The following is a 57,671-nucleotide window of genomic DNA, read 5'->3' on the forward strand; positions in this document are numbered from 1 at the left end:
GGCGCGTAACCGTACCGGCGATGGGCCTCACAATTTCTCCCTCCTACGCCAGATGGCGACTAACTTACTTCGGTACAGCCAGACAAATAAGCATAGTCTCAAAGTACGGCGCAAGCAGGCCGCTTGGTCAACCGATTATCTCGCCGAACTCTTGGAGCCACTCATCCCTCTACAACAATAAAGATTCAAGCGATTGCCCTGGATGACCAGCCCCCTGCTTTTTAAGATGATAGGCTTACGACACACTACAGCTATTAGGAGGCTAGTAAACCCGCTAAGCGCTATGATTGATACACTAAAGGCACTCGGCGCGTGACTCCAGTAAATAGCGTGTAAGCAATCGTTTGACTATGAGCAGCCACCTCATTAGCCCGCACGGTATTCCCCCATAACTCCACTCGATCCCCGACTTTAGCGGTCGGTAAAGGCGTTAAATCGACGGTCAACATATCCATCGACACCCGCCCAATAATACGGGTACGCACGCCATTAACAGCAACCGGAGTACCATTTACCGCATGGCGAGGATAGCCATCAGCATAGCCCATCGCGACTACACCCACTCGTGTGGGCTGTTCACAGGTAAAACGTGCTCCATAACCAATACTTTCTCCCACCCCCAATTCACGCACTGAAATTAAAGCAGACTCTAGTGTCATCACAGGTTGTAGTGCTTTCGATTCGGGTAAATCCTCTGCCACAGGAGTAGCGCCATACAACATAATCCCCGGACGTATCCAATCCAAACGGGTACTAGGCCACATGAGGGTAGCAGGTGAATTAGCAATACTCACAGGGGCTTGAATCCCTTGGGTTGCTGTTTTGAAGCGGGCAATCTGTTGCTCCGTCGCCGAGCAATCTACCTCATCTGCACGGGCAAAATGGGTCATCAAGGTTATAGCAGCAACATTAGCACAAGCTTTTAAACGAGCATAAAAGGCCGGAACTTGTTCAGGGGCAAAACCTAAACGATGCATACCCGTATCAATCTTGAACCAGATAGCCAAGGGTTGAGTTAATTGCGCCTGCTCCAACCACTCCACTTGCTCCACATTATGCACCGCAATCATGAATTGATAACGGGCGGCTAACGGTAATTCATCAGGAGTAAATACGCCCTCTAGCAATACAATAGGCTGGGTAATACCCGACTCTCGCAGCTCCAAAGCCTCTTCAATACAGGCTACCCCAAACGCATCCGCATCATACAATGCCCGTGCTACCACCACCGCACCATGCCCATAGGCATTCGCTTTAATAATGGCGGCGGCTTTAGAGTGAGGTGCTAACGATTTAGCATAGTGATAATTATGCCGTAGTGCTTTGAGATTAATACACGCACGCGCTGGACGCATGACAAGCTCCTTAATAATAAGAAACAATAAGATCAAAAAATTATTATGATTACAGCGGCTCACAATAGACCAATAGCCACTCTATTGCCCCATTATAGGCAATAGAGCGGCTTAATAGGAGGGCAAAAAGCTAGTCCGTATTTAGCTTCTCGTCAATAGACCTAATGGCATCAATTCAACTGCGCAAAGAACACTTGATAGGCACCTAATTGTGCGGTATTACCCTGTTGAGCACTATTAAAACCATGTCCTGTTAATGCTTGCGCATTCGCAGGCAAGGTGTACTCTTGAGCCTCAGCGGTTAAATTAAATACACACAACACTTTATTGCCTTCAGTTTCACGTACCCACGCCACTAAAGTATCAGGGGCATCCACAAAACGGAGACTACCGGTTAAGAGAGCAGGCTGACTCTTACGCCAATGCAAAAAGGCACGAATGGTCTTAAGATCGGAATGCTCTTTATGCTCTTGTTCGCTAATCGCACGGGCAAAATGATCACTCGCAATCGGTAGCCACGGTTTTACGCTAGAGAAATCGGCATAAGGCTGCTTTGCACTCCAAGGGATAGGCGTACGGCAACCATCACGCCCTTTATAATCCGGCCAGAAGCGAATGCCAAACGGGTCTTGTAAATCTTCAAAGGCGACATCGGCTTCGGGTAAGGCTAGCTCCTCACCTTGATACAAACACGCACTACCGCGAATACTGGTGAGTAAAGCGACTAGCATAGCCCCAGATTGCGGCCCCTGCCCCCAGCGTGTCACTACCCGTGCCACATCATGATTAGAAAACGCCCAACACGGCCAACCCGTTCCACCCCGCTCTTGCATCCGGCTAATCACCCCACGAATATGCTCAGCACTATATTCGGGCGTCATAAAATCAAAGCTATAGGCCATATGGATACGCTTGCCCGCTTCGGTGTATTGGGCAATGAAACCATACATATCCGTCACCGCCCCTAACTCACCTACTGTGGTCACGGCGGGATACTCATTCATTAACTGACGTAAGCGCTCTAGGAAAGCTAAGTTTTCGGGCTGAGTAATATTATATTTAGGCTCTTGTCTAGAATAGGGATTGGTGGGGTCAACACCATTCACCCGCTTATTACCAATGGGTGGGTTATTACGCAATTGCTTATCGTGAAAATACATATTCACGGTATCTAGACGAAAACCATCTACACCCTTATCCAACCAAAAGCGCACCATATCCAAGAGTGCATCTTGCACTTCAATATTGTGGAAATTCAGGTCTGGCTGACTGGTTAAAAAGTTGTGTAAGTAATATTTACGTCGCCGTGTCTCCCATTCCCACGCTGAACCGCCAAAGATAGAGAACCAATTAGTAGGTGGCGTACCATCTTCATTAGCATCCGCCCAGACAAACCAATCAGCTTTAGGATTATCAGCGGATTGCCGACTTTCTTTAAACCAAGGATGTTGATCGGAGGTGTGGGATAACACTAAATCAATTAGAATTCGTAGGCCTTTAGCATGCGCTTTTACTAATAATTCATCAAAATCGGCTAAAGAACCAAATAAAGGATCGACATCCCGATAATCCGAGACATCATAGCCAAAATCTTTCATGGGGGATTTATAGAAGGGCGATACCCAAATAGCATCTACACCAAGACTCGCAATATAATCAAGCCTTTCAATAATACCGCGTATATCACCAATCCCATCCCCATTCGTGTCTTGATACGAACGCGGGTAAATTTGATAAATTACCGCTCCCTTCCACCAATCAGACGCGCCCCCTAGTTGCTGAAACTGCTTGCTCTCAGTCATTATCACTCACCTCTTCGCTCATTTTGCTCATCATAATGCGTGTTCATCATGCCCGATTGAGCGTTGTTTTGAAAGCATCACTCATGCAGCAGCTTGACTACTTTTTCGACCTTTTAGAGTAGAATGCGCCTTTTAGTGTCTTGATCTTGTATGCAGTCTTAAACAGAGCCTGCGCTATCTCTTTCACCCGCATGGATTTAGGGCTAAAATCAAAAAGTGTGTAACCAACATGACAACCTAACCTTATGAGTCTTAAAGCCCTTTCTCTACGGCTGGGATTATCACAGACAACGATTAGCCGGGCTTTAAATGGCTATCCTGAAGTCAGTGAGAAAACCCGCCAACGTGTACAAGAAGCCGCGCGAGAATTAAATTATCGACCGAATCCCCATGCTAAATCACTAGCAACGGGACGCACGGGTCATGTAGGTCTAATTTTGCCTATGGAGCAAAATCTACTAGCAGAACCCTTATTCAGCGAATTCCTCGCCGGCCTTGCCTACTATCTCAATGAAAACCAGATGGATATTACAATCTTGCCTGTTAATCATGATGCTGAATTAGAGGTCTATGCTCAATTAGCACGTTCGGGGCGGGTGGATGGTATTATTATTAGTAGCCCGTTGATTCAAGATAAACGCGTGGAACGTTTAGCACAGTCGGGTTTTCCCTTTGTGGTGCATGGGCGTACCTTATGTGAGCTTCCCTATAGTTATCTGGATATTGATAACAAAGGTGCTTTCTTCAAAGCCACCCATTTACTCTTAGATTTAGGGCATGAGCGTATTGGTCTAGTGAACGGTGATGAGCGCTTAACCTTCGCCCGTAATCGGCATCAAGGTTATCGAGAGGCGTTGCAACAGTGGAATATTACCTATGACCCTGCCTTAACTTATTCCAATGGTGGTATGCGTGAGGAGGACGGGTTTATGGCAGTGTCTAAAATGCTCATGTTTAAACCTCGCCCTACCGCATTTATTATCACCAGTATGATTCATGCTTTGGGTGCTTTGCGGGCTATTCGTCAACATGGTTTAGAACCTGGACGCGATATTTCCTTAATTGCTCACGACGATGAACTCCCCTATCTCGCAGCAGACAAATTTGATCCACCGCTTACTACTACCTATTCTCCTATTAGACCCGCAGGCTATGAAATCGCTCGTATGCTCCAGTATGATATTCAACACCCGAATGTCCAAACCGTGAAACCTCAGCGGGTTTTAGATGTTGAATTAGTGATGCGTAGCTCAGCTCGCCCACGCCGTACTTGAAGCAAACCAAAACGCTTGCAGTCCATCCAGTCGTGCCTTTATGATGCGTATTCACTCAACATCGCTAGGCACGTATTTACCATGTACTCCTCTCAAGCTCATGCCGTTTTACAACGTATTCTAAGCACACTCAGTGACACTTTTGGTCGCAAGCAACTACAGCCATTTTATACCCGCTTAGGTATTCATTTCCCTGAAATTTATAGCCGTTACCTGTCGCTTTATGGGCAACGAGCCGATCTAGAAGATCAACTACAACAGCTCATTCACACCCTAGCGCAAAGCTATATAGAACGCTCCCCTACACTCAAGCAAACTGACCTTGAACGCGAGCAAAACCCCACCTGGTTTCTCAGTCAACAATGGGTTGGGATGGCACTCTACGCGGATCGTTTTGCTGGTGGCTTAGCCGGGGTGAATAGTAAGGTGGGGTATTTGCAAAACCTAGGCGTGAATATGATTCACATTATGCCTTTAATGCAATGCCCTGAAGGTAGCAATGATGGCGGCTATGCGATTAGTGATTTTCGCAAAGTAGACTCCCGTATTGGTACGCAAGACCAGCTTCATCAACTCACTACTAACCTACGCCGTGAGAAAATGCTCCTTACCTTAGATGTGGTCATCAATCACACCTCGGATGAGCATGAATGGGTACAACGCGCGCGTGCTGGTGAAAAGACCTATCAAGACTATTACTACTGTTATTCTGATCGCACGGTGCCGGATCAATTTGAACGCACTATGCCAGAAGTCTTCCCTGAAACCGCACCGGGCAGTTTTACGTGGGATGAGTCACTACAACAATGGGTGATGACCGTCTTTAATCATTATCAGTGGGATCTAAACTACACCAACCCCGCCGTATTCCGTGAAATGACCTCCATCATTTTACACTGGGCTAATCAAGGGGCTGATATTTTACGCTTGGATGCTCCGGCTTTTATTTGGAAGCAGATCGGTACGACTAGCCAAAATCTCGCTCAAGCCCACACACTGCTGCAATTATTTAAAGCCTGTAGCCAGATTGTTACCCCCGGTGTGTTATTTATTGCCGAGGCTATTGTCGCTCCGCATGATATTATGAAGTACTTTGGCACACCGAGCACGCAAGAGTGTGATATTGCCTATAACGCTACTTTCATGGCCTTACTATGGGAGGCCGTCGCCACACGTAATACAAAGGTGCTCACCAATACCTTAAAACACTTACCTGTTAAACCACTCGGAACCACATGGCTGAACTATATACGCTGCCATGATGATATTGGCTTAGGGTTTAGTGATGAGGATATTGTGCGAGCCGGATTTACCCCCTATTTACACCGCCGTTATTTGCTCGACTATTTAACCGGACAATACCCTGCGACTATTTCTAGAGGTGCGCCCTTTGGTAGTAATCCTAAGACGGGAGATGCACGAATTTCCGGCTCACTAGCCTCCCTCGCCGGTTTAGAAGCGGCAATGGAGGCGAATGATCCTGTTGCTATTGAGCAGGCGCAACAATTAATTATCACGCTCCACGCCTTGATTATGTCTTATGGTGGCATTGCCTTACTGTACTATGGTGATGAACTAGCCACACTCAATGATCATGACTATCTCAATGATCCGACTAAAGCGAGTGATAATCGTTGGATGCATCGCCCACAATTACAATGGGATCGTATTCAACAGCTCTTAAGCACCGCTAATCCGCAGCAAGCCGTGTTTAGTGCGCTACAACGGCTGATTGCCTTACGTAAACAGCTACCCATTTTAGCCGACCTGAATAATCGTGTATTAATAGACCAAGATAACGCTCACCTACTCGTGATGGCCTGTAAAGATCCGAGCGGCGTGCAAGCACCTTTGTTTGTGATCGCGAATTTTGATGATCGAGAACATCATTTCAATCTTAGCTATCTAAACCAACAAGGTTGGCAAGGAGAGGCTTTATATGATCTTTATAATCAAGAAGTTATAGAAATCATTGATAACCATCTGCTGGCTATTCCTGCTAAAGGATTCTATTGGCTAAGCGCCACCGCAAACTAAAAAATCTACTACATGAGGGTATTATTAAAATTAATTTTGCCCTCATATCGCCTTATTTAACCCGTCAAAAAACAATTTCGACCGCCTATCCGTATTAAGCCTACGTTTATCTTAGCTCTGAATCCGATGCGATTTGTTTGCACAATATCAAACTAGATTTCACTCCAGATACTGAAACGACTCAATAAATAAGAGCGAGCTTGCTGTATCAAACATGAAGATAATATTTAAGTGATGGAGAATAATGATGACCAATTCAGTAATCGGCAATAGTGTTATCGGTTCCGGTGTTAATCCTAATACAAAACCAACTCCCAATGCCCCTAGCAAAAATGACTCTCAACATTTTGCTAATGCATTAGGTGGCGGTGACAAAGGCAATGCTGGTGGTGTCGGCGGCGGTAATGGCGCTGGTCATGCTGGTGGAATCGGCGGTGGTAACGGCGGTGGCAATGGCGGCGGTGCTGGTGGTGTCGGCGGCGGCAATGGCGGTGGTCATGCTGGTGGAGTCGGTGGCGGTAACGGCGGTGGCAACGGCGGCGGTGCTGGTGGTGTCGGCGGTGGCAACGGCAATGGCGGTGGTCATGCTGGCGGAATCGGTGGCGGTAACGGCGGTGGCAACGGCAATGGCGGTGGTCATGCTGGCGGAGTCGGTGGCGGTAACGGCGGTGGCAACGGCGGTGGTCATGCTGGCGGAATCGGTGGTGGCGGTAACGGCGGTGGCAACGGCGGCGGTGCTGGTGGTGTCGGCGGCGGCAATGGCGGTGGTCATGCTGGCGGAATCGGCGGCGGCAATGGCGGTGGTCATGCTGGTGGAGTCGGCGGTGGCGGTAACGGCGGTGGCAACGGCGGCGGTGCTGGTGGTGTCGGCGGCGGCAATGGCGGTGGTCATGCTGGCGGCGGTGCTGGTGGTGTCGGCGGTGGCAACGGCAATGGCGGTGGTCATGCTGGCGGAATCGGTGGCGGCAACGGCGGTGGTAAAGGTGGCAATGGTCTAGGTCACAGCATTAGTAACGGTCTAGGTCACAGCATTGGTAACGGCGTTGGTCACAATGGTGACAGCGGTAAAGATGCTGGTAAAGCTCAAGACAGTGGAAAAGGTGGTAGCTTTGTTGCTAACGACCCTGCAGGCAAAGGTACTGGTGGGGTTAAAGATGCAAAATGGAGCTAATTAGCCATTAGCTAACTACCTCAGCATAAGGAGGGCTAATCAAGGGGTGATGTCCTCCTTATGCTCTTTAAAGTTTATTCACACAGCTTATGCCCAATCTTGACAATCATCAGCTATCTATTCCTGCTAAAAAATTCTATTGGCTAAGTACGGCAAAAAATTAAACTACCTCATCGATGCAGGTATTATTAAAATTAATTTATCACCCATCTCGCATTATTTAAATTTCCAAAAAATAACTTTTACCGCTTATCCAAATTAAGCCTGTGTTTATCTTAGCTTTGCAACTAATGCAATTTGTTTGCACAATCTCCAGCTAGATTCCACTTCAGATACTGAAACGACTCATAAATAAGAGCGAGCTTGCTGTATCTAAATTAAACATGAAGTTAATATTTAAAGTGATGGAGAATAATCATGACCAACTCAGTAATCGGCAATAGCGTTATCGGTTCCGGTGTTAATCCTAATACAAAACCAATTCCTAATGCTCCTAGCAAAGGTGATACTAATCAATTTGCTAGCGCATTAGATTGCCCTCCTGTTAAGGTTGGTGGTGGTAAAGGTGGTCATAGTGGTGGTTTTCCTAACATCAATATCAATATTGGTGGCGGTCACGGCGGTGGTCATGGTGTCGGCGGTGGTAAAGGCCACGGTATCGGTCACAGCATTGGTCACGGTCTTGGTCACGGTGGTAGCCACGGTGTAGGTCATGGTGGCGACAAAGGTGGTAAGGGTGGCGATGACTGTGTAGTTACCGGTAAAGACGGCGGCAAATTTATTTCTAACGACCATGCTGCCAAAGGCTCTGGATTTAAAGGTGGAAAATGGTGCTAATTAGTTATTAGCTACCTCAGCATAAGGGGGTCTGATCAAGGGGTGATGGCCTCCCTTATGCTCTTCAATCTTTATTAAATAGCACTTATATCTTACTGAAATAAAACAATATCAATTAGAACAATTCGCTAAACTTTCTTATTGGCTAATAATCCATTTATTCCATACTATACACCTTAGACAAACCGCCACATTCTATTTGTAGAATAGAAATAATATTTTTTTCTAACCCTCGCCATACGCAATTATCATTTCCATTATTCTTCCATTAAATCTCCATGTTGCCTGACAATTTGCTTGTAAACTATCTGTCATACTATCAAGTATTATTTAATACCAAACATGGATCTCAGGAGAAGAAAGCATTATGAGTGAAAACCTAAACCGCCGCAGTGTATTGAAGCTGTTGGCTACCGCCCCCACTGCTGCTGGACTGGTTTGGCTCTCACCCGCTATGGCAGAGAACAAAGCGGCGAGTGTTGGGCTGATCAGCAGTAATGTCTGCCAACTGACCCCCGAAGTCACCGAAGGCCCTTATTACCTTGATAAGGATTTAGTACGTGCGGATATTCGTGAAGACCGTACTGGCATCCCGCTGAAAATGCGTATTCAAGTGGTAGGGGCTGACTGTAAGCCTCTAGAAAAAGCGCGGGTTGATATTTGGCACTGTGATGCTCAAGGGAATTACTCTGGTTATAGCGGTCAGGGGTCTGATACTCAGGTTGATACCAGTAAACAGACTTTTCTACGCGGTACTCAAATGACGGATAGCGCGGGTATCGCTACCTTCCAGACGATTTACCCGGGCTGGTATATGGGACGCACTGTACATATCCACTTCAAAGTATTTCTAGATCAGACTCAGGTACTCACCGGACAAGCTTTCTTCCCTGATGCTCTGAGCCAGTATATTTTTGACAATGCACCCGACTACGGCGGACGGAAAACCACCCGCGATATGATCAATATTAATGATGGTATTGCTAAAGAAGCGGGCGAAGGCTCCTATGCAGCAGTGCGTGAACAGACTGATGGTTATGATGCAGCATTAGTAGTTGGTATTGATCCTGAAGCCCGCTCCGTGCAGCGTGGTGGCAACCCTCCTCCACCTCCTATGGGTGCTGATGGCAAACCTTTACCCCCACCCAATGGACGCCCCCCCTTAGATGCAAATGGCAAACCCATGATGCCTCCGGGTGGAGGTATGCCACCACGTATGAAAGAGTGGAAGCCCGTTGACCTCATTCCAACAGCTAGCAGCGAAGACACTACAAAGAGCAAGTCATAATAAATAATAGCCCCAGTACCCGACTATTCCCGTATAAGTGATAAGTCGGGTGCTGCTGATTTATCGGCTATAAGTCACATTCGCCAATGCGACCCCTGCCAAGACAAAGGCGGCTCCGAAAACCTTATTGAGATAGCTATGCGGTGAGTGCAGCACCTTAGCTTTGCTGGTATGAACAATGCTGGCATAAAACAGCAGTGAGAAAAAAGATAAGGCCATAAAGGTCAATACTAGAATCGAAAATTGCACTAATAATGGCTCATTTTGCTTGATGAACTGGGGAAACAGAGCGGTTGTGAAAGCAATCGCCTTGGGGTTGCTCAAGGCCACCGCTAAACCATTCAGGTATAACTTGAGAGGCTTAATACGCCGCTGCGTCGACTGGGTATCGGTGGTGACAGGCTTCAGCCCATTACGCCAGAATTTAATACCCAAATAGATCAGATAGGCTGCCCCGATATATTTGATAATGGAAAATACCCATTCCGAACCCAAAATAATAACGCTCAGCCCCAGCACGGATAGCGCCGACATGATAAAAAGCCCAGAAATATTACCCAGAATAGTAAACACAGCCGAGCGCCAGCCATAGCTTAGGCTATGTGTGGTGGCTAGCAACACCGCAGGCCCTGGTGTAATGGTAGCCATAAACGCAATAGATGAAAAAAGCAGCCAACTATGAATGTCCACTTTACCCTCGTAGATACCTGTATACACATCAAATGATGCCAGTCCAGTATAGCGAATGCTTTTAACAAAAGAACGGGAGTACGTGAATCTATTATTAACTCTGATAGGGATATGCCTGTGCATATCTACTCAGCCACTCTTTCTGTTGTTCGGTATCCGGTACTTGAACCCGCCGCGCAGTACTGATGATTTGCAGCGCCTCTGCTGGCTTATACCCTAGTTGTGTGAGTACACACCCTGCTATCAAACCAGTACGCCCGATACCCGCGCGACAATGAATCGCCACACTCTCACCCTTGTGCAGTCTATCAACCAGCGATGAAATCATAATATGAGTCCTAAGCATTGACTCTGGAACATTACGATCCGCAATCGGATACGAAAGTAGCTCGATACCGTGGGAGGTGCATAGAGCCTGCTCATCCTGTAAACCAAGTGCTACAACCTCATGCGGTTCCAGCAGACTGACTATCACTGATACCCCTAAATGAGCAAAACCCGCGATTTCATCCACGAGCCACTCACCAGCACGCGGGCGCGGCATAACCGCAAGCCGTAGGGGAGTAATATCTTTAATCCAGAAAATGTCAGGGGTCATAACTGCCAGCTACTTTGCAACCTATAAATCAAAGAAAAAATACTCAACATAATTCAGTTTCTCACTCACCTTCATAGCATTACATCTACTTTTTTGATCGATATATAATCAAAATCCCTACTACAAATAAATTTTCTGCCACTTCATCTTATTATAACAATCAGGACACACTCGAATTTCTAAAAATGAACCCAGTGAGTCCTGTACAAGCAATTATTATCGCTACCTGAGGAACATCATGACCTATCGCCCCCATATCAAACGTCTACTGATTCTTTTTGTAATCATTCCGCTATTGAGTCTCGCCGCTATGGCAGCATGGTATGGTTACACTATTCATCAGGCTCGGCAGCAAACGCCTGCATTGATTCAGCAGGCACTCGCTCAGCAAACGCATCCGCTACAGGCTCAAGACCTGAACCCTCAGCAGCTTGCTATGCTATTAGCTGTGGAAGACCCGCTATTTATGCAGCATAAAGGGGTGGACTTCCAAACACCGGGGGCGGGCATGACTACTATCACGCAGGGGCTAGTAAAACAGATCTATTTTCCTGCTGGCTTCCAACCCGGTATTGCCAAAATTCGCCAGACTCTCATTGCCCGTTATGTACTAAATGAACAGGTGTCCAAAGCGCAGCAATTGCAGCTCTTACTAAATCTAACCTATTTCGGGCATGAAAACGGCAAATCTGTACAAGGCTTTGCCCAAGCCGCGCAAGTTTACTTTCACAAAGATTTTGCCGCCCTCAGTGATGACGAGTTTCTAGCGCTGACGGCTATGCTAATCGGCCCGAATGCCTACAAGCCGGGAACAGCCGCCCACACCGAACGCATGCGCCGCCTCCATGCTTATCTTAAGGGTGAGCTAAAACCCGCCAGCCTATTAGATGTGGAATATAGTGGTAAGCAGCAGGGATCTAGAGCTGAGGAAATGCTAATAAAATTATTACGGCTACTCACTGACTAATAGGCTTGCTCGGATATTGCTTTCTACATCACTGCTGCTGCTAAAATTCATTACAGCCACTTATTTTGAATGGTCAGCACCCGACCATAGGACTATGCCATGCTATAGCGTGGGATGAGGCGGCGCTCAGGTCTGATATTAACTCACAGGCTTAGCGTCTACTCCCCCGCTAGTCGTGCCGAGGTATTACCTCTACAATACCCACAACCGTTTATACCTTGCTAAGACTAGCAAAATACCCCTATTTTTCTGAAAGGAACGTGCATGATTACGGGCGAGTTAAGATCTAAAGTCGATAAAATTTGGGATACCATGTGGTCGGGGGGTGTTTCTAATCCTTTGTCCGTGATTGAGCAAATGACCTATTTGTTATTCATCAAACGCTTGGATGAACTACAAACCCTGAAAGAGCGCAAAGCTTCCCGCACTGGCAAACCCATTGAAGACCCGATTTTTACACCCGAACAGGATGCTCTGCGCTGGTCACGTTTTCGGGATAATGCGCCTGAGCAGATGTTTGTCACCGTGCGCGATGGGGTGTTTCCGTTTATTAAGCAACTCGGTGATAAACCGCAGGGTGATACGGAAGCCGCGAATAGTACCTATGCCCATCATATGAAAGATGCACTCTTTAGTATGCCCTCGCCGCGTGTCTTGTCTAACGTGGTGGATCAGCTCGACAAAATCGACATGAGCGATGCCGACACCAAGGGCGATCTGTATGAATACATGCTGGGCAAGATTGCGAGCGCGGGACAAAACGGTCAATTCCGCACCCCACGCCATATTATCAAGCTGATGGTGGACATGATGGCTCCGACTCCTAAGGATGCCATTGTCGATCCGGCCTGTGGTACAGCGGGCTTTCTGGTAGCAGCGGCGGAATATATGAATGAGCATCATGCGACTGCTATTTATCAAAACGCTGAGAGCCGCAAAAAATACGCCGAGGATACGTTTTTCGGCTTTGATTTTGATACCACGATGTTACGCATTGGCAGTATGAATATGCTGCTGCATGGAGTGGAAAACCCTGATATCCGTTATCGGGATTCGCTGGCAGAACGTGGGGAAAATGAGGGCGATGATAGCGGCACCTATTCGCTTATTTTGGCTAATCCACCTTTTGCGGGGAGTCTGGACTATGAGTCGACTGCTAAAGATTTGCAGCAGGTGGTAAAGACCAAGAAAACGGAGCTGTTGTTTATTGCTCTGTTCCTGCGCTTGCTGGAAGCGGGGGGTCGGGCGGCGGTGATTGTGCCGGATGGGGTGTTGTTTGGTTCGAGTAATGCCCATAAGGAGCTGCGGCGGATACTGGTGGAGGAGCATAAGCTGGATGGGATTGTGTCTATGCCATCGGGGGTATTTAAGCCTTATGCGGGGGTGTCGACGGCGATTGTGTTTTTTACCAAGACTAACTCCGGCGGGACGGATCATGTCTGGTTTTATGATATGCAATCAGATGGGTTTTCGCTGGATGATAAGCGCACGCCGCAGCCGGATAAGTCGGATTTAGCGGATATTTTGGCACGTTGGCAACAGCGCAGTGAGGAGACGGGGCGCAAGCGCACGGAGCAGAGCTTTTTGGTGCCAAAGCAGGAGATTGTGAATAATGATTATGATTTGTCGATTAATCGCTATAAGGAAGTGGTGCATGAGGCGGTGGATTATGATGCACCTAAGGTGATTTTGGCGCGGTTGGCGGCGTTGGAGGAGGAGATTGCTAAAGGGCGGCAGGAGCTGGAGGCATTGCTGGGATGAGTAAAGATTTACTAAAGCAATCAGACTGCTACCAGACCATTCGGATCATATTGCAAGAGTCAAGGGAGAAAGCCTATTCCCAGATCAATAGTATTATGGTGGATGCTTATTGGCAGATAGGAAAGCGCATTGTTGAAGAAGAGCAAAAAGGTGAAGCCCGTGCAGACTATGGAAAATCACTCATTGCCGAACTTTCCAGACAGTTAGGTGATGAGTTTGGCAAAGGTTTTTCTGTGGCTAATCTGCAAAATTTCAGGAAGTTTTACCTGATTTATCCAGAACAGGGAAAAGCCTACACACTGTGTACTAAATTGAGCTGGAGCCATAACCGGCTGATAATGCGTGAAAAAGATGATCGCGCACGGCTTTGGTATCTCACTGAAGCACAAGAGCAGAATTGGAGTGTGCGGCAATTAGAGCGCCAGATAAAAACCCAAACCTTTGAGCGCTTGCTTAATACCTCCTCAGGGAAGAGCCAAGAAGAGGGGACTCCCACATTAAGCCCCGAACATATCCTGAAAGACCCTTATATTCTGGAGTTTTTAAATATCCCAGAAAATAAAAAATTACACGAAAGCACGCTTGAAACGGCACTTATTAATAATCTGCAAACTTTTTTGCTGGAGCTGGGCAAGGGTTTTTCCTTTGTCGGGCGGCAGTTTAGAATTAGTAGTGAAACCTCACATTTTTATATTGATCTGGTTTTTTACAATTACCTATTGAAGTGTTTTGTTCTCATTGATTTGAAAACGGATAAGTTGGTACATCAGGATATTGGGCAGATGGATATGTATGTGCGTATGTTTGATGATCTCAAACGGGGTCACGATGATAATCCGACGCTAGGTATTATTCTGTGTGCTGATAAAGATGAGACGGTTGTGCGTTATTCTGTGCTGAATGACAGTGAGCAATTATTTGCTTCTAAATATCTGCGAGTGCTGCCGAATGAGAAGGAGTTAGTTCGGGAGCTGGAGAGCAGGCATATTTTGGAGTTTAAAGATGATCAATGGGGCGAGGATTAGGCAATGATGCGGATTAAGTTTTTTGTGGTGTTTGAAAGTGGGATTGCTAAAGGGCGGCAGGAGCTGGAGGCATTGCTATGATTAGGGTAGGGAAATTACTACAAAATAATTGGCCGTGGGTTCAGGCTAACGATGTTATTGATGTTCGTGATGGAACTCATGAAAGCCCAAAATATCAAGAAAATGGCATTCCATTAGTTACATCTAAAAACCTAGTAGGTGGTATACTAGACTTTTCTTCTTGCAGCTATATATCAGAAGATGATCATCTAGCAATTTCTAAAAGGTCTTTTGTAGATGATGGTGATATTTTATTTGCAATGATTGGTACAATAGGTAATCCAGTAATTGTCAAAAAAGATTTTGAGTTTTCTATAAAAAATGTAGCCTTATTCAAATTTTCAAAATCAAAAGTACTTAATAGATTTTTTTTATATTTTCTTGAGTCTGGCTTAGCTAAGCAGCAGCTCTTAAAAAACTCTCGTGGTGGAACACAAAAGTTTGTATCCTTAAAGAACATTCGACAATTACAAATCCCCCTTCCCCCCCTCCCCGAACAAAAACGCATTGCCGCCATTCTGGATGCTGCTGATACACTCCGCAGCAAACGCCGCCAGTCGATAGCAGAACTCGATGCCTTGCTGCAAGCAACGTTTTTGGAAATGTTTGGTGATCCGGTGGAGAATCCGAAGGGGTGGGAAATTATTTCAGCTAATGATGTCTTTACCGAGCTAACGTATGGTACATCAGTCAAGTCATTTAATGATAAAAGAAATAACTCCACTCCAGTTCTTAGAATACCCAATGTCGCAGAAGGTAAAATAGACTGGAGTGATATCAAGTTTGTCTCTCTAAATGAAAAAGAGATAAAAAAACTTAGATTAAAGAAGAATGATTTATTATTTGTCAGAACAAATGGCAATCCAGACTACATTGGTAGATGTGCTCTTTTTGACTCAGATTGTGAGGCGATTTTTGCATCATATTTAATCAGGGGCAGGATAAATAAAACATCCAAACTAGATGCAAATTTTATAAAACATCTTATCGAGTATCCTACCTACCGTCATGAAGTACGCCGTGAAGCACGTACTACTGCTGGAAATTATAATCTAAGTACCAAAGGTATTAAGAATTTTAGGTTCATTACTCCCTCATGGGATCTACAAAAGCAATTTGCTAGGATTGTCGAGTCCATCGAAGCCCAAAAAGCCCTCCAACAAAAACACCTCGACGAACTCGACCACCTATTCTCCTCCTTGCAACAACGTGCCTTCAACGGTGAGTTATAATGTATGCTATCCACATAAACGTACAATCAAACAAGGAGCTACCATGCAAATAGCCATAGAACTCCCTAATGACTTCACACAACTACGCGGCATAGAAAAAATCATCAAGGAAATACACCTCTCCTATGCCCTGCGCCTCTACAAAAGCGATGAAGTCACCCTGTCAAAAGCCGCAGAACTCGCAGGGCTTGACCTCTATGACTTCATGAGCGCCTGCAAACAAGAAGGCATTCCCACCATCAGCATCAGCCAAGAGGAACTACTAGAAGACCTTAATGGGTTTAATAGCTACCGTTTTGGAGCTGGCACATGAGTAACTTCCAATTCCTCCCCAACACCTTCAACGACTTCAAACAAGCCGCCCAACGCGCCGAAAGCCACATCTATGGCGACCCCCGCGCCGCCTGCTTTCACGCCCGTTTCGCCCTAGAATCCGCCGTCCACTGGCTCTACCGCCACGACAGCAGCCTACACATGCCCTACGACCATAAGCTCGGCAGCCTATTACACGAACCCAGCTTTCAAAACCAAATCCCCCAACAGATTTACTACAAAGCCAAAGCCATTCAACAAGTCGGTAATATGGCTGTCCACGACCCCCGCCCCCTACACACCGACGACGCCAAACGCCTAGTCAAAGAACTCCATCACATCGCCTACTGGCTCGCCCGCAGCTACACCACTAGCATCCCCTTGAGTGAGTCCATCACATGGCAAGAGGACAAGATACCCCGTCCGCTCTCCCTTGATGCGGTAGTGCCACGTAAAAATCTCGAAGAACTAGAAAAAAAGCTAGCCGCAGAAAGTGAAAAGAATCTCCAACAACAGCAAGAACGCGACCAACTAAACCAAGAGCTGCAAAAACTACGCGCCGAACTGATGGAAGTGCGCAAAGCCAATGAAGCCAAAACAGACACCCACGACTACTCTGAAACCGAAACCCGCGACTATCTGATTGATATTGAGCTACATCGCGCTGGTTGGCCTCTGAATCAGTCACGCGATAAAGAATATAAAGTAAGCGGCATGCCAAACAATAAAGGCGTGGGGTATGCCGATTATGTCCTGTGGGGGGATGATGACAAACCCCTAGCCGTAGTCGAGGCTAAACGTACTAATGTGGATGCTGCAGTCGGTCAGCAACAGGCCAAACTCTATGCTGATTGTTTAGAGCAGATGCACGGTCAGCGCCCCTTGATTTTCTACACCAATGGCTATGACTATTGGCTTTGGGATGATACCCGTTACTCAGCCCGTAAGGTGCAAGGCTTCTATAATAAGGATGCCCTAGAACGTCTCATCCGGCGACGGGATAGTCGTCAGGAACTCGAAACCCGCAAGATTAATACCGAAATTGCCGGACGCTATTATCAAAAGCGTGTCATAGGCAGCATTTTTGAACAGTTCAACCGCTCACAACGTAAAGCGCTGTTAGTCATGGCAACCGGCACCGGCAAAACCCGTACCGCCATTGCCCTAGTCGATGTGCTGCAACGTGCCAATTGGGTGAAACGTGCTCTATTTCTGGCGGATCGGGTTTCACTGGTGAATCAGGCCGCCAATGCCTTTAAAAAACACCTGCCCGACTCCAGTCCGGTCAATCTAGTCACCGAAAAGGATAATGACGGGCGTGTCTATGTCTGCACCTATCCCACTATGATGGGACTGATTGATGAAAGTAATCCCAAAAATGGCGAGGCTCGCTTTGGTGTGGGTTATTTTGACCTGATTATCATTGATGAAGCCCATCGTTCGGTTTATCAGAAATATCAGGCTATTTTTAACTACTTCGATGCGCTCTTGGTGGGTTTGACCGCCACGCCTAGCGAACATGTGGATAAAAACACCTATACCCTGTTTGATCTGGAAACCAGCGTCCCCACTGATGCCTATGAACTGGAAACCGCCGTCAAAGATGGCTTTTTAGTACCACCACGGGTTAAACAGGTCGACCTTAAATTCCCCCATAATGGTATTGATTACGATTCACTCAGCGAAGAAGAAAAAGAGGAGTGGGATAGTAAAGACTGGGGACAACATGAGGACGGTCAGCAAAAAAATCCCGCCAAAGTGGATGCGGCAGCAGTTAATAAATGGCTGTTTAATAAAGACACCGTAGATAAAATGCTGCAATACCTCATGGAGCACGGTCATAAAGTCGATGGCGGGGATAGACTCGGCAAAACCGTCATTTTTGCCCGTAATCATAAACATGCCGAATTTATTGAAGAGCGCTTCAACCATCATTATCCGCACTATGCGGGACATTTTGCCCGTATTATCGACAACCAATCGAAGTACCCACAAAGCCTGATTGATGATTTTTCTATCGCGAATAAAGCGCCTCACATTGCCATTTCTGTGGATATGCTCGATACCGGCATTGATGTACCGGAAATTCTCAATCTGGTATTTTTCAAGCCCGTCTATTCACGCATTAAGTTCTGGCAAATGGTCGGACGGGGGACGAGACTGTGCTCCAATCTATTTGCACTAGGGGAGGATAAAAAAGACTTCCGAATTTTTGACTTCTGCGCTAATTACAAACGTTTCAAAGAAAACCCGCTGGGCATAGAAACTAGCAATACGGTTCCGCTCGGAACACGCTTATTCCGTAGTCGTGCCCAATTACTCGGTGCCTTACATACTCAAAAAGCCGACCCCGCCAAGCAAGCAGAACTTGCCGCTGTGCAAGAAGCCGTGACCAATGAATTATACGCGACGGTCAAAGCGATGAATCCTGATAACTTTATTGTCCGCACTCAGATGGAGGTGGTGGAACGCTTTCAGGAGCGCAAGGCTTGGAATAGCCTCACTGAGGAGGACAGCAACACGCTGCAACAAAAGCTAGCCACTTTACCCAGTGAAATCAGTACCGACCCGATTGAATCCCGTGCTTTTGACTTAAATATCGTACAAATGCAATTGGCTTTGCTCTATGGTGATCAAAAAACCTATGAGCGTAACCGCCAGAAAATCCTCATTATTGCCGATAAGCTGGAAGATAAAGCCACTATCCCCTCCGTAGCCGCCCAAATAGACTACCTAACCACTATACAAGAGCAAACCTTCTGGGAGGGTATGAACATTGAACTGCTGGAAACACTGCGGCGGCGTATTCGTTCACTCGTTACCTTTATTCAGAAAGAAGAGCAGCCGATTGTTTACACCGATTTTAAGGATGAGATTATAGGGGAGTCGGAAGAAACCGCCATAGAAATGCCCCGCATGACCGGCACCCAATATGCTAAAAAGGTCAAGGAGTATCTAAATAGCCACCTAAACAATATCGTGATTCATCGCCTACGGACTAATCAGCCTTTAACCGAGACAGACCTACAAAATCTAGAAAGCACGCTGCAAAAAATCGGGGACGAGGAGGGTGAAACCTTATTGAGTAATCTACTACAGCAAAGCGAAGCCCCAACACTCGCCTACTTTGTTCGTAGTATGGTCGGTATGGATAGACAAGCCGCCCAAGCCGCCTTTACGGTGTTTCTTGAGGACAGAAGCCTAACACCGCCGCAAATACGTTTTATTGAAATGCTGATTGACCAGCTAACCGCGCGTGGAGTGATGAAATCGGATGCTCTTTATGAAGCACCCTTCAATAGTCTGCATGGTGATGGCCCTGAAGCACTGTTTGCAGGGAAAGATAATGTGATTGAGGGTATTTTTTCAGCCCTAGAGGCAACCCTGCCACCGATACAAAAAATAGCGAGCGCCTAATATTTTTCTAGCTTGAAAAGTGAATGGTCAGCACCAGACCATAGGGCTATGCCATCATCAATGGGAAGCGGATTACAATATCCAACCTTAAACTAGAATGGTAATAGTGATTGCCGTGATGGTTGAAATCACTGCGAATATTTGAATCACCTGATGACCTATGCAAGGAGACGATACTCATGAAACCCAATCCTGTTGTTTGGTTTGAAATCTATGTACAAGATATGGAACGCGCTCAGGCTTTTTATGAGGCCATGCTCCAGATTAAGCTAGAACCATTATCTCTTCCCGACTCAGACGACTCCACTATGGAAATGCGTGCTTTCCCCATGGGGGAGAAAACTGTAGGTGCTGGTGGTGCCTTAGTGAAAATGGAAGGCGTACCATCTGGTGGCATGGGAACACTGGTCTATTTCAGTTGCGAGGATTGCTCAGTAGAAGCTCAACGTGCAGCAGCCAACGGTGGCAGTATTTCTAAGCATAAAATGGCTATTGGACCGTTCGGCTTCATTACACTGGTGCAGGATACTGAAGGAAACATGATCGGGCTGCATTCGATGCAGTAACCCCACCCTCCTTTTTTGTCATGGTGGTCAGCACCAGACCATAGGGCTATGCCATGATGGGGTGACATTGACATCCTCCCCGACCTAAAGGACGGGGATTCCTGCTGCCAGACGCTCATATCCGAGCGCGAGAATGTTCTTAGCCGCATTAATATCTCTATCATGCAGCACCCCACACTCAGAGCAAGACCATTCTCTTATTCCAAGACCCGCTCTACCTTTCGGACTATTAGGGCTTATACAGCCGCAACACGAACACGTCTGGGTAGTGTACTGTTCATTGACCTCTAGAAACACCCCTGACCGCGCACTCGCTTTGTATTTCAGTTGTGTCTTGAGCATAAACCAGCCCGCATCTAAAACGCTCTTTGCCATCTTCGTTTTAGCGAGACCGGAACTGCTCACGTTGCCAATGACGATTAAGCCGTTTGCTTTAACGACTTTATTGGAAAATTGATGGATAGCCTCTAAGCGCCTGTTTTTAATCTGGGCGTGGATAGCCTTTACCCGTTTCTTTTGCTTAGCGCGTTGAGCTTTGCCTAGTTTAGGTTCTAGCTCTCGATAGAAATCACCACGCTCTAATTTATCCCCATTGCTACAGGTTGCGGTGTCTTTTAGACCTAGGTCAATACCCACTTCACCCGTAGCAGGTGTTAGGTTATTAACGACTTCTACTACTACATTGAAGTACCAACGGCCTCGCGCCTCTTGGGAAAAAGAGCCAGAGCGAAACTCATATTGAGAAAGCCCATAGCTATCCCATACACCAAAAAAATGACCCGCATAGCGTACTTGCCCATGCTTCCAAACCGCAGCACCTTTTTTAAAGGGTATCCAACCTAAGGAGCGTTTAGAACCACTCGATACTCTCCAACGCAGTTTGCTTTTCTTGAATTGCTTACGCGCTTTTTCGTGAACCGCAATGGTTTCTTGAATCGTCGAGGAGTGAATCATAAAGCCACGTTCGGCTTTAATGCCTTTGAGTTGGCTTTGTAGGTCATAAGCACTGAGATAAAGTGAGTGAAAACCAAACTCTGGAATGAAAAAGTGAGAATAATAGGCGGTTTCTTCATTCGCGGCATTCCACACCTGATTCACCTCAAACGCCATACGTTCAAGAATAGGCTTGTATTTATCCTTGATGCGAACTTTGAGAGTTTTCAGGTGAGTGGATGATTTCATGATGTTGATTATACTACAAAAGGTGCTAACTGCTATAACCGTGGTACTACCTTTCATCGGCTGTCGCCGATCGCCTTATATCCCCTAGCTGAAGCAAGGGGCTTTACGACTGGTTCGGTAAAGTTCCGGCACTCAAGCATGGTGCTGCCATAGTGACGGAAACAGCCGCTATCTGTGCTTATCTTGCGGATTATTTTCCAGACAAAAATATGATTCCACCGGCTGGCTCACCCGCACGAGCGGCCTTTTACCGCTGGCTATTCTTTGCTGCAGGGCCATTAGAACAAGCTATAACGGTCAAATCACAACGCTGGGCTGTTGCAGCAGATCAGGAAAATGTAGTCGGTTTTGGTAATTACGACAAAACCATGGCTACCCTACGCACTGCCCTGCAATCGGGTCCCTATATCTGTGGAGAACAATTCACCGCTGCGGATGTCTATATCGGCTCTCATATTGGCTTTGGCCTACTATTCAATACCATCGAAACCAATCCTGACTTTGAAGCCTATGTAAAACGCCTATATGCACGCCCAGCCTTTCAGCGGGCAGAACAAATCAATGATGAACAATTCAAGTCAGCCTAACTTGATCTCATGCGGACTCCTGACACCACATTGTCAGGAGACTCTGCCACATTGATTATGCCGAGTGTTGGCGCAACTGATAGATAAAAGCGTCTACTGCAGCACCATCCTTAGCTTGGGCTTTTATAATAACCCGCTCATACCCCGCCCCTTCAAACTGATCTATCTCGTCCCAATAGGCAGATAAATTATCCGAGCTAAATAGATAACCACAGACTACCTCACCGTCTGGTGTGGGAATAATACCCGGAAAACCCATGTCAGCGCCCCAGCCCTCACTCACTAAGCGCCCCCGAACAGTAGCCTCTACCCATTCACCCCCCACCTTTTTAAGTAAATGCTCATTAGGACGACCGGGTGCTAGCGAGCCATACACGAATAACTTATTAACCGTTAGATTTAAGGTCTGAGTGGGATCAATACCCTCCTTGATCAATAGGTCATCTAGGCTATCGAGTAACTCATCTAGTCGATGTAACAACATTTCATCCGCCGTAGCTGCACCTCGCAATACTTTCTCAACCTGAGTCTGAAAATCCACAGGTAACTTCGGGCACTTCTGCAATGCAAAGGCTACTAGTTTCTTTTCACCCGGATTCAGAATTTCATTAATGGCAAACAACATATCAAAATAACTGGCGAATAAAGCCGCTACTCGATGATTAATACTGACTAGATCCTGACGCTCAATCGCTTTTTTAATCTGGGCATAGTAGGAGGGAATCACAGCCCTCAACACGGGATGATTTTTGGCAATAATGGCGCGTTTCAGCGTGGCAGGATAAGGCAGACTATAGCGCTGCTGTAACTGCGCAAACCAACCTTGGCGATCAAACAGTATGTTTGAGTTTGAAATCGTATACCAGAAACAGGTGGTATAGCCCATACTAGCTTGATGAGACACTGCCACGCGCTCTAGTTGTTCGGTGATCCAAGACAGACTCCAATAGATCATATCGACCTCAATACCAGACTCTAGGTCAAACCATTCATCACCTAAATCCCAGAAGGTCAGATTCAGATCTGCCTTGCTCGCCCCTAGTGTTTTGACTATCGACTCCCGTGTGCTTAAGGGAATGATTTCATTGGAATAGATATACAGATCAATATCAGAATGCTTATCTAAGTTGCCACTAGACTGTGACCCACCAAGGGCAATAGCCTCTACACACGGTATAGCCCTGAAATGCTCAACCAGTTTATTCGTGAGTAGGGAGTATTCTGAAGCTTTCTTTTGCATACAATTTTCTCGTTGAGGTCAATAAATAGGGCAGATAACAACCCAACTTCCTAATTTGAGTCTACCAATAGGCTCAAATGTACTCATCATATCAATATCTGCCTACTCATCTACCCCACCCTTGGCTTAAAAGCTGTCTAAGGTATCAATTCTATGAGGAGTTTATCACTCATATGTTTTCAACCCCTCTAAATCATGGCCAATTTCTACTTTAGAAATTAACTATGGCCGATAGACCTGCAGGACAATCCAAAATGGGGGGACGTAAGTACACCGAACAAAAGTACCGCCTTAAGGATATATTGCGCTTTCGAGGAGCAAAAAAGCTGATATAGATACAGAGTTTATAGTAAATGAAAAATTAGATACTTTTTTGCGTAACCATGTTCAGGATGGAAGATTACTCAATGGAGCAAAGGTACGATTTAGCGATAATCCCAAGGTATCGGGTTTTACACTCGATTTTGATTTGTAGTGAGGTTTAAATAATGAATGCAGATAGAGATGCTTGGTATCGTAGTCGGATTTTATGGAAAGCTAGTCAGCATAAGCTTTTGGATAAAAAGTGTTATAAATTTTCTGATTTACCAGAGAATGAGGCCTCATTGATTCAAAATATGCTTCCTTCGAGTGTTAATCCTGTGATTGTATTTTGGGAAAATCAAGACAAATGGACTGTTCTTGGAACAAGAATAGTTGCTTCTTTTTATCAAGGCAACTTGGTTCTTGCTGAGCTTGACAAAATAAATAAGCAGATAAGTGTCGTGCTACCAAAAAACTCTGATCCAAAAAATATCAAACGAGAAGCTAGTTTTCTTAGGTTGGATGCTCTTGATACTCTCATTTGGGCACCGGCTGGCTCAGAGTTATTTGCATTGATGAATATTTTGCAGATGTTCCCATTAGTTAAAAAAATTGATTTACTTTAAATAGCCATCGTTTGATTCCTAAAGTTCCTTTTTTTTAGGAGGAGAATACAAATAAGAAAATGGCTATCACAGGCGATGGTTTTCTTGTCGTAGCTACCATAAAAAATATGAATGTGCCAGTCGAAGTAGAAGTTTGTAGTAGCCAACCTATCAACAACTTTGGTCTATGGGATCACATTGTTCAATGTGGAATAGACGTTACTTCCCCCAATTATCTGTGTAATAGCGAAGAATATTGAAGGAGTTAAGCGTACCTGAAGCTGCTTAAACACCTAATCCTTGCGCCGCCCAACGCAAAGGCAATGACTCGATCACTCACCACATCAACGGTCGATCCCAGCCAACACTCCTACGTTTTGTTACGAGGAAACCTATAATTGCTTCGCATCTAGCCAGCGACTTATAGGAGTATCTTTTATGTCAGATATTTTACAGATAAGTCCATGGTCATTATCTATAACTGCATGACTATCCGTAGGGAAATTATCAATAAACTCCTGTAATAAACTATTATCTCGCCACTCAATTAAATAGGGAATTGGTTCTAATATTAACGACTTGACTACTAACAGCTCATCTTCGTCATAATCACGCCATATATCATTAGGCTGATAGATGCTGAGCCAACCATTTGAAGTCTCTATAACGAATCTACCATCCTCAGTTATATATTGATTTACTAGGCTACTCCACGATTTTAGATGAGATTCTTTTTCAAAGAAAATTACTATTGAATTCATGGCTTCACTACACCTATCAATGTAGAGCTTTTGGTATCTTTATGCAGACAGACCCAAGTGTCAGCTAATCGTGAACCAGATCAGTTAAATACTAGCTTTCTATAATAAGGCAGTCACATCAGTTTGCATCTCTATATAGAGATAGTCTTTATTTTTCCAATTAGAAAATAACTTCTTCGCTACACTTAAAGCTTTTGATGAATCTTTATAACTAACAACAAGAAATTCAACCGTGCCCTCTGGATAGAGTGGATCATCACCAAATTTTTTTACCCATACTGCATAAGGGTGGGTGTCATTTTCATCGTAAATAATTTTAATAGCTCGCTTCAATTCTTTGTTTATAAAAGAAACGGTATCTGAATCATCACATTTAGTGTTTAACCATGGCTTCCAATCATTCATTTCTTCAGAATCAGTCAGTAAGTTCCAAAACTTTTGTGATGTACTCATAAAATAATTCCAAGGTTATGAATGAAATTTGTGTTAGGGTATAAAGGCCATTCCAGTAAGAACCTCTATATCAATTCTAGCTGATGGATCTTTTCGATTAACATCTTTACATGACTTACTGATTGGAGCTGATATAGGTCATGATTTAGAGGGCATATGAACAAGCAAGAGATAACGTTCTATCTATGCTGATTAGCATAGTGAATAGCTAGAAACTCGATGTTAGCATCGATATTTTGCAAGGTACAATTTACTTAACGTCAAAATAAAAAAGCCCTGTAAGCTATTAACTTACAAGGCTTTGAAGACTGGTGGGTCGTGCGCGATTCGAACGCGCGACCACCTGATTAAAAGTCAGATGCTCTACCGACTGAGCTAACGACCCGTCTTGAGGTTGCGTATTCTACACAATTCAGCTTCAGTTGCAAGCCATTTTTATAGTTTTTTATGAATTGAGCATAAATTCTACAAAACTACGCTGTTCCCAACCGAATAGGCCTAATATCTAAGACATTATCATCTGGCCTGCAATCTAATAATACTAAATCTTTACCATTTTCAGGTATCTGCGGCAAGCTCACCCACAGTTGGGTAGTAGATTGATGGGCTAAGGTATTCAAATGCGCCAGTGCCTGACTTAATAATGGCTCAGTAAAACTAAGCAATGCCTCGTCCCAAAATAAACTATGCTGATTTGTCCCATGCCTCAATGCTAACGCTTTTGCCAAGCTGAGTCGCAATGCCATAGCAATCTCACGCTGCACTTCTGCTTTAAGTGTTTTAAAGGGAGTGCGTGACTGATTAGACTCTTGTATTACATAAAGCTGTAAGTCATCTGCTAACTCAACTCCCTGATACTCTCCCCCAGTCATAGCCTCAATATAAGCCCGTGTACTGTGATTAATCGCACCATTAAAACGAACCGCTGCCTGATGATGAGCACGATTAAGCAGCCCCTGCGCCATAATTTGAACCTGTAACTGCGTTTGTGCCGCCCCTAGCACTGTTTGACGCTCTAATTGTTGTTGCTGTATTGCCTGAGCCTCTTGTGCTTTCGTTTGCTCACGATAAATATCCTCATTGGCTCGTGATAATAACCCAGCCGTCATTTGCTGACGTTGCTGTAAATTCACCACTAAACCATCCGCGAGATGGCGCAAATCCGTTGGTTCGATAGCATAATTTTCTACCCTATTCGACCACTTAGCCAAGGACTGCATATCCATCAGCATATCCGCACTTTCAGGGGCTATCTGTTTTTCACGCAGCCAATCTGCTGTAGCCGGATGAAGCAACTCATGTAAGGACACACTCATCATACGATAGCCGGTATATAAGCGTTGCGCCAACAGACCTACCTTACTACGCAGTGGTGTCATTTCCTCATTTGCCAAACGATAGGCAAAAAAGACAGCTACCGCAGCACTAATGCCCAATAGTAAGGCTATCCAAATCATGAGTTTAGAGGCACCTGTCCATAAACTCTCAACCCACAGAGTAAACCCACTACTTAAACTCCCCCCCAGCAAAATCAACATCAGTAGCAATAATAGTCCCGCCCCCCAATGCAAAGAACTCACTTGGCGTTTGATTTGGTGATAGAGGGGATAACGCCGCTCATAATGTTGAGTTTCCTCACCAATTTGCTCGGCTAGCGCATAATGCTGCTCTTGAGAATTTGATAATTCGGCTTGCGTTTCTTGTAACCATTTTAAACGTAAGGGATCGACTTTCCGCTGTTTTAACTGAGCGGCTTGCTCTTGTAAGGTCTTTTCTAATTGCTCCGACTTAGAAAGGGCAGTACGGGTATCATTTTCAATTAAGTCGTGTACTTGCTGATAGACCTGCACCCCCGCCATGGCCTGTATGGCCTCTAAATCAGCCGTACTAGACTTTGTGAGCCGCTGACTCCAATAAAAGGTTTGATTAAAGACTTTATGCCCATAACCCAACAAATTTTGTAATACCGTTTGTACCTGCTGGATGGCATCGGCAATCACTTGTCCGGTAGAGCGATCCCATAACACAACACTCATCTGCCCAGCCGTACTAATCGTGCGCTCAATTAATAGCGCCTTATCATTAATCTGAAACGCGAGTTGGACTATCGCCTCTTCCTGCCCCCAACGTATTAATTGATGCAGTGTTTTCGCCCCCACCCGATCCGAGAGGCCAAAGAGGGCAAAAACAATAGCCTCCCCAATAGCGCTCTTACCCGTTTCATTACCGCCAACGAGTAAAATCACTCCATTGGCGGGAATCAATTGAATATTGAGGTGCAGAAATTGGCGAAAATTTTGTGCCTGCAATGCTTGAACGATCATATCCCCGCATCCTGCTCAGACTGACTGACAGTATCAATTTGTGCAAGTGCATAACTCACTGCCTGCAAATAGAGTTTGCTATCAAACATTAGATTTTGCTGTTGAATCAAACGGTCAGTTTTACAAAACTCCAAAAACCGTCGACCCGCTGCCGTCCGTGGCTGTAAAGTCGTATACCAATCTTGTATGGGTGGCTGGGACATAAACGTACCTCATTGCAGGTATTGCACGAAATAATACTTAGCTAGAACCCCTCACTGGTCATTTGCTCAATTCGAGCTTGTGCTAAGCGAGCTGCATTACTACTAGGGAAGTACTCAATAGTGTCCTCTAATGATTGGCGTGCCATTTCCCAACGTTTGAGTTCATAAAAGGCATAGCCCATTTTTAAAGCCGCGTCGGGTGCTTTGGCGCTATTTTTATAACGTTGTAACACTTTCGCAAACTCATCCACCGCACGAGCATAATTATCTTGTGCATATAAAGCCTCACCTAACCAATATTGAGCATTAGCTGCCAAAGGATGGCTAGGATACTGCCGCAAAAACTCTTCAAAGGCGGGGACTGCTTGAGCAGGACGCGCTAGTAGTAACTTATAAGCTGTATTATAGGCCTCCCCTGCTACTATATCGGCCTGTGTTTCATTAGCAGGAATCAAAGGAGCGCTGGGCGTCACATCTGAACTACGTAATGAAGTAGCCGCTGGTCGTGCTACAGGTTTAACGGGCTTCTCGGCTCTATCCTCTGCAGTTTTTTCAGTACCATAGTAATAATAACTATCCGAACTCTCAGGACTCACCTTCTCAGCCGTTCCTACCATTCCCTCTGGGCTATTCGCAGGATCAGGAATCTGAATACCCTCCGAGGTCACCACAGGCTCTGCCCTAGGTGCAGGTGCGGGTACTGGCGCTGGAACCGGGGCAGGAGCAGCCGGCACTTGAGAAGATTGTACCCGCTCTGAGCGCACGGGGGTTTCTCCTGGTACTTCTAGCTTTTGCACCCGCTCATCTACTTGTAAAAAGCCATCTTTTTGATTTTGTTGCAGTGTTTCAACTTGATTATATAGCTCTTGATTTTTCCCGCGTAAATTACGCACCTCTTGCTCTAATTGATTCAGTCGATTGACTAATTGTGCGGCGGCCTCATCTTCGACCGGAGCAGCAGCAACTTGCGTTGCTACTCCACCGATTACCCCCCCTAAAGCCCAGCCTATTATTATTTTCTTCATAGTGGATTATTCTCCAATATATTTAATCTCCACACGCCGATTTTGTGACCAAGATTCCTCATCTTGACCCAATTTAACTGGCATTTCCTCACCATAACCAATGGTATTCATACGTGCAGCACTTGCTCCACGCACAGACATATAATCCCGTACCGCCATACTACGGCGTTCCGATAAGGCTAGATTATATTCGCGTGAACCTCGATCATCCGCATGCCCCTCTAAGCGGATTTGTGCGTTTGGATTAGCACGTAAGTATTTAGCATGAGCATCCAGAATTGCCATGTACTCAGGCTTAATAGAAGATTGATCATAATCAAAATAGACAATACGACGCGCTAATAACCCTGCATCAGCCCCCCCTGTGCCACCTTGATTATTATAATTCCCCCCAGCACCATATTGTCCACCAGAACCACCGGAACCATACTGTCCACCAGAGCCGCCGTATTGTCCGCCTGAACCAGACTGACCTTGCCCGCCTGAACCGTATTGTCCACCACCATACTGACCATTGCCTTGATTATTAGCATATTGGCCTTGCCCTGCACCACCATAACCATATTGTCCGGTAATACCCCCACGGTTACGGTTGGCTTGCTGCTGCCGCGCACGAGCCGCTGCGGCTGCCGCTGCACGTTGACGGGCTAATTCTGCTTGACGCGCACGCTCTGCAGCTGCCCGCCGACGCTCAGCTTCATAAGCATCATAACCAATGCCACTGCCATTATCATAGCCATTTGTATTGGTACCTGTACCACCACGTCCATAGCTACCCCCTTGGCCTCCAGCACCATTGCTACCCCTGCCTGAGCCACTTCCTCCCATGCCGCTGCCTAGCCCACTACCACCACTAGCATCCTCCAAATAAGTAGTCGTGGTATCGATGGTGGTCATTTCTGAAGCATTAGCCACCAATGGTGCGGTACTTTGCTGAGCACATCCTGTCAAAGCTCCAGCTACCAATATAGTTAACATAGAAAATGGTTTTATACGCATAACATAAGTCCTTGACTCTGTTCACTGATCATTAGAACGTTTAAGGTAAATAAGGTGACCAAGCAGGATTACGAGCGGCTCCTCCTTGGATAGGCAAAAACTGGCGCGACTTACCATTATCACTTGACACTGCTAATTGCTCCCTACCCCCAGCACGCGTGGCATACACTACCATGGCACCATTAGGCGCTAGTGATGGCGACTCATCGGCTCCACCTCTAGAAACTGTAGCACTATTCTTAGTCGAAGCATTCATAATCGCAATCTTAAAACCCGCACCTAATTGACGAACCATACCAATTTTATTCTTTACAATACTGGGGGCTGCATTGTAATCACCCTGGAAAGTAATCCGCTGCCCATCACCACCATTCACAGTGGTTCGATAAAGCTGTGGCTTGCCCCCTTGGTCTGAGGTATACACAATCGTATTATTACTTGCCCATGCCGGTTCAGTATCAATCGCTCGATCTTGAGTAACTCGTTTAATCGCGCCATTACGTACATTGACCACGTAAATGTCCGTATTATCCTCATCGGTTAAACTAATTGCGATTTGAGAGCCATCGGGTGACCACGCGGGTGCTCCATTTGTACCCTCATATAGCAGCAAGACGCGCTTATCACCACTTTTCAGGTCTTGAATAAATACCGCCGAATGATCCTTTTCAAAAGAAGAGTAGGCTAAAAAGCGTGCATCAGGCGACCATGCTGGGGATAAAATAGGTTTATTCGATTGCATGACTGATTGGGGATTATAGCCATCCGCATCCGCCACCATGAGCTGAAACGTCTGACTCCCTGCCGCTCCATTGGCTAATATATAGGCCACCTTGGTATCAAACGCCCCCTTAATCCCAATCATTTTTTCAAATAATAAATCCGCCGCCTTATGCGCCATCCGCCGTCTATTCGGATGAGGTGGAATACGATAACCGGCTACCCGTTCACCTGTTGCCGTATTCAATAACTCCACGGTCAGGGTATCGGTTTGTGATCCTACCACCACATAATCCGCCCCAGAGCGCCGCAATACCTCTATATTAAACGGCTTACCTAACTCTAGACGTTGCCCAGCTTTGGCTGGACTAATTAAGGTAAAGCGCCCACTACGATCAAAATCAGCTTCAATAATCTTGGCAGCCTGATCATCCCCTGCAAAAGGAGCGATCATAATTGGCAAGGCTTGGTCAATCCCATCCGTAATACGCACCTCAATAGCCGCAGATACCGAGGTACTTGCCATGACATAGAATGCCAAGGCACTCATCCACTTGAATATTGTTTGATAGTTCATAAGGTTATGGCTCAAAAATAATTCTTAAATCCTCGTTATATAATTCATCGTAACGCGGCCTAGGAAAGGGTTCCGACTTTCGAATAGCGGCCACTAATGAATCACAAAACGCTCGACTGCCACTACAGTTAGCGACTTTTAGGCTTTTTACATAGCCTGGCGGACGCACAACCAAAGCAATGGTTGCTCGCATGCCAAAGGTATCTTCTGGCTCAATCCAATTAGAACTGACTCGTTGACGGATCTGCCGCGCCCATTCTTGTTGCCCACGATCTAAAGCTTGGCGATCAACACTACTAGGGGCACGAGCATTAGCAGACTCTCTGGTACGCGCTGCTGCTCTAGCACGAGCCGCATCAGCCTCTGCTTTGGCTTTTTCTTCTGCAGCAGCACGAGCACGTACCGCTCTGGCGCGTTCGGCCTCTGCCTCCGCTTTTGCCTTCTCTTCTGCAGCAGCACGAGCACGTGCCGCTCTGGCGCGTTCGGCCTCTGCCTCCGCTTTTGCCTTCTCTTCTGCCGCAGCACGAGCGCGTACTGCTCTAGCACGCGCTGCTTCCGCTTCAGCTTTTTCTTTCTCCTCTGCAGCGGCACGAGCACGAGCCGCTCTAGCACGCGCTGCTTCTGCCTCAGCTTTTTCTTTCTCCTCCGCTTCGGCACGAGCACGAGCTGCTGCTCTAGCGCGAGCAACGGCTCTAGCTCTTGCTTCCTCCGCTTCTGCCTCAGCTTTAGCTTTTTCCTCTGCTTCGGCACGGGCGCGAGCAGCAGCTCTAGCACGTGCGACGGCTCTTGCTTCCTCTGCTTCAGCCTCGGCTTTGGCTTTTTCTTCCGCCTCTGCACGAGCGCGGGCGGCGGCTCTGGATCTCGCTTCAGCACGAGCACGCGCCTCGGCTTCTTCCTTGGCCTTTTCTTCAGCTTCGGCACGCGCACGCGCTGCTGCTCTAGCACGCGCTATTTCTGTTTCTACCCTTGCTTTCTCTTCCGCCTCTGCACGTGCTCTAGCTTCGGCACGAGCTTTTGCTTTCGCCTCCGCTGCTTCTTGCTCCTTACGCTCTGCCTCTTTGGCTAACCATTTTTCACGCGCAATCGCCTTAGCTTGCTCCTCTTCACGACGCTTAGCCTCAGCTTCAGCCGCTGCAATACGTGCTGCTACCCGTTTATTTTCTTGTTCTTCTGCCTCAGCTTTTGCTTTGGCTTCTTCACGGGCTTTTTCCTTCTCGCGCTCGCGTCTTGCTTCAGCTCGTGCCTCTTCGCGGGCTTTTTCCTTTGCCTCAGCTTTAGCCTTTTCCTCCGCTTCGGCTTTTGCCTTGGCTTCTTCGCGCGCTTTCTCTTTTTCGCGCTCGCGTCTTGCTTCAGCTCGTGCTTCTTCGCGGGCTTTTTCCTTTGCCTCAGCTTTAGCCTTTTCCTCCGCTTCAGCTTTTGCTTTGGCTTCTTCGCGAGCTTTTTCCTTCTCACGCTCGCGTCTTGCTTCGGCACGTGCTTCTTCGCGGGCTTTCTCTTTTGCCTCAGCTTTAGCTTTTTCCTCCGCTTCAGCTTTTGCTTTAGCTTCTTCACGTGCTTTCTCTTTCTCACGTTCACGTCTTGCTTCGGCGCGTGCTTCTTCACGCGCTTTGTCTCTTGCTTCGGCCTTCGCTTTCTCCTCTGCTTCAGCTTTAGCCTTGGCTTCTTCACGCGCTTTCTCTTTCTCACGCTCGCGTCTTGCTTCGGCTCGTGCTTCTTCGCGGGCTTTGTCTTTTGCTTCAGCTTTAGCTTTTTCCTCTGCTTCGGCCTTTGCTTTGGCTTCTTCGCGGGCTTTTTCCTTTTCACGTTCACGTCTTGCTTCGGCCCGTGCTTCTTCGCGGGCTTTGTCTTTCTCTTCTGCTATAGCTTTTACTTTGGCTTCTTCGCGGGCTTTTTCTTCTGCTTGGGCTTTTAAACGGGCTGTTTCCCGTGCCTTTATTTCGGCTTGTTGTGCGGCTATTTCTGCAGCTTGACGCTCTGCTTCTAAACGCGCCGTTTCTTGCCTGGCTCGCTCTGCTTCTGCCCAACGTTCTAACTGCTGTTTAGCGGCGGGGTTAGTATCCTCCGGTAAGACCTGCTCCTCTAAGGGGGGTAGCTCAGATAGACTTTGCAGACGATCGGGTAACGTAGTCTGATTGCTTGAATCCGATAACGGTGGCTCTGATAGCGGCGGCTCTTGCTTAGCCTCATCTAGTGGTGGGGTTTTAATACCTTCGGTCATTAGCACCGTGTCAGGTTGCTCGGAAACCTTTGGTATAGATTCCCACTTAAAACTAATAATCAGTAACAACACCACTACGATATGCAAAATAATTGCAATAGCTAACGCTTTGGGATGTTTGAGTAACTCTTTTAGCATTGTATTGTTCTCAAGGGTTACGTTCCGGCTCAGCCATTAAACCAATCTTTTTCGCACCCGCTTTTTGCACGGCGACCATGGCTTGCATCAAATAATGATACTCAACACGCCCATCACCTTTGACATAGACGGGGCGTTCAGCAGATGCACGTATTTTATCCTGAATAACATCGGTAATTTCTTCTAGGCTCATTGGGTTATCACCCTCAAGAAAATACTTCCCCTCATGATCCACCACTACAATCAAAGGCTCTTGTTGATTATTCGTGGTGAGTGGGTCGGCATTGGCTTCGGGTGCATCGACTTCAACGCCCGTTTTCATCATAGGAGCGGTAATCATAAAGATCACCAGTAACACCAACATGACATCGATGTAAGGCACGACATTCATCTGTGCCATCGCTTTACGTGGGCGTCTCATGACTTACTCCGTTGCGTGACCATATGGCGCTCTAATAAAGCGGTAAATTCTTCGCGGAAATTCTCATAACTCACCGCCAAACGCTCTACTTGATCACTAAAACGGTTATAGGCAATTAGGGCTGGAATCGCCGCAAATAGGCCAATCGCAGTGGCAATCAAGGCCTCTGCAATACCGGGGGCTACCACATCAAGGGTAGCTTGTTGCATTTTACCCAGTGATAAAAACGCATTCATAATCCCCCACACCGTACCAAATAGCCCCACATATGGGCTGGTCGAGGCGACGGTGGCTAAAAAGGTTAAGTTCTGTTCTAAATTATCAATCTCTTTAGAAGCGGCTACTCGCATGGAGCGTTGTACCGCATCGGATACAGAAAAATCAGAACTCACCGCATCCAATTTACTAGTACGCCGGTATTCATGAAAACCATCATAAAAAATCCTTTCCATGCCGGTACGGGTGGCTGTCTTTTGCGATAGCTCATCGTATAGGGAGTTCAGCGCCATCCCACTCCAGAAACGCTCCTCAAATTTAAATGCTTGCTGCTTAGCCCTACCTAGGGCATAGGATTTGCTAAAAATTAAAGTCCACGACAATAAAGAGGCGAGGACGAGTAATAGCATCACCACCTGTACTACCGGACTAGCATCGGTAATAAGCTTCATGACCGATAGATCAGCATTCATACGAGTAAACTCCTGATTTCGTGAGGAATAGCGGTTGACTTAAACTTATCTAACTGCACACAGACCACTTTGACGCTGGCGGTAATTAAGAGTTCAGCCTCTGTGGTTAAATTACGACGAGTAACCGTTTGCTCAAACTCGATACTAGCTCGTCCTAAATGCTTCACCCGTGCAGTAACTTCGATTTGATCATCAAACTTGGCTGGCTTTAAATATTCAATACTAAGACTACGGACTGCAAAGGCTATATTTAAAGCATTCATTAAATAGTGTTGCTCAAAACCCAATTGGCGTAGCCATTCGGTACGCGCCCGCTCCATAAAACGGATATAACCCGCATGATAAACGACACCACCCGCATCGGTATCTTCATAATAGATACGAATAGGCAAACTAAAATGATTAGAAACTACTAATTGAGTCATATACCCGTAAACCCTATTAAATTAACCCTATCAACAACTGATTATAGTGAATTAATTTATAAAACTATTATTGTTTAACCAGCCAATCACATAAAGTTGCTAATTGATGGTCATTAGTTAAATTAGCACAATTTGCTAATCTATCTGTGGTATATAGAGAAAAAATCTCATTTGCCATAGCTGGCTCTATTGCTGCACCAATAAATATCAGCGGTACTTTATTGAAAGCAGTATTAATACGATTTAAGGCGCTGAGTGCTGTTTTCCAATGCTCATCAGCACCAGCAGAATCAATTCCCCCCTTTAGTTCACCTAATACTTTATAGTTACTTGTATCACTTAATAGCTCTTTAACTACAGAGACACTCATTTTATTTGGTTTAGGCAAGCCCTCCATTAGGACAATATCAATATTTTTCCTAACTTGGGGTACATTAATATCATAGATTAAAATTCGAGATGAGTTATTTAGCACCCTCCATTTTATAGCCTTAATCGTGCCTAGAGATTGATAGTCTATAGCTTTACCATCAATCTCTATCCAGTTTTTATTATAAAAAACAATATCAGCGTTTAAAATATTAAGCTGTGCAATAACAAAGCGAGTTAGCTTTTCCTTAGCAATTAAACCCACAATATTACGCATTTTTCCACCTAAAGCATCACCTGCTGTTAATAGATAGCGATAAACAACTTCATCTTTATAGGCTGATCCCATAGGAACCAACACCTTTTCAATAAAATTGGCTAGTAGTTTATCTTTATCCTCAATATTTAAATGTGTCTTAGCTTTAACCGATAAACCAGCAGCTTCTAATAAGCTTTCTCTGATCTCACTCAAACTCACTAAGTCAGAAGCTTGCTTTGAGTGGTTATCTAAATAAACCTTTAATGCCTTAGCACGATCAATAAAAGGTTCTGATTCTAAATTGCGTCGTAGGGCATACTCTAGAAAGCCATTACGTCTAGCTTCACTAGTAGTTATTAAATCATCTGGGCACTGTACATAAACATTAGCCATTACTGCTCTCAAACAGTTGCTTTTGCAAAGCATCCCCAATAGCTTTTGCTAATATAGGGGGAACAGCATTCCCTACTTGCCCAAATTGAGTCATAGTTACAACCCGCTTACTACTGTAAGAATCCAAACGTGTTCCTATAAATTCCCAATGCAAAGGGAACGTTTGTAAACAGGCTAACTCACGTACTGTAAGCATTCTATTTTCAAAAGGATGAATAAAATCTCGATAACCACTACGCGTTACCGTAGGAGAGGGTTTATTAGGATCTAAACGTCTATAGGTAGAGCCAAATGTTTTTTTGATATGACTTAACTTTCCTCCAATAGGAACAATCTTAATTTTCTCTAAAGTTGATGGGGCATGAGCGGTTTTTTGATGATTCTTAATATCCATGTTTAATAACTCTATCCTTAATAGTACCTGCTACTTTTAGTGCTGTTTCTGAAGGCTCTTGAGCAGCGGGTAAATCGCCAATACTATCCCAGACAGTTAACCATGCTTGTTTGGATGGGGTATTGAATAAATCTACTTGTTGAGTTGTTTCATTTGCTGCATGGGTTGGCTTAGGAAAATTAAATTTCTCCCCAATACGATTGCCTACAATAAAAATTCTCTCTCTAAATTGAGGAGCACCATAATTAACTGCATCTAAAACTTGATAACTAAGCTGGTATTGATAAGTTTGACCTTGATACTCAATAGGCTCTGCTACCTCTTGCAGAATAGCGTTTAATGCTTTCCCTCCTTCCCAATTCACCATGCCTTTTACGTTTTCCATCACAAAAGCTGCAGGCAATGCTTCTCGAACCACACGAATAAATTCTAATACTAAACGCCCCCGTGGATCGTTTAATCCCATTCGTTTTCCTGCCAAACTAAAACTTTGACACGGAGGCCCCCCTACAACCAAAGCAGCTTCTAATGGTTTTAGCTTTGCAACCGCTAAAATGTCGGCTGTAGTAGTGTGAGTAATATCCGCCTCTAGAACCGGTATGTTGGGCATATTTTTTCTTAAGGTGGCACAACAAGCGCTATCTTGCTCAACCGCTACCGCCGTCTCAAAACCAGCCTGATGGAAACCAATATCCATCCCACCCGCTCCGGAAAATAAACTAATAATTTTACGTGTCATATCAAGCCTATAAAAAGCATACTACCGCTTATTTAGTTATCAGAACTATCCAACACCGTTAATACTCCCTGTTCAGGTAACTGTAGCTCAAAACGTGAAGGTGTGTGGAGTCCAAAGTATTGCCAAGTGTGCCGTGTTGCCATACGTCCTCGTGGGGTACGCATCATAAAACCCTGTTGAATCAAATACGGCTCAATCACATCCTCAATCGTTCCACGCTCCTCACCAATCGCTGCGGCTAGGCTATCCACACCGACAGGCCCTCCATCAAATTTTTCCAACATAGCCATGAGCAAACGTCTATCCATATGATCGAGACCTTGGCTATCCACATTGAGCATGGTTAAAGCACCATCTGCCATCGCCTTGGTAATCAGCCCATCGCCTTTGATCTGAGCATAATCACGTACCCGACGCAGTAAACGATTGGCAATCCGAGGCGTTCCACGTGCACGGCGGGCTATTTCATAAGCTCCCTCTGCCTCAACCTGTACCCCTAAAATACTCGCCGCACGGGTCACGATAAAGGCTAAATCCTCCACATTATAAAACTCCAAGCGCTGCACAATACCAAACCGATCCCGTAATGGTGAGGTCAAAAGCCCCGCACGTGTCGTCGCCCCTACCAAAGTAAAGGGCGGCAAATCTAATTTAATTGAGCGAGCAGCAGGCCCTTCACCAATCATAATATCGAGCTGAAAATCCTCCATGGCAGGATAGAGTATTTCCTCTATCATCGGACTCAGACGGTGAATCTCATCAATAAATAAGACATCATGTGGTTCGAGATTTGTCAAAAGCGCTGCTAAATCCCCTGCCTTCTCTAGCACAGGCCCGGAGGTCTGGCGTAAATTCGCCCCCATTTCCTGTGCAATAATATTAGACAGCGTGGTCTTACCCAATCCGGGGGGGCCAAAAATTAGGGTGTGATCTAATGCCTCGCCACGGCGCAAAGCAGCACCAATAAAAATCTCCATTTGCTCACGCACCAGTGGTTGACCAATATAGTCTTTTAACCGACGTGGGCGAATTTGATCATCTGCACGCTCCTCTTGTGGAGTCGCACGGGGTGAAATCATACGTTCTGAGTGACTTTCCATCGTTTTAAGCCAATAATGTGTTTCGTTTATTTTACGGGCTTTAGCACCACCATGCCTACCACACAATTCAGCCAGCTATGGTTACAGGCCATGCCGCTTTTGTTTGTGATCCTGTGGAGTACCGGGTTTATTGGTGCCAAATTTGGCTTACCACATGCGGATGCTTTGGCTTTTTTGAGTATACGTTATGCCTGGGTGATTGTGCTCATGACCGGCATAGCTTTAGTCACTAAAGCACCTTGGCCTAAGGGTTTACGGCTGTGGATTCATTTAGGTATAGCGGGATTGCTGCTGCAAGCAGGGTATTTAGGTGGGGTTTTTCTTGCCATTGGTCATGGCCTACCGGCAGGTATTACCAGTTTAGTCGTGGGTATGCAGCCCCTCTTAACAGCCGCATTAGCAGGTTGGTTGCTGCATGAAACCGTAAGCCGTAAGCAATGGCTCGGTATTGTATTAGGTTTAATTGGAGTCTTTATGGTTATTAGTGGGCGTGCTAATATGACCTCGCTAGATAAGATTGACCCTATGCAATTAATTCCGGTGGTGTTTGCCTTATTCAGTATTACGCTAGGCACGCTGTATCAAAAAAAATTCTGCCCCCACTTTGATTTAAGAACGGGAGCGGTGGTGCAATTTATCCCAAGCTTAATCATCACTGCCTTATTGGTTCCAGTATTAGGCAGTTGGCGGATTGAGTGGACGGGTGAGTTTATTTTTGCCTTAGCGTGGCTAGTGTTAGTGCTCTCCATCGGTGCCATTAGCCTATTAAGCTTGCTGATTCGGCAACAGGGTGCTGTTAGTGTAAGCAGTTTATTTTATTTAACGCCGGCGGTTACCGCTTTAATGGCTTGGATATTATTTAATGAACACCTGAGCATTCTACAAATCACTGGCATGGTGGTGGCTATCTTAGGTGTATGGCTAGCTCGTAAAACTACTTAACTCAGGGCATAGCAACACTATGCTAAGAAAAAATGGCTCAAACCTCTGCACTGATAACGACTTTAAAGAAACTCTTGCGCCGCCATAATAAGACTTATGTGGATGTCGCTGCTTGCCTTGAGCTTTCAGAGGCTAGTGTCAAGCGGCTATTTGCTGAGCAAAATATTTCCTTACAACGCTTAGATGCGATCTGCACGCTATTGGATTTAGAAATTAGCGATCTAGTTGCTGAAATGAAGGCAGAGCAAAAACGCCCCATTACTGAACTCACCTTAGCGCAAGAAAGGCAAATTGCGGATGATCTGAATCTAATGATGGTGACGGTTTGTGTGCTCAATCGTTGGAGTTTGCAAGATATTATTAGTCACTATCGCTTTAAAGAGACTGATCTGATTCGTTATCTAGCCTTATTGGATAGGCTAAAAATCATCGAGCTACAGCCTCATAATCGGATTAAGCTCTTGATTGCCCCTAATTTCAAATGGCGTGATGATGGCCCCATTATGCAATTATTCCGCGCTAAAATTGAGTCAGAGTATTTTAGAACCACTTTTACTAAAAATAGTGAAAAGTTATTAGTACTCAATGGCATGTTAAGCCCGGTGTCGAATGAAATATTCCAACGTAAAATGGCTCAACTGGCTCACGAATTTGATCAGCTCAGTAAGGATGATGCTCATTTACCCATTGGTGAGCGCACTGGCTCTACGGTAATCATTGCCATTAGGGATTGGGATTATGCCCGCTTATTTGCGGATATGCGCCAGACTCAAGCGCCTGCCAGCTTCCTAGCGCTAAACCATCCAGCGTCCAAGAGCCAATACGATAACGAATCAGGCGTAAGGTCGGAAAACCAATAGCGGCAGTCATACGGCGCACTTGACGATTGCGCCCTTCGCGAATTGTTAGCTCCAACCAAGTATCAGGAATAGCCTGACGTACTCGAATCGGGGGATTACGCTCCCACAAGATCGCAGGGGGTGGAATAATGCGGACTTTAGCCGGTAAGGTCATACCGTCTTTTAGTTCTATCCCGCTACGCAAAGGCTCTAAATCCACCTCTGTGGGTATTCCTTCAACTTGCACCCAATAGGTTTTAGAGGTTTTTTGTTTAGGATCGCTGATTTTATGCTGTAACTTACCATCATCCGTTAATAGCACTAACCCCTCACTATCTCGATCAAGACGCCCTGCGGGATAAACTCCTTTAATAGGGACAAAATCTGCTAAAGTACTCCGCCCTTCCCCATCCGTGAATTGACAGAGTACATCATAAGGTTTATTGAATAAGATAATGCGTGCCATAGCGTATGCAGATTACAGTTGTATCAAAGCCGGCTGAAAGGTTGGAGTCGCATAGCTATCAAATCCTGTCTCGGTGCGCCAAATAAAATAGGCCGCTAGTTTATGCTCTTCTGCAAATTTTCTGCCCTGCTCATCCCCTAATACCATTAGTAATGTCGCATAGGCATCCGCGAGCAATCCCGTCTCCGCCAATACCGACACCGATGCCAAACGATGCTGGACTGGGGTTCCTAAGAGAGGATTCATGGTATGTGAATAACGCTTACCCTCGGCAACAAAGAAATTACGATAATCCCCAGAGGTCGCTAGCCCCACATTATGCAAACCAATACCTTGTTGCACTACGCGCCCTATTTCCACCGGCTTTTCAATCGCAATACGCCAAGCATCCCCGCGTGGACTACTACCCCGTGTGCGCACCTCACCCGCTACCTCGACCATATAGTCACGAATACCTAGAGACTCTAAATACTCACCCGCTTGATCCGTCGCATAACCATCCGCAATAGAGGCTAGTTCGACATGCAGATCCGCTTGGGTTTTACGTAACGCAGGAGGGTCTAAGCGTACTTGTAGCTTTTGATAACCCATTTTGGCTTTGGCTGCCTCAATCTCTGCTGCGGTAGGAATAGCCCCTTGCGCGGGATCACCGTGTTTAAATCCCCATAGCTTTAATAGTGGTGCCACCGTTACATCATATAGCCCTTGACTCTCTTGGCTGAGGCGCAACGTGGTGGTGACAACCTCAGCCAACTCCTTAGAAACGGGTATCCAATCAGTGCTCGTGTTTTGATTAAATTGGGAAATCTCTGAGTTAGGATTCCATGTCCCTAGAATTTGATTCGTATGAGCCAGCACCTTATCCAGCTCCTGCTGAAGCTGCTCGGCACTTTTATCAGGCGGTGGGTTAGTAATCGTGATATGCCATGCTGCAGTGCCAAGCTGTCCCTCTAACCTCAGAAAAGATGGCGACGTATCACAAGCACTGAGCAGGATAAGGGCTGCTAGCATCAAAGCTAGCAACCGAGCAATAGATAAAAGAGGCATTATGAGCATTATGGTTTAGGATTCGTATTCGTTGTTTGATCGGCTAATTTAGCCTTAGTGAATACATCATTCAAGCTTTGCACAAAATGATCGGTCGCTTCACGTACTGACTCAATACTGCGCCGTGCTCTATAGCCCCAACCGCGTGGATTATATAAGAAAATACTACGCCAGGGTTTAGTACTGAGTTGGAAGGCGCGTTGTAAATTACCGTAAATTTCACGCGTTGGTAATTTAGCCGCAATAGATTTAGCCACTTTAGAGCGAATGGTGAAATGTATGACAATCGCACCCACGACTAAAATAGTAATAAATAGCATCCATGCAATCGGACTAGACCCAATATCCCCCCAAGGTGGATTAAAGATGATCCCATTCCAATAACCTAACCAAGCTGTCAACGCGACTCCACCCACTAATAGGCCACCTAGTATAATACCATCCCACAGTAAGACTTTTTTACGCCAGCTCTGTAACGACATTTGTAAGCTAGGAACCGCTTGTTGTTCTAAGTGGTTAGCGATGGATTCCATATTGCCGGTAATGCGATAAACCCGTTCGGTGTTAACACCCCCAATACGATCCATAATGCGCTTATAATCAGTATTACGTTTTTCTACAAAACGTTGCCATACCTGTTCATTTTCCGCAGGTATTGCTAAACGTTCATTATAAATCACATAGAAATTACCGGAGGCCAGACCCGCTTGAGCTAAAGCTTTTTGCCATGAGGAGACAATATCCTCTAGATTATCTTCTCTAGCCGCAGTATCTATCTGGTTTAAGATAAACAAGAACTTATTATTATCATTACGTCTTTGCGCTCCTTTCACCAAATGCTCTAGAGTATCTTGCATAGCCCCTGGTTCGGGATGGCGGGCATCAAAAAATACTAATACTAAATCTGATAGCTCAATAATATGGTCGGTAATACGCAAGACTGCCTTACGCTGTGCGTCGGCATCAAAGCCCGGCGAGTCAATTAAAATACGCCCCCGCAGTTTTTCACTCGGCGCTACCTTCATTTGTAGGTAATTATTAACCTTAGAACCTTCCCCCGGTGCGACGCGCTCGATTTCCTCACTGATTTGATAAAAAGGAAAGCGCGGATCACCATCTAAAGCTAAGCCGGGCAGAGTTTCGGTTTTACCATCGGGGCTATAGGTAATGACCGTAAAACGATCATCCACTGCCTGATTACCCGAACGCTGCAACTCCATGCCTAAATAGCTATTAATAAAGCTCGATTTACCGGCTGAAAAGGTGCCTAACACCGAGACCATAGGCCACCATGAAATCTGAGTGGCATAAGACTCCGCAGGGCTTAATAACCCTAGCCGTTTAGCAACTTTATCGAGTTGCTGATAAAAACTCACAACCTCAACTAAAATAGGGTTCTCACGGCTCAATTGCTCCTGCAAACGACTAATGCGCTGCTCAATACGCTTTCCGGGGTTTATCATTGCTATCCTCTTTTTACGATTAGTCTGCCACCCAACCCCCCCTACGGTGTTGGATGACTCAGCCCCGTGACAGATGGGGGAGTTGGTGTTAATTGTAGTGCATTTAATAAAGTACTGGTGCTCATAACATCGACAGTGGGTTGAGTATTCTGCATTACTGTTATCATATTAGGCAAAGCACTAAACGTTGATGCGTTACTATTATCAGGTGATGGCCAATAATAACTCTGTTGCGGGTAGTAAGTCACGGGTGGCGGTGGTACATATTGACGCTGATTAGTACCCGAAAAAGACATAAAATGACTCATCATCTTAAAAGGACTAGAGAAACGCTGATTAAGACTGCCCATGTCTCCTTGCAGATTATACATAGAGGCTGCCATGTTTTGAGCCGAGCTATTCATTTGTTGCACATCATTAGCCATACGCCCCGTATTATTGGTCATGCCAATCAAATAATAAGCCATATTTTGCGTAGATTCCGTCACATAGCCCATATTTACCGACACACTATTCAAGCTCAATACCATCGTATTAAGATCCTTTTTAACCACCGTCTGCATCTCTACCACGCTATCGGTCATACGCCGCATATCCGTCTGCATAGCCACAATGGTATTAGTTAGGCGATGTACATCCATAGCCAGACTTTGAACAAGGTAAAAACCATACAAAGCTAAAATAATAAAAGCTAATAAAGAAGGGTAAACAATAAACTTAAGTAAATTAGTATCTTGGACTTGCTTGACTTCAAATTGGTGTAACTCCTGTTCAACCTCCTTAATTTCTTGCTCAAGCGCGGGGGGACTAGCACTAGATGCCGCCATAACTCATATCTCTCTTCAGGTGACTCACATCAGTCATAAGTAGGTATACCACAGTAATCGGGTATTTCTGGAGCAGTCTTGGTGGCAGGGATACCGCCTTGTAGCGTACAAGGATGTATTCACAGCGACTGCAAAAGAAATACCTGATTGCTTTGGTTCAAGTACTTAAGCATTCAACTACTCAAGGCTTAGTAAGCAATAGCTTAGGCAAAAAAAACAAAGCGGGATATAGCTCTCTAGGCTATACCCCGCTTCTCATATTGGATAAGCTTAATGCTTACTGCCCGATTAAAGCGCCGAGTTTTTTACCTTTCTCTGGATTGGTAATATCGACATAAACTTTCATATTGATTAACTCAATAGTACGTCCCTGCTCTTTTAACCATGGGCCAATTTCGATATATAAATCCGTTGCTTTTTCAGGATTTTCCATTTTCCAAAAGACATTAGCTAACTCACCCTTATAGGCTGGATTAGCATCTAGTGCCGTTAATTTTTCATACCAGCTCACAGCCTCTTCTAGCTTAGCCATATTATTACTCTTAACCCCATCCCAATAGGCTTGGCGGGCTGTTTTTAATAATGACTGCACATCTGAGGTCTCAGCCATTACGATGGTAGTAGTGGCTACAGTGGTAGTGACGGTATCAACTGGCTCAATATTGGTATCAGCCGCTGCAGACTGGTTTTCCGTTTCCGTAACGACTTCTTTAACTTCTGCTACCGCTTGGGTAGGTGCAGCAGGGGTAGCTTGATTGCTTTGAGCAGCAGCCGTTTCAGTAGCTGCCGTATCGGTGGGTGCTGCTTGAGCTGCTTGTGTTGCTTGCTCCGCCATGGCTTGACCACCATGAGCAGCCTGTGCGGAGGGCTGTGGATTAGTCGCTGCTGCTTCAACAGGTGCCACATTCTTTGCCTCTGGGGTTTTAGCACCTACAAACAAATTTAAGGCAATAGCAATGAAAGCTAAAATCCATGCAAACGCAATCGGATGCTTGAGCAACCACTGCCAAGAATCGCGTACTTTATCCATTCCAGACTCCTCTTAAAACTTAAAACGTTTAGGTCAGCTATTAAACAGAATAGTTGGGTATTATTCTGTTTAGAATAATTACATTGCGTAGGGTGTGGGGGCACAGCATGACTATTTCATTTAATGACACATCACGCTTAGGCTCAGACCCTAAGCTGCTAAAGTCTAAGCCTATATAGTCATGTTTTTACTTGTCAATCGCTAATAATCAAGCTATGCCTAATAAATTTTCAAATCTAGGGGTAAGACTAACATCAATCCCTTAGAATTGAACATTTTATCGCAGGATAAAATGTTCAAAGATGCTTGTTATTGTGGTTTAGCAGGCGGTTGGTCTTGTGGAGCCATGGGGGCTGGAGGTGCTGACATGGGGGGAGCCATCCTATTATTAGGAGCAACCATCATGGGCATAGGCATCATACGATAGCCTTGTGGCACGACATAACCTTGAGGCCAACCATAACCCTGCGGAACAGGCATACCGTTTTGCATTGGTACAGGCATTACCGGTATGAAGTACATCACTTGGGGCTGCTGAGTGTAATACATGTGTGGTTTTGCTGAAGACATCGGCGGCATGGGATGACGGCCTGTTGGTGGCATAGGATGGTTAGGTCCAGCTCCCCGCTGAGGCATGAAATGGTTAGGCTTAGCACCACCCACTCCTTGTTGCGGCATGGGATGATTCGGTTTAGCACCTTGACCATGTTGTGGCATGGGGTGATCCGGTTTCATATGATGCATAGGCATATCATGTTGCATCTGATCCATAGGCATATCATGTTGCATCTCTGCTGCCTGTTCAGCCTCAGGAGCTTCAGGAGCTGGAGCAACGACTACAGGCATAGGTGGCGCTTCAGGAGCATTAGCTTGTTGAGTATCGATGGGCACGGTTAGTAGGGGTTGCGCCGCCATTTGAGGGCTAGGTGGAACCTCTTTAGGTGCCTCTGCTGCTTCAGGATTTGCTGCCTCTACGGGTGCAGGTTTATCTAGTACCAAACGTGTGGTAGTAGATTCAGATAGTGCTGGAGCCTCAGCGGATTTAGGTGCTTCGGGGGCTGGAGCCGCCGCTTGAGCTTCTGCTGGTTTGGGCGCATCGGCTGCGGGGGTGGGAGCCGCTTGAGTTTCTGTTGGTTTGGGTGCTTCAGGCGCTAAGGGAATTTCGGTATCTAGTATTAACAGTCCAGCCGCTGGGGTTGCTGCATCTAGTATAATTTCAGCCTCTTCTACCATTGCCTCATCATCTGCATCATCACTGGCTGCTTCAGCTTCAGGAGGCGCTTCGGCTGCGTCATCACTCGCAGCTTCAGCTTCAGGAGATGCCTCGGCTGCGGGTGCTGTTGATGATTGTGTTGTTACTTCAGCAGGTGTCGTCGGTGCTGGAGCAGATGCATCTGTCGCCTGTGACTCAGCAGCGGGAGCATTAGCCGCTTCAGGGGCATTGGATGGTTCTGGGGTAGTAGGTGCCGGAGGAGCATTTACGGTCATTTTAGGCTCTTCTGGCTTGACCGGCTCGGAGGGAGAAGGAGGCTCTTGAGGATTACTGGCTATGATCACATCACCTGCATCCGCCATCATTAGACCTTGCGGAGGGGGTGGCATATCCTTTACCGACGTCAGTAGCACTGAATCAGTAAATTCTATATTACCCTCTGACTCACTAAAGGGCCCAGGTGGTGCATCAGGTAAATTATCCTCAACCGTGCTAGTACTAGTGACTAAAGTAACACTCTCAACCCTATCAGAATCAGAGGCTAAATAAGGGCCTTCTGGTGGAGCAGGTACACTCTCTACACTAGCAAGTGCGCCTGTAGAACAACAAGCTGCAATGAGCAAGGTTAGCAAACGTTTTTCAAATGTCTTCATCGTCTTCTTATCCTCGACAGATTAAAGGGAGTCTCTAGGCTGTGCAGTACTACACTGATGGGGATTCTTGTCAGCAATGACCGCCGTGTGGCCTCACTGTAACAGTATCCTTTAGTATTTGGATAGTAACCCTTCAGCGCACAACTACTCTTAGCTTTATTACTTTGCTATTTTTCTCAGTGACTTATCACGAAGCTTAGCTTTAATTAAACGCTGCAATGCCCTTAGTAAATCCAGAATACCCACCCCAATACTGATTATCAGTAACCATAAATATAGTCCAGTGTAAGAAAAAATACTCTTTAGCATCGAGCCTAATTTACCCTTTGATTGCATAGATTGATTAACACTCTCAGGATTAGGTTTAGCCTCACCACTGCCTAATGAGCGACCCGCACTAATACAGCCTAAAGGAATAATAATCAAAGTTAATAAGGTAGAAACCGCACCACCAAAAATCAGCGATACTGCCATACCCTGAAAAATAGGATCAGAAATAATAACACTAGATCCCCCTAATAAAGCTAAAGCAGTAATTAAAATAGGCCGCGTACGTACTTCACAAGAATGAATTACCGCATCCATCACCGTACTACCATTATTCACCGCATCACGCGCAAAATCGACTAATAGAATAGAGTTACGCACAATAATACCCGCTAGGGCAATAAAACCAATCATAGAGGTTGCCGTAAATTCAGCTCCCATCATCCAATGCCCCGGAATAATACCTACTAAAGTTAAAGGAATGGGTGCCATAATAATGGCAGGTAAAATAAAATTACCAAACTGTGCAACAATTAACATATAAATCAAAATCAAAGCCGCACCAAAAGCCATACCCATATCACGGAAAGTTTCAAATGTTACTGTCCACTCCCCGCCCCAGACAACAGCGGTTTTACTATCAACATTGCTAGGTTCACGTAACCAATAAAACTCATCGGCTAATACGGTGCCGTCGGGTGCAGTATAATTAGCATCCTTTACTAATTGCTCGACTTGCTTTTGACCATAGACCGGAGCCGCTAAGCGTCCTGTTCCCTCGGCAGTTACAAACTCTACGGGGCGTAAATCTTTATGAAAAATAGGTTTATCTTGCTGAACTTGTTTAAATGCACCTAATTCATGTAAGGGCACTAATTTACCTTGTGCATTACGTAGCGGTAGCTGTGCTAAACGCATCATTTGCGAGCGCACATTTAAAGGAATCTGTAAAATAATGGCAGTGGGTTCGACAATGGAGCGCACATTTTTAATATCGCCTACAATAAAATTACCCAGCACCATTTCTAAGGTCTGATTAATTTCCTGTACGGTAATACTAGCACGTTGTACTTTACTCTCATCTACTTCAAAACGTACCACATTATAATCAGTCTCCATGAGATTACGAATATCAGTCAGATTTTCTGCTTGCTCAAAAAACCCAGTGAGATCTTTAGCTACTTGGCGGCGTACCTCATCATCCGGCCCATAAACCTCGGCAACTACCGTTTGCAATACCGGAGGCCCTGGTGGCATTTCAACCACCTCAATACTACCCTGTGCAGCCTTTACTAAGGGCGTGAGTAAATCACGTACCTCTAAAGCAATCTGATGGCTAGTTCTTTTACGCTGAGATTTATCGACTAATTGGACTTGAATATCTGCCTGCCAAGGCTGTTGACGTAAATAATAATGCCGCACTAGTCCATTAAAATTAAAAGGTGATGCCGTGCCTATATAACTCTGTAATGCGGTAATTTCTGCAATGGGCTGTATTTTAACGGCTAACTCATGAACTAAATTAGCGGTAACGGGTAAAGCAGTCCCCTCCGGTAGATTTACTACTACATTAAACTCTGGCTTATTATCTAAGGGCAGCATTTTTACTGAAACAGCTTTCAATGGATACATTAACAGTATGGCAGCAAAGAATACCCCAATAATACTAAATAACACTAAGTATCCTAATGATTTACGCTCAACTAAAGGCGTTAATAATGCTCTGAAAAAATGCTCCATATACTGTGCCAGTTTATGTTCTTTTTCAGCATCGTGATGTAATTTTGCTAAACTCGGTTTGAGTAAGTTGGTTAACCAAGGGGTAAAGGCAAAGGCGGCAAATAAAGAAATAATCATCGCAATCGATCCCAATATGGGAATCGGCTGCATATAAGGCCCCATCATGCCACTCACAAACCCCATCGGTAATAAAGCCGCTATAACCGTCGCCGTGGCTAAAATAGTAGGATTACCCACTTCGCGCACTGCATCAACGGCAATATCTAAGTCTTGATTACCGGCTAATAGCCAACGCCGATAAATGTTCTCTACCACTACAATGGCATCATCAACCAAAATACCAATCGAGAAAATCAGCGCAAATAGACTGACTCGATCAATGGTCATGCCTAAAGCCCAGGTTGCAAAAACGGTGGTAGTAATCACCGATGGAATCACTAATAACACCACCGTGCCCGCCCTAACACCTAAGGCTAGGCAAACTAAAAGGGTGACAATACCTGTGGCAATAAATAGCTTTTTAATTAAATCATTCACTTTAACGCGAGCCGTATCACCATAATCGCGGGTAATGGCTACATTGACATTATCGGGAATAATTTGCCCTTTTAAAGTTTCTAAACGCTTTAATACCGCTTGTGAAACATCCACCCCATTGGTACGATTTTTTTTAGCAATGGCAATCGTCACCGCTGCCGCATCATCCGCTTTCACCGTGCTATCAGGGTAAGCCGCGCCGGTGTAATATCCCACCATGCTGCTCGCATCCCCCGGCCCTTGTTTGACCTCGGCAATGTCTTGCACATACACCGGACGCCCATTAATCACCGCTACCATTAAGCGCTTAATCTCATCGGCTGAGTTTAAGAAGGCACCGCTATACACTTGATAAACACGATTAGTCGATTCAACCCGACCGACTTGATATTCCGAATTTGCCGCTTGAATAATACGCGCTACCTGATCTAAGGTGACGCCAAAAGTAGCTAAACGCTCGGGCAATATTTCAACCTGTACCGACTCACGCCGCCCAGACACCATAAAGCTTTGGCTGGTATTATTCACCTCACGCAGTTTTTGGGTGACATCTAGGCCAATTAAACGCAATTGCGCATCATCCACCTCATTAGACCATAAGGTAATAGTCACCACAGGGACATCATCCACCCCTTTAGGTTTAACCAAGGGATCATGTGCCCCTAAAGGTATACGGTCACGATTAGAAGAAAGCTTGTCATAAAGCTTGACCAATGAAGCTTCTAGATCCTGCCCCACTTCAAACTGTACGGTGACCATGGCTTGACCATAACTAGAGATAGAGTACACATGCTCTACCCCGGTCATTTCCGACAAAATCCCCTCTAAAGGTCGCGCGACTAACCCCTCGACCTCTTTGACAGAAGCGCCGGGGTATTGCACAAATACGTCCACCATAGGCACCGAGATTTGCGGATCTTCTTGGCGTGGCGTAATCAGTAACCCTAAAATACCAATGACAAAAAAGGACAATAATAATAAAAGTGATAGCGGCGAAGTAATAAATGCCCGTGCCATCCAACCCGCCACGCCTAATGAATGAGACTTTTCGGTCTCTGCTGTCGATAATGCGTTCATAATCCCCTCTAACTAGCCATTAATAACGTGGATTAATTAGGCTGAGTAGCTGTTTCAGCACTCGGCATCCACCCCGAACCTACTTTAGGAGGAGGATTATCAATAACTTGCTCATTAGGTTTTAAGCCAGAAACAATTTCAATCTTAGAACCATAGACACTACCCGTACGCACTAAGCGCAATTCAGATTTATTATTCGCCACCACTAAAACACTGGGCAAACTCCTGCCCCGCAAAATCGCTGTTTCAGGAATTAATAAGGTTTTAGCCACACTATTAGGATTTGCGGGTAGCAATAGTTCTGCATAGACGCCGGGTTTGGTTTGAATCTGAGTGGGTAGATCTAATTTAACAGTGATGGTATGACGCTCTGGATCGGCTAAAGGGTAAATTTGTGTCACTTTAGCTTTAGTCATGTCACTAACCCCATCAATACGCACATCGATTTCCATGCCTTCTTGAAGCTGATTAATCATACCCGCAGGGACATCTGCTAGAAGACGCATATATTTCATAAACCCAATGCGTAATAAAGGCTGTCCGGGTTGTACCGCATCACCGACCTCTACTAATTTTTGCAGAATAATCCCCTCAAAAGGAGCAATGGCTTGGGTATTACGTAAAGCTGCATCAACCTCTTGGAGCTGCGAGAGGGCTTGTTGCACCATACCATTCGCCTGTGAGACATGATTAGCGCTGGTCATTAAATCGGAATAACGCACGGCCTCCGAGTTATATCCTCCTAGCACAGTATCTGCCATGGGTTTAGTAAACATTTGATCCATGATCGCAGGCAAACCAAAGCCGGGCATAGCTCCTACATCCTTACTACGGGGTGAAATCAGCTCACGATTATATTGAACTTCTGAGGAGCGTAGGGCTGCTTGAGCATTTTGAATTTGAGCTAATACCGCATTACGTTTTGCCAATAATTGCGACTCATCAATTTGCACCAAGGCGACCTCTTTAGGAAAAGCCGTGCCTACCTCACCAGCAATAAACTTGACGACTCCCGCCGTTTGCGCGGATAAGGTGACTTCTTTATAAGGGATAACGGTACTGCCTAATATGGAGGTGGATAGATTATTGACTACTTCAACCGGCACGATAGTGGCTGCCTTTACTAGGGAGGCACTTAACAGGCTACCTACTAGCAAACCCCACCCCACCATGATCTTCATTCGTTTCATTTAATTACGTCCTCAAAGCTAACAACAGACCTCAGCAGCAAAATAACTCGGCCTGTAACCCCAATCTACGCTTAATGTTGAACTGAATAGTAACCCTTTGACTAGCCATCAAAGGGGATAGGGCAATACGGTTCGGGTAAGGGTTCCGAACTGTTTATGTTCAATAATTAACGAGAAAGCATTAGAGTTTGCTAATATATCTGCATTTTCGGTGCTTGTCTCGCTTTGATTTGCATCAGATTTTATCACCTCTACAGAGGCATTAATGAGCTGGTCTAGTAATACTAAGGTTTGCGGCTCGGTATGCTGGGCATAATCGGGGTATATCCAGACATCGCGTAATAGTTTTCCCTCACTAAAACGATAACGAATACGTTGTAGGGTATGCCCGCGCTGTCTACTCCAGTCATAATAATTATTGGCGCTAAACTCCAATAACATCCCCTCCCCCTGACTAATACTAGGCTGAGTCGAATTAAAGTCATTGGTAATCGCACGAGGAGCCGCTTGGCGTACATCCCGCTCCCACATCATAAAAGCCTGTTGTACTTCTGTTAAGGCCGTGAGTGCATGGCGTGACTGCTGCTCGGTAAAGATTAACGTGTTTAGCGCTTGATAGGACATCACTGAAATGAGCGCGAAAATGCTCAAGGCAATCAGCACCTCAATTAAAGTAAAACCCTTTTGAGCAGATCGAACAGCAGGTACGGTAGTCATAACTTAGTTAGCCTAAAACCATGTTCTAGTGCGACACGCTTATCAAAATTATCCGCTTGGGTGCTTACTTCCACCACAATTTCAAGCAGTTCTGCCTCCGGTGTCGGCTTAATAGTTTGCCGCCAATACCAAGTACGCCCTGCCATAAGGGTTTCGCCTTGGGTCTCACCTTCAGAGGCTTGATCAAGTTGAGCGCGGCTGATTTGATTTAAAGCCACCCAACTGCCCAGCGTATTGCTCTCTAATACACTCACGGTATTTAAAGCACTACCGACTAATTGACTCGTGGCTCCCAATACTAATCCCAAAATAAGCAAAGCCACTAAGACCTCAATGAGACTAAAGCCAGCTTGTGCCGCCACACCTGATTTAGGCCAATTACTCATGCCTCACCCGCCCTAGGCTATCCCACTCTTGCTTTAACTCATCTTTAGCATTTAACCAAGCAAACCCAAAAGGTGTCATTTCCCCCGTGGGCAAAAACACAATCTGCGGTTGACGCGGTGATTCGTCGGTATTGTTAAATAATTTCTCTAACTCAGTAGGTTCAACATAGTCGGGTAAAATGACAGGGACTTGTTCTAAATAAAGCTGCTCTTTTAGACTTGGGTCAAATTCATAACGTTGTTGTTTGGCTAAAGTGACCAGTTGCCATTGCTTAGGCGCGGTTTGTTCAAAAAATTGATAGCCCTTTTGATCAATCAGCAGTCCTAATACTCTTGAACTCACCACCGCCTCATTCTGCGCTAAGCGTAATACAGCACTAAACTCATTAGAGGCTTGGTCTATCGGGTTCGTTTTAACGGAGCTTAGGGATACACTGGCAATGCCGTAAAGTACACCTAAGATAATGAGTACTAACAACATTTCTAAGAGTGAAAAACCAGTGTATCGAGCCGGCATAGTATTAAATACGCTCCTTAGCGCTGCCAATTGCCAATATCATCATCACTTTCTTTGCCATCTTTACCGAGGCTAAACACATCATAGTCACCGCCACTTTTAGCGCCCGGACTCGCATAACGATATTCACGCCCCCAAGGATCAACCGGAATATCTTTGGCCCCTTTAATATAAGGCCCCTGCCAATTACGTGGAATCGGCTCACCAGAAGGTTTAGTCACCAGTGCTTTTAAGCCTTGCTCAGTTGAGGGTAGCGCTGAATTTTGGGCTTGATAGAGCGTTAGGGTGGTTTCTAAATTTTTGATCGCACTCGCCGCTGCGACACGTTTCCCCTCATCGGAAGCCCCTGTCATATTAGGAATAGCTACTGCTAGCAGCACGCCTATGATAGTAATGACAATTAATAGCTCCATTAATGAAAAGCCTTGGGTTTTACGGCTATAACGACGTTGTTGCCTCATAATCCTTATCCTATTTGATCCTGCTATTATCAGTAATTTTAATTTAAAGTGTGGGTGGTTAAAATCGTGTCAGTAAAGCCTAGATTAGGCCATGCTCTGTCACCCTCTATAGACTAATTATCCTTTCTTAAGGTTTTAGCATTGTGCCCTTTATTTTTAAGACCTACGGGTCAATATTAGTCTTAAGTTTAGTGTTAGTAGTGGCTCAATGGTCACCTGAGTGGCTGTACTATGAGCGCACTAAACTAGCGCAAGGCGAGTTATGGCGTCTAGTGAGTGGGCATTTTACTCACAGCAATGCCGCACATTTGTCACTCAATTTAGTGGGGTTCTGGCTCTGGCGACTCCTGCAACCTGCTACTCTCCCCCAGCACCGTATTCTTAGTCTGAGTTTGCTCTTAGCCCTCATCATTAGCTTGTTATTTTGGTTCACCTTGCCTCAGTTACACTGGTATGTGGGGTTTTCAGGTATTCTTTATAGCCTATTTGGGGCTTGGGTAGGCTATTTACTCTATACCCGCGAGTATTTAATAGGCAGCATCCTCGGTCTTACCCTCATCGGCAAAACGCTTTGGGACGCTACTCATCCTGATAACCTTAGCCAACAACTCATTGCTGTCCCTGTGGTGTATCAAGCCCATCTATATGGACTGGCACTTAGCCCACTGAGCACATGGTATTTGTATAGACGTATCCCCGCTATCCACACTCAGGCTTAGTAGTAAAAATGTACTCATGGGCTATGACACTAAAACAGCAGTGCAGCACTTTATGGCACAGCCCCTGTCCGCTATGTCAAGCACAACGCCCGTTAAATCAACTAATTTGCTCAGCTTGTTGGGCAGCTCTCCCCACTCCTCCGGCCTTTACGCTTGATCCTGACTTTACCGTGCTTTATGCGTTTTATTATACGGCTCCCATTCGAGAGCTGATCCTAAAAATTAAATTTGCCCACTCACTAGCGGATACTCAGTTATTAGCGCAACTCATAGCACTGCGCTTAACCCCACAGATTCAAGATAAACCCGATATTATTATCCCCGTCCCGTTGCATCAGCAGCGACTACGAAAACGCGGTTTTAATCAGGCACTAGAGTTAGCCAAACCCCTAGCAAATGCGCTAGACTGTCCAGTCAGTACAGCATTTATTCAACGCATTAAAGCCACCAAAGCACAATCAAGCTTGCCAGCCGCCGAGCGTATGCACAATGTTCAACAGGCCTTTGCTTTGTTACAACCTATACCTTATCGACATGTGGCTTTATTTGATGATGTCCTCACTACCGGAGCGACCTTAGGTACACTTAAGCAACTGCTACAGACTCATGGGGTGGAGCGGGTAGATTTTTATGCTTGTGCCCGTCCTTTACTGTAGGGCTACTAGCCTCACTGATTTGAGAGATCGACATTATGATTCGTAGTATGACAGCGTTTGCCTATCGAGAAAGCACCACCGATCAAGGGATGCTCAGCCTAGAAATACGCTCGGTTAATCACCGTTACCTCGATATTTCCCTACGTCTGCCTGAGGAGTTTCGCAACCAAGAAAATACCTTGCGTGACTTTATTCTGAGCCGAGTTAAGCGTGGTAAAATTGAGCTAACTTTACGCTTTACCCCTTTGTTTAATACAGAAAACGCTATTCAGGTGAATGAAGAGCTGGCAAAGTCACTGATTGTTGCTTGTCGTCAGATTGAGGCCATTGCGGGTAATACCGAAGCGCTAAAAGCGGTTGATATTTTACGTTGGCCCGGCGTCACGCAAGAAGCACGCCCTAATTTAGAACACCTACATCAGCAGGTACGCGCTTTAGTATTAGAAGCCTTAAATGATTTAGTCAGCACTCGTAGTCGTGAGGGACAGCGTTTGGCAGAGTTTATCTATGCCCGTTGTGATCAAATTGCGGAGATTTCAGTACGGATTCGCAAACGTCGCCCGATTATTATCCAACAGCTTCGTGATAAGATTTTACAACGCCTAGAAGAACTCAATATTCATCCTGATAATAATCGCTTAGAACAAGAGCTAGTTCTATTAGCACAGCGCCTTGATGTGGAGGAAGAGCTTGATCGCATTATGGCGCATCTAGATGAAATTAATGAGGTACTTGAGCGTAAAGAACCTATAGGTCGTCGCTTAGATTTTCTCATGCAAGAATTAAATCGTGAAGCCAATACGCTGAGTGCTAAATCGAATGATACCGAAACGACGCAAGCGACAGTTGATTTAAAAGTATTAATCGAACAGTTGCGCGAGCAGGTACAAAATATAGAATAATAGCTTGGCTGAATTCAGTACATTATAAAACGGTAAGTGATAGATAAGTGGCAATGGACAATAAAGATTATTATGCCCTACTAGGGATCACGGCAAATGCTGATAATGAGACAATTAAGATTGCTTACCGTAGGGCTGCGCGTAAATATCATCCCGATGTGAGTCGCGAGGCCAATGCTGAGGAATTATTTAAAGCGGTTAATGAGGCTTATGAGGTACTCAGTAATCCACTTAAACGTGAAAAATTCAACCGCCTTTATCAAACTTGGCAGGCAGAGTCGGAAAAGTTCTCTTACACGGCTGCCTCAGCACAAGCTCAGGCCAAGTCAACTGCCTCCCCTCCTAACAACACACCTGTACCTAAAGGCCGCTTAGGTAATTTGCTGGATAAATTATTTGGCACGACTGATAGACCGCCTCTAAAGCATACCTTGCGTAAAGCAGCTAAAAATATGGCTCAAGTGGCCTCCGTACGCCTTACACTAGAAGATGTCTATTTAGGGGCAACAAAGACCATTAAACTGCCTACAGGTGAAAATGTTCAGGTCAAAATTCCACAGGGCATCGAGGACGGCAAAAAAATCCGCTTGCCCGGTAAAGGCTTACAAAATAGTGACTTACATTTAAAGATTCAGTTAGTTGAACATCCCTTATTCACATTACAAGCACAAGATCTACATCTTACCTTACCTATTGCCCCTTGGGAGGCGGCTTTAGGCTCTAAAATCACGATTCCCGGTTTAGGTGGGCCATTACAGCTCTCCGTTCCTAGCAATACTAATAGTGGGCAAAAATTACGCTTAAAAGGTCAGGGCATGCCTTCCGTTGAAGCTATTGGTGATTTAATTGTTACGATTCAAATTGAAACGCCCCCCGTACACAATAAGCAAGAGCGTGATTTCTATCTGCAAATGGCGCAACACTTTGAGTGGACGCCTAGGACTAACTTCTAAATGACCTCCTAACATTTGCATTTGTTGTTTAGTTAAAACAGTGCTAGTTTTAGCATTCATGGGAATCTGTTTTACCGCTTACATCAACACTACTAAAGCGGCTCAGCTAGGCATAATTCAAATTTATTCTTCGCTTTACTTAGGTAACAATCCATGTGGTCGCATAGACTTAAAACAACAATTTTAACAGGTATTTTTTTGGCTTCGATCAACACTGTTAGCGCAGGTGTTATACCTAGTTATGTGGGCAATCAAAAAGTCCCCTCTTTAGCACCTATGCTAGAGCGGGTGACACCAGCGGTTGTGAATATCGCTACTAAGGGTCGCTCTAAAGCGGATGCTTCCGTATTAAAGGATCCTTTTTTTCAGCGCTTTCTCAATAATCCTGCCGACAAAAGCTCGACTAAACCCATTGACGGCACCGGCTCTGGTGTCATTGTGCATAGTCGCTTAGGCCATATCCTAACCAATTATCATGTCATTCAAGATGCTGAAAGTATTCAAGTCACTCTCAATGATGGGCGACGTTTTGAGGCTTCGATTGTTGGGACAG

At 45.5% G+C, this 57,671-nt stretch carries 53 protein-coding genes, 1 tRNA gene and 2 pseudogenes (1 of these 56 running past the window's edge); 22 read left to right on the forward strand and 34 right to left on the reverse strand.

The annotated features are described in order from the left end of the window. Positions 1 to 181: pseudogene (locus tag A3IK_RS0105105) on the forward strand (hypothetical protein); the annotation flags it as partial. 100 nt (positions 182 to 281) lie between these two features. On the opposite strand, the gene alr reads toward A3IK_RS0105105, so the two are convergent. After that, positions 282 to 1,355, reverse strand: a complete 1,074-nt coding sequence (alr, locus tag A3IK_RS0105110; protein WP_020558904.1) for an alanine racemase — start codon at positions 1,353 to 1,355, stop codon at positions 282 to 284. 170 nt (positions 1,356 to 1,525) lie between these two features. Next, entirely contained in the window at positions 1,526 to 3,157 is a 1,632-nt protein-coding gene (locus A3IK_RS0105115; RefSeq protein ID WP_020558905.1) for an alpha-glucosidase family protein, read from the reverse strand. 245 nt (positions 3,158 to 3,402) lie between these two features. Between A3IK_RS0105115 and A3IK_RS0105120 the strand changes: the two genes are divergently transcribed. From A3IK_RS0105120 to A3IK_RS18570, 5 genes are all read left to right on the forward strand, one after another. After that, entirely contained in the window at positions 3,403 to 4,431 is a 1,029-nt protein-coding gene (locus tag A3IK_RS0105120) for a LacI family DNA-binding transcriptional regulator (RefSeq protein WP_020558906.1), read from the forward strand. Positions 4,432 to 4,512: 81 nt separating this feature from the next. Further along, positions 4,513 to 6,468, forward strand: coding sequence for an alpha-amylase family protein (locus A3IK_RS0105125; RefSeq protein WP_020558907.1), 1,956 nt, complete (start codon positions 4,513 to 4,515; stop codon positions 6,466 to 6,468). 380 nt (positions 6,469 to 6,848) lie between these two features. Next, positions 6,849 to 7,466, forward strand: coding sequence for a hypothetical protein (locus tag A3IK_RS21815; protein WP_020558908.1), 618 nt, complete (start codon positions 6,849 to 6,851; stop codon positions 7,464 to 7,466). Between the two features lie 590 nt (positions 7,467 to 8,056). After that, on the forward strand, positions 8,057 to 8,476 hold the full coding sequence (locus tag A3IK_RS21500) for a hypothetical protein (protein ID WP_020558910.1): 420 nt from the start codon (positions 8,057 to 8,059) through the stop codon (positions 8,474 to 8,476). A gap of 367 nt (positions 8,477 to 8,843) precedes the next feature. Continuing rightward, complete coding sequence (locus A3IK_RS18570) at positions 8,844 to 9,764, forward strand: intradiol ring-cleavage dioxygenase (protein WP_020558911.1); 921 nt, start codon at positions 8,844 to 8,846, stop codon at positions 9,762 to 9,764. Between the two features lie 60 nt (positions 9,765 to 9,824). Here the strand turns inward: A3IK_RS18570 and A3IK_RS0105155 are convergent, their stop codons facing one another. Further along, positions 9,825 to 10,412: a LysE family translocator gene (locus A3IK_RS0105155; protein ID WP_211209415.1), complete on the reverse strand. Its 588-nt coding sequence runs from the start codon at positions 10,410 to 10,412 to the stop codon at positions 9,825 to 9,827. Between the two features lie 136 nt (positions 10,413 to 10,548). After that, complete coding sequence (locus A3IK_RS0105160) at positions 10,549 to 11,052, reverse strand: protein-tyrosine phosphatase family protein (RefSeq protein ID WP_020558913.1); 504 nt, start codon at positions 11,050 to 11,052, stop codon at positions 10,549 to 10,551. Between the two features lie 238 nt (positions 11,053 to 11,290). Between A3IK_RS0105160 and A3IK_RS0105165 the strand changes: the two genes are divergently transcribed. From A3IK_RS0105165 to A3IK_RS0105195, 7 genes are all read left to right on the forward strand, one after another. Beyond that, on the forward strand, positions 11,291 to 12,019 hold the full coding sequence (locus A3IK_RS0105165; protein ID WP_020558914.1) for a transglycosylase domain-containing protein: 729 nt from the start codon (positions 11,291 to 11,293) through the stop codon (positions 12,017 to 12,019). Between the two features lie 264 nt (positions 12,020 to 12,283). Further along, complete coding sequence (locus A3IK_RS0105170; protein WP_020558915.1) at positions 12,284 to 13,780, forward strand: type I restriction-modification system subunit M; 1,497 nt, start codon at positions 12,284 to 12,286, stop codon at positions 13,778 to 13,780. Further along, positions 13,777 to 14,805 (forward strand): PDDEXK nuclease domain-containing protein, encoded by a 1,029-nt coding sequence (locus tag A3IK_RS0105175; protein WP_020558916.1) that lies wholly within the window; start codon positions 13,777 to 13,779, stop codon positions 14,803 to 14,805. The genes A3IK_RS0105170 and A3IK_RS0105175 overlap by 4 nt, the downstream gene beginning before the upstream one ends. 77 nt (positions 14,806 to 14,882) lie before the next feature. Then, positions 14,883 to 16,097, forward strand: coding sequence for a restriction endonuclease subunit S (locus tag A3IK_RS0105180; protein WP_020558917.1), 1,215 nt, complete (start codon positions 14,883 to 14,885; stop codon positions 16,095 to 16,097). A 43-nt stretch (positions 16,098 to 16,140) separates the two neighbouring features. After that, the gene (locus A3IK_RS0105185; RefSeq protein ID WP_020558918.1) at positions 16,141 to 16,410 is read left to right on the forward strand and encodes a UPF0175 family protein; all 270 of its coding nucleotides are present in this window, start codon (positions 16,141 to 16,143) and stop codon (positions 16,408 to 16,410) included. Then, positions 16,407 to 19,826 (forward strand): DEAD/DEAH box helicase family protein, encoded by a 3,420-nt coding sequence (locus A3IK_RS0105190; RefSeq protein ID WP_026220819.1) that lies wholly within the window; start codon positions 16,407 to 16,409, stop codon positions 19,824 to 19,826. Before A3IK_RS0105185 ends, A3IK_RS0105190 begins: the two co-directional genes overlap by 4 nt. Before the next feature lie 179 nt (positions 19,827 to 20,005). Then, complete coding sequence (locus A3IK_RS0105195; RefSeq protein ID WP_020558920.1) at positions 20,006 to 20,392, forward strand: VOC family protein; 387 nt, start codon at positions 20,006 to 20,008, stop codon at positions 20,390 to 20,392. Between the two features lie 84 nt (positions 20,393 to 20,476). Here A3IK_RS0105195 and A3IK_RS0105200 read toward each other — a convergent pair whose 3' ends face one another. After that, positions 20,477 to 21,574, reverse strand: a complete 1,098-nt coding sequence (locus A3IK_RS0105200) for an RNA-guided endonuclease InsQ/TnpB family protein (protein ID WP_026220820.1) — start codon at positions 21,572 to 21,574, stop codon at positions 20,477 to 20,479. 152 nt (positions 21,575 to 21,726) lie between these two features. Here A3IK_RS0105200 and A3IK_RS18575 point away from each other — a divergent pair, with 152 nt between their 5' ends. Next, positions 21,727 to 22,161 carry a glutathione S-transferase family protein gene (locus A3IK_RS18575; protein ID WP_020558922.1) on the forward strand — a complete coding sequence of 145 codons (435 nt, stop codon included), beginning with the start codon at positions 21,727 to 21,729 and terminating at the stop codon, positions 22,159 to 22,161. 55 nt (positions 22,162 to 22,216) lie between these two features. Here A3IK_RS18575 and A3IK_RS18580 read toward each other — a convergent pair whose 3' ends face one another. Further along, positions 22,217 to 23,401: a gamma-glutamylcyclotransferase gene (locus A3IK_RS18580; RefSeq protein ID WP_020558923.1), complete on the reverse strand. Its 1,185-nt coding sequence runs from the start codon at positions 23,399 to 23,401 to the stop codon at positions 22,217 to 22,219. A 488-nt stretch (positions 23,402 to 23,889) separates the two neighbouring features. On the opposite strand from A3IK_RS18580, the gene A3IK_RS18585 reads away from it, so the two are divergent. Beyond that, on the forward strand, positions 23,890 to 24,330 hold the full coding sequence (locus A3IK_RS18585; RefSeq protein ID WP_020558924.1) for a hypothetical protein: 441 nt from the start codon (positions 23,890 to 23,892) through the stop codon (positions 24,328 to 24,330). Between the two features lie 371 nt (positions 24,331 to 24,701). Here the strand turns inward: A3IK_RS18585 and A3IK_RS0105225 are convergent, their stop codons facing one another. From A3IK_RS0105225 to ruvB, 16 genes are all read right to left on the reverse strand, one after another. Further along, the gene (locus A3IK_RS0105225) at positions 24,702 to 25,070 is read right to left on the reverse strand and encodes a hypothetical protein (RefSeq protein ID WP_020558926.1); all 369 of its coding nucleotides are present in this window, start codon (positions 25,068 to 25,070) and stop codon (positions 24,702 to 24,704) included. 99 nt (positions 25,071 to 25,169) lie between these two features. Continuing rightward, positions 25,170 to 25,523, reverse strand: coding sequence for a hypothetical protein (locus tag A3IK_RS0105230; RefSeq protein WP_020558927.1), 354 nt, complete (start codon positions 25,521 to 25,523; stop codon positions 25,170 to 25,172). 309 nt (positions 25,524 to 25,832) lie between these two features. Continuing rightward, a tRNA-Lys gene (locus A3IK_RS0105235) sits at positions 25,833 to 25,908 on the reverse strand. Positions 25,909 to 25,996: 88 nt separating this feature from the next. Continuing rightward, positions 25,997 to 27,847: an AAA family ATPase gene (locus A3IK_RS0105240; protein ID WP_020558928.1), complete on the reverse strand. Its 1,851-nt coding sequence runs from the start codon at positions 27,845 to 27,847 to the stop codon at positions 25,997 to 25,999. After that, entirely contained in the window at positions 27,844 to 28,050 is a 207-nt protein-coding gene (locus A3IK_RS0105245; RefSeq protein ID WP_020558929.1) for a hypothetical protein, read from the reverse strand. Before A3IK_RS0105245 ends, A3IK_RS0105240 begins: the two co-directional genes overlap by 4 nt. A 41-nt stretch (positions 28,051 to 28,091) precedes the next feature. Beyond that, complete coding sequence (gene ybgF, locus A3IK_RS20170; RefSeq protein WP_020558930.1) at positions 28,092 to 29,075, reverse strand: tol-pal system protein YbgF; 984 nt, start codon at positions 29,073 to 29,075, stop codon at positions 28,092 to 28,094. A 6-nt stretch (positions 29,076 to 29,081) separates the two neighbouring features. Beyond that, positions 29,082 to 30,074 (reverse strand): peptidoglycan-associated lipoprotein Pal, encoded by a 993-nt coding sequence (gene pal / locus A3IK_RS21080; protein WP_051081546.1) that lies wholly within the window; start codon positions 30,072 to 30,074, stop codon positions 29,082 to 29,084. Between the two features lie 40 nt (positions 30,075 to 30,114). Continuing rightward, positions 30,115 to 31,371 (reverse strand): Tol-Pal system beta propeller repeat protein TolB, encoded by a 1,257-nt coding sequence (tolB, locus tag A3IK_RS0105260; protein ID WP_020558931.1) that lies wholly within the window; start codon positions 31,369 to 31,371, stop codon positions 30,115 to 30,117. Positions 31,372 to 31,375: 4 nt separating this feature from the next. After that, entirely contained in the window at positions 31,376 to 33,727 is a 2,352-nt protein-coding gene (gene tolA, locus A3IK_RS20180) for a cell envelope integrity protein TolA (RefSeq protein WP_020558932.1), read from the reverse strand. Between the two features lie 10 nt (positions 33,728 to 33,737). Then, positions 33,738 to 34,148: a protein TolR gene (gene tolR, locus A3IK_RS0105270; protein WP_020558933.1), complete on the reverse strand. Its 411-nt coding sequence runs from the start codon at positions 34,146 to 34,148 to the stop codon at positions 33,738 to 33,740. Continuing rightward, positions 34,145 to 34,837 (reverse strand): protein TolQ, encoded by a 693-nt coding sequence (gene tolQ, locus A3IK_RS0105275; protein WP_020558934.1) that lies wholly within the window; start codon positions 34,835 to 34,837, stop codon positions 34,145 to 34,147. The genes tolR and tolQ overlap by 4 nt, the downstream gene beginning before the upstream one ends. Next, positions 34,834 to 35,262: a tol-pal system-associated acyl-CoA thioesterase gene (gene ybgC, locus A3IK_RS0105280; protein ID WP_020558935.1), complete on the reverse strand. Its 429-nt coding sequence runs from the start codon at positions 35,260 to 35,262 to the stop codon at positions 34,834 to 34,836. Before ybgC ends, tolQ begins: the two co-directional genes overlap by 4 nt. Before the next feature lie 67 nt (positions 35,263 to 35,329). Further along, positions 35,330 to 36,283, reverse strand: coding sequence for an AvaI/BsoBI family type II restriction endonuclease (locus A3IK_RS0105285; protein WP_020558936.1), 954 nt, complete (start codon positions 36,281 to 36,283; stop codon positions 35,330 to 35,332). Continuing rightward, positions 36,276 to 36,677, reverse strand: a complete 402-nt coding sequence (locus tag A3IK_RS0105290) for a DNA cytosine methyltransferase (RefSeq protein WP_020558937.1) — start codon at positions 36,675 to 36,677, stop codon at positions 36,276 to 36,278. Before A3IK_RS0105290 ends, A3IK_RS0105285 begins: the two co-directional genes overlap by 8 nt. Next, on the reverse strand, positions 36,667 to 37,416 hold the full coding sequence (locus tag A3IK_RS0105295) for a DNA cytosine methyltransferase (RefSeq protein ID WP_020558938.1): 750 nt from the start codon (positions 37,414 to 37,416) through the stop codon (positions 36,667 to 36,669). Before A3IK_RS0105295 ends, A3IK_RS0105290 begins: the two co-directional genes overlap by 11 nt. Before the next feature lie 32 nt (positions 37,417 to 37,448). Then, positions 37,449 to 38,516 carry a Holliday junction branch migration DNA helicase RuvB gene (gene ruvB / locus A3IK_RS0105300; protein ID WP_020558939.1) on the reverse strand — a complete coding sequence of 356 codons (1,068 nt, stop codon included), beginning with the start codon at positions 38,514 to 38,516 and terminating at the stop codon, positions 37,449 to 37,451. A gap of 51 nt (positions 38,517 to 38,567) precedes the next feature. Between ruvB and A3IK_RS0105305 the strand changes: the two genes are divergently transcribed. Together A3IK_RS0105305 and A3IK_RS21680 are read left to right on the forward strand one after the other, a co-directional pair. Beyond that, the gene (locus tag A3IK_RS0105305) at positions 38,568 to 39,458 is read left to right on the forward strand and encodes a DMT family transporter (protein ID WP_020558940.1); all 891 of its coding nucleotides are present in this window, start codon (positions 38,568 to 38,570) and stop codon (positions 39,456 to 39,458) included. A 32-nt stretch (positions 39,459 to 39,490) separates the two neighbouring features. Then, positions 39,491 to 39,673 (forward strand): annotated as a pseudogene (locus A3IK_RS21680) (helix-turn-helix domain-containing protein); the annotation flags it as partial. Between the two features lie 508 nt (positions 39,674 to 40,181). On the opposite strand, the gene A3IK_RS21685 reads toward A3IK_RS21680, so the two are convergent. The 12 genes from A3IK_RS21685 to gspG form a co-directional block, all read right to left on the reverse strand. Continuing rightward, a complete protein-coding gene (locus A3IK_RS21685) occupies positions 40,182 to 40,763 on the reverse strand; it encodes an rRNA large subunit pseudouridine synthase E (RefSeq protein ID WP_083915671.1) in 582 nt (193 codons plus the stop codon). 12 nt (positions 40,764 to 40,775) lie between these two features. Continuing rightward, entirely contained in the window at positions 40,776 to 41,774 is a 999-nt protein-coding gene (locus tag A3IK_RS0105315) for an FAD:protein FMN transferase (protein WP_245539459.1), read from the reverse strand. Positions 41,775 to 41,818: 44 nt separating this feature from the next. After that, complete coding sequence (locus A3IK_RS0105320; protein ID WP_020558943.1) at positions 41,819 to 43,273, reverse strand: dynamin family protein; 1,455 nt, start codon at positions 43,271 to 43,273, stop codon at positions 41,819 to 41,821. A 41-nt stretch (positions 43,274 to 43,314) separates the two neighbouring features. Beyond that, positions 43,315 to 44,100 (reverse strand): hypothetical protein, encoded by a 786-nt coding sequence (locus A3IK_RS0105325; RefSeq protein ID WP_020558944.1) that lies wholly within the window; start codon positions 44,098 to 44,100, stop codon positions 43,315 to 43,317. A gap of 277 nt (positions 44,101 to 44,377) precedes the next feature. Beyond that, on the reverse strand, positions 44,378 to 45,130 hold the full coding sequence (locus A3IK_RS0105330; RefSeq protein ID WP_020558945.1) for a hypothetical protein: 753 nt from the start codon (positions 45,128 to 45,130) through the stop codon (positions 44,378 to 44,380). Between the two features lie 309 nt (positions 45,131 to 45,439). Continuing rightward, positions 45,440 to 46,996, reverse strand: coding sequence for a hypothetical protein (locus A3IK_RS20185; protein WP_020558946.1), 1,557 nt, complete (start codon positions 46,994 to 46,996; stop codon positions 45,440 to 45,442). Between the two features lie 159 nt (positions 46,997 to 47,155). Continuing rightward, a complete protein-coding gene (locus A3IK_RS0105340) occupies positions 47,156 to 50,617 on the reverse strand; it encodes an efflux RND transporter permease subunit (RefSeq protein ID WP_020558947.1) in 3,462 nt (1,153 codons plus the stop codon). Between the two features lie 32 nt (positions 50,618 to 50,649). Beyond that, entirely contained in the window at positions 50,650 to 51,807 is a 1,158-nt protein-coding gene (locus tag A3IK_RS0105345; protein WP_245539460.1) for an efflux RND transporter periplasmic adaptor subunit, read from the reverse strand. 108 nt (positions 51,808 to 51,915) lie between these two features. Next, the gene (gspJ, locus tag A3IK_RS0105350; protein ID WP_020558949.1) at positions 51,916 to 52,524 is read right to left on the reverse strand and encodes a type II secretion system minor pseudopilin GspJ; all 609 of its coding nucleotides are present in this window, start codon (positions 52,522 to 52,524) and stop codon (positions 51,916 to 51,918) included. Further along, entirely contained in the window at positions 52,521 to 52,910 is a 390-nt protein-coding gene (gene gspI, locus A3IK_RS18610; protein ID WP_020558950.1) for a type II secretion system minor pseudopilin GspI, read from the reverse strand. Before gspI ends, gspJ begins: the two co-directional genes overlap by 4 nt. Continuing rightward, complete coding sequence (gspH, locus tag A3IK_RS20190; protein WP_020558951.1) at positions 52,903 to 53,427, reverse strand: type II secretion system minor pseudopilin GspH; 525 nt, start codon at positions 53,425 to 53,427, stop codon at positions 52,903 to 52,905. Before gspH ends, gspI begins: the two co-directional genes overlap by 8 nt. A gap of 17 nt (positions 53,428 to 53,444) precedes the next feature. Then, the gene (gene gspG / locus A3IK_RS0105365) at positions 53,445 to 53,888 is read right to left on the reverse strand and encodes a type II secretion system major pseudopilin GspG (RefSeq protein WP_020558952.1); all 444 of its coding nucleotides are present in this window, start codon (positions 53,886 to 53,888) and stop codon (positions 53,445 to 53,447) included. A 143-nt stretch (positions 53,889 to 54,031) separates the two neighbouring features. Between gspG and rrtA the strand changes: the two genes are divergently transcribed. From rrtA to A3IK_RS18625, 5 genes are all read left to right on the forward strand, one after another. Then, positions 54,032 to 54,607, forward strand: coding sequence for a rhombosortase (gene rrtA / locus A3IK_RS0105370; RefSeq protein WP_020558953.1), 576 nt, complete (start codon positions 54,032 to 54,034; stop codon positions 54,605 to 54,607). Between the two features lie 8 nt (positions 54,608 to 54,615). After that, positions 54,616 to 55,263 (forward strand): ComF family protein, encoded by a 648-nt coding sequence (locus A3IK_RS18620; RefSeq protein ID WP_020558954.1) that lies wholly within the window; start codon positions 54,616 to 54,618, stop codon positions 55,261 to 55,263. Positions 55,264 to 55,298: 35 nt separating this feature from the next. Next, complete coding sequence (locus A3IK_RS0105380) at positions 55,299 to 56,165, forward strand: YicC/YloC family endoribonuclease (protein ID WP_020558955.1); 867 nt, start codon at positions 55,299 to 55,301, stop codon at positions 56,163 to 56,165. Between the two features lie 53 nt (positions 56,166 to 56,218). Continuing rightward, positions 56,219 to 57,118 carry a DnaJ C-terminal domain-containing protein gene (locus A3IK_RS0105385; protein WP_020558956.1) on the forward strand — a complete coding sequence of 300 codons (900 nt, stop codon included), beginning with the start codon at positions 56,219 to 56,221 and terminating at the stop codon, positions 57,116 to 57,118. A gap of 153 nt (positions 57,119 to 57,271) precedes the next feature. After that, positions 57,272 to 57,671, forward strand: partial view of a trypsin-like peptidase domain-containing protein gene (locus tag A3IK_RS18625; protein ID WP_020558957.1) — the beginning only. The gene runs 689 nt beyond the window's last position; only the first 400 of its 1,089 coding nucleotides appear in the window; its start codon is at positions 57,272 to 57,274; the stop codon falls past the right edge of the window.

It is taken from the genome of Thiofilum flexile DSM 14609 (assembly GCF_000380185.1).
Classification (GTDB): domain Bacteria; phylum Pseudomonadota; class Gammaproteobacteria; order Thiotrichales; family Thiotrichaceae; genus Thiofilum; species Thiofilum flexile.

Coding starts and splice junctions, on each gene's coding strand:
- A3IK_RS0105170 (WP_020558915.1), top strand. CDS start 12,284: ATGATTACGGGCGAGTTAAGATCTAAAGTCGATAAAATTTGGGATACC.
- ruvB (WP_020558939.1), bottom strand. CDS start 38,516: ATGGAAAGTCACTCAGAACGTATGATTTCACCCCGTGCGACTCCACAA.
- tolA (WP_020558932.1), bottom strand. CDS start 33,727: ATGCTAAAAGAGTTACTCAAACATCCCAAAGCGTTAGCTATTGCAATT.
- A3IK_RS0105330 (WP_020558945.1), bottom strand. CDS start 45,130: ATGGATAAAGTACGCGATTCTTGGCAGTGGTTGCTCAAGCATCCGATT.
- A3IK_RS0105155 (WP_211209415.1), bottom strand. CDS start 10,412: ATGGCTACCATTACACCAGGGCCTGCGGTGTTGCTAGCCACCACACAT.
- A3IK_RS0105285 (WP_020558936.1), bottom strand. CDS start 36,283: ATGGCTAATGTTTATGTACAGTGCCCAGATGATTTAATAACTACTAGT.
- A3IK_RS0105245 (WP_020558929.1), bottom strand. CDS start 28,050: ATGTCCCAGCCACCCATACAAGATTGGTATACGACTTTACAGCCACGG.
- A3IK_RS0105290 (WP_020558937.1), bottom strand. CDS start 36,677: ATGGATATTAAGAATCATCAAAAAACCGCTCATGCCCCATCAACTTTA.
- A3IK_RS0105295 (WP_020558938.1), bottom strand. CDS start 37,416: ATGACACGTAAAATTATTAGTTTATTTTCCGGAGCGGGTGGGATGGAT.
- A3IK_RS21685 (WP_083915671.1), bottom strand. CDS start 40,763: ATGGCACGCATTATCTTATTCAATAAACCTTATGATGTACTCTGTCAA.
- A3IK_RS18580 (WP_020558923.1), bottom strand. CDS start 23,401: ATGCAAAAGAAAGCTTCAGAATACTCCCTACTCACGAATAAACTGGTT.
- A3IK_RS0105385 (WP_020558956.1), top strand. CDS start 56,219: ATGGACAATAAAGATTATTATGCCCTACTAGGGATCACGGCAAATGCT.
- A3IK_RS21500 (WP_020558910.1), top strand. CDS start 8,057: ATGACCAACTCAGTAATCGGCAATAGCGTTATCGGTTCCGGTGTTAAT.
- A3IK_RS0105340 (WP_020558947.1), bottom strand. CDS start 50,617: ATGAACGCATTATCGACAGCAGAGACCGAAAAGTCTCATTCATTAGGC.
- tolB (WP_020558931.1), bottom strand. CDS start 31,371: ATGAACTATCAAACAATATTCAAGTGGATGAGTGCCTTGGCATTCTAT.
- alr (WP_020558904.1), bottom strand. CDS start 1,355: ATGCGTCCAGCGCGTGCGTGTATTAATCTCAAAGCACTACGGCATAAT.
- A3IK_RS0105305 (WP_020558940.1), top strand. CDS start 38,568: ATGCCTACCACACAATTCAGCCAGCTATGGTTACAGGCCATGCCGCTT.
- A3IK_RS0105125 (WP_020558907.1), top strand. CDS start 4,513: ATGTACTCCTCTCAAGCTCATGCCGTTTTACAACGTATTCTAAGCACA.
- gspJ (WP_020558949.1), bottom strand. CDS start 52,524: ATGACTACCGTACCTGCTGTTCGATCTGCTCAAAAGGGTTTTACTTTA.
- A3IK_RS0105200 (WP_026220820.1), bottom strand. CDS start 21,574: ATGAAATCATCCACTCACCTGAAAACTCTCAAAGTTCGCATCAAGGAT.
- A3IK_RS21815 (WP_020558908.1), top strand. CDS start 6,849: ATGCTGGTGGTGTCGGCGGCGGTAATGGCGCTGGTCATGCTGGTGGAA.
- gspG (WP_020558952.1), bottom strand. CDS start 53,888: ATGAGGCAACAACGTCGTTATAGCCGTAAAACCCAAGGCTTTTCATTA.
- A3IK_RS0105190 (WP_026220819.1), top strand. CDS start 16,407: ATGAGTAACTTCCAATTCCTCCCCAACACCTTCAACGACTTCAAACAA.
- A3IK_RS0105325 (WP_020558944.1), bottom strand. CDS start 44,100: ATGGCGGCATCTAGTGCTAGTCCCCCCGCGCTTGAGCAAGAAATTAAG.
- A3IK_RS0105175 (WP_020558916.1), top strand. CDS start 13,777: ATGAGTAAAGATTTACTAAAGCAATCAGACTGCTACCAGACCATTCGG.
- A3IK_RS0105345 (WP_245539460.1), bottom strand. CDS start 51,807: ATGAAACGAATGAAGATCATGGTGGGGTGGGGTTTGCTAGTAGGTAGC.
- tolR (WP_020558933.1), bottom strand. CDS start 34,148: ATGAGACGCCCACGTAAAGCGATGGCACAGATGAATGTCGTGCCTTAC.
- pal (WP_051081546.1), bottom strand. CDS start 30,074: ATGCGTATAAAACCATTTTCTATGTTAACTATATTGGTAGCTGGAGCT.
- gspI (WP_020558950.1), bottom strand. CDS start 52,910: ATGAGTAATTGGCCTAAATCAGGTGTGGCGGCACAAGCTGGCTTTAGT.
- A3IK_RS20185 (WP_020558946.1), bottom strand. CDS start 46,996: ATGAAGACATTTGAAAAACGTTTGCTAACCTTGCTCATTGCAGCTTGT.
- A3IK_RS0105380 (WP_020558955.1), top strand. CDS start 55,299: ATGATTCGTAGTATGACAGCGTTTGCCTATCGAGAAAGCACCACCGAT.
- A3IK_RS18585 (WP_020558924.1), top strand. CDS start 23,890: ATGAATGCAGATAGAGATGCTTGGTATCGTAGTCGGATTTTATGGAAA.
- A3IK_RS0105240 (WP_020558928.1), bottom strand. CDS start 27,847: ATGATCGTTCAAGCATTGCAGGCACAAAATTTTCGCCAATTTCTGCAC.
- A3IK_RS0105230 (WP_020558927.1), bottom strand. CDS start 25,523: ATGAGTACATCACAAAAGTTTTGGAACTTACTGACTGATTCTGAAGAA.
- A3IK_RS0105195 (WP_020558920.1), top strand. CDS start 20,006: ATGAAACCCAATCCTGTTGTTTGGTTTGAAATCTATGTACAAGATATG.
- A3IK_RS18620 (WP_020558954.1), top strand. CDS start 54,616: ATGTACTCATGGGCTATGACACTAAAACAGCAGTGCAGCACTTTATGG.
- ybgC (WP_020558935.1), bottom strand. CDS start 35,262: ATGACTCAATTAGTAGTTTCTAATCATTTTAGTTTGCCTATTCGTATC.
- A3IK_RS0105185 (WP_020558918.1), top strand. CDS start 16,141: ATGCAAATAGCCATAGAACTCCCTAATGACTTCACACAACTACGCGGC.
- A3IK_RS18570 (WP_020558911.1), top strand. CDS start 8,844: ATGAGTGAAAACCTAAACCGCCGCAGTGTATTGAAGCTGTTGGCTACC.
- ybgF (WP_020558930.1), bottom strand. CDS start 29,075: ATGAAGAAAATAATAATAGGCTGGGCTTTAGGGGGGGTAATCGGTGGA.
- A3IK_RS0105120 (WP_020558906.1), top strand. CDS start 3,403: ATGAGTCTTAAAGCCCTTTCTCTACGGCTGGGATTATCACAGACAACG.
- A3IK_RS0105225 (WP_020558926.1), bottom strand. CDS start 25,070: ATGAATTCAATAGTAATTTTCTTTGAAAAAGAATCTCATCTAAAATCG.
- tolQ (WP_020558934.1), bottom strand. CDS start 34,837: ATGAATGCTGATCTATCGGTCATGAAGCTTATTACCGATGCTAGTCCG.
- A3IK_RS0105115 (WP_020558905.1), bottom strand. CDS start 3,157: ATGACTGAGAGCAAGCAGTTTCAGCAACTAGGGGGCGCGTCTGATTGG.
- A3IK_RS0105315 (WP_245539459.1), bottom strand. CDS start 41,774: ATGCTAGCAGCCCTTATCCTGCTCAGTGCTTGTGATACGTCGCCATCT.
- A3IK_RS0105320 (WP_020558943.1), bottom strand. CDS start 43,273: ATGATAAACCCCGGAAAGCGTATTGAGCAGCGCATTAGTCGTTTGCAG.
- A3IK_RS0105180 (WP_020558917.1), top strand. CDS start 14,883: ATGATTAGGGTAGGGAAATTACTACAAAATAATTGGCCGTGGGTTCAG.
- A3IK_RS0105165 (WP_020558914.1), top strand. CDS start 11,291: ATGACCTATCGCCCCCATATCAAACGTCTACTGATTCTTTTTGTAATC.
- A3IK_RS0105160 (WP_020558913.1), bottom strand. CDS start 11,052: ATGACCCCTGACATTTTCTGGATTAAAGATATTACTCCCCTACGGCTT.
- gspH (WP_020558951.1), bottom strand. CDS start 53,427: ATGCCGGCTCGATACACTGGTTTTTCACTCTTAGAAATGTTGTTAGTA.